Here is a 57,671-nt window from a genome sequence, read left to right on the forward strand (position 1 = left end):
CGGCCGCAGCATCACGCTGCGGCCGGCCTTTTCGTGTGCCGGGACTTACTTTGCCGGGACTACTGCTTGCCGTACTTCTTGTGCACGGCCTGCTTGCTGACGCCGAGGCACAAGGCAATCGCCTCCCACGACAGCCCGGCCTGCCGGGCAGCCCGCACCAGCCCGGCCTCGGCCCTGCCGACTTCCTTCTGCAGTTCAGCCACGGCGTAGAGCGCCTCCGCCGGGCCCATCCCGTCCATCGATCCCACCAGGGTCTTCATGCGGTCCACCTCCATGGCGTCAACCATAGTTGACGAGCACGACGGCGTCAACGAAAGTTGACGGTGCCTTTCGTTTTGTTCCGGTTCCCGGTTGAATGGGGCACAGGGATGTCGACTGAACGACAATTGGGGGACGCAATGAAAAAGAAGTGGACCATCCTGCTGGTGTTGTCGGGACTCGCGTTCGCCGCCTGCGTCCTGATCCTGCCGCGGCCGCTCGCGGCCGTTACGGGCGGAGAGGCCGACGCCGGAACATCCGTGTTGTTCGTCCTCGGGCTGGTCCTGCTGGCAGACTCCCTCGGGCTGCTCGCCGTCGGACTCCGCCTGCGCTCCCGCGACCTCAACACGCCGCGCAGCTACGGCAACCGCGAGCCGCTCGGCGCGGACGGGGACCGGAAGCCCAACCCGTACGAGCCGCCCACCGCGCTGAACCAGACGCAGATGGGCCACCACACCGGGCAGTAGGCACCCACGCCACAACGCAACGTTGCACGGCCGGCCAGGCCGAACGGTCACAATCTCCCGGCCCAGGCTTCCGTCCTGTTACGGTGGCGGCATGGCCGAACTCAGTCCCGAAAGCCGCGAATACTTCCGCACCCTCCCCCGCCGGCGCGTTGCCGCTGGCCTCGTCATCCGCGACGGGCAGGACAGGGTCCTTGCCGTGAAGCCGAACTACAAGGACGGTTGGCTTCTACCCGGCGGCACGGTTGATGCCGGGGAGGCGCCCCGCGCCGCCGCACGCCGCGAGGGCCGCGAAGAACTGGGCCTGGACATCGTCCCCGGAGCCTTGCTCATCATCGGGCACTCGGCGTTTCCCTCCCCCATCGGCGACGGCCTGAACTTCCTCTACGACGGCGGGGTCCTGTCCGCCGACACCCGGATCGTCCTGCAGGAAGAGGAACTCACCGAATGGCGGTTCGTCGCCGAGGCGGACTTCCCGGACTACTTCGGGATCCACGGCGCGTTCCATGTCGCCTCGGCCCTCACGGGTCTGCGCGAAGGCCGGGTCCTCGAACTCCAGGACCGCGAAGAGGTCGTCTAGCAGCTGTGGAACGGCGGGCTTCGAAACTTCCAAGCGGCGGGCGCTACTGGCCGTAGAACTGCCGTTCGAAAACGGCCCGGGTGCGCCGGCTCATCCGCAGATAGTCTTCCTCGAAGACCGCCGCCTGGCCCGGCGCGTAGCCGCACCAGCGGGCCACCGCCTCCAGATCCCGGCGCGACGCCGGCAGCAGGTCGGAGGCACGGCCCGTGCAGATCACGTTGGCCGAACGGATCCGGCTTGCCATGCGCCAGGTGTCGCGCAGCAGTTGGCCGTCCTTCTTACTGATCAGCTCCAGCTCGGCGATGGCGTCGAGCGCCTGCATGGTGGAGGTGGTCCGCAGGGCGGGGTGCTTACCTGCGTGCTGCAGCTGCAGGAGCTGGACGAGCCACTCGACGTCGCTCAGGCCGCCGCGGCCGAGCTTCACATGGCGGGCGGGATCGGCCCCGCGGGGCAGCCGCTCCGATTCCACACGGGCCTTGATCCGGCGGATCTCCCGCAGCTCCGTGTCCTCAAGCACCTCCGGGTACCGGATCGGATCGACAAGGTCGACGAAGTCGGCGGCGAGGCCGTCGTCGCCCGCCATCGGCTGGGCCCGCAGAAGGGCCTGGGCCTCCCAGACCAGGGACCAGCGCCGGTAGTACTCGGCGTAGGAATCCAGGGAGCGCACCATCGCCCCGTTCTTGCCCTCGGGCCGCAGATCGGCGTCGACCGTGAGGACCCGTTCGGCCTTGATCGCCGGTTTCAACGGCTGGGTCAGCAGGCTGGACACCTGGGCGACAATCGCCAGCGCCTGCTTCTGGGCTTCTTCGTCGCCCGCGCCGGGCTGTGCGCGGTGGACGTACATGACGTCGGCGTCGGAACCGTAGCCGATTTCCCGGCCGCCCTGGCGTCCCATGGCCACCACCAGCACGTGGGTCTTGAGCGGGCCGCCGTCGGAGACAATGTTCTCGGCGACATGCAGGGCACCGAGGACCGCGGCGCGGTCCGTGTCGGCCAGGGCCGAGCCCACTTCGTCCTGGTCGAGCAGCCCGGAGCTGTCCGCGATGGCGATCCGGAGGATTTCGCGGCGCCGGATGAGCCGGATGAGGCGCATGGCGCTTTCCGGGTCGGCGTGCCGGGACATCTTCGACTGGATTTCCTGCCACTGCCCCTCGAAGGACACCGGCTTGAGCTCCTTGTCGTTGCCCAGCCAGGCTACCGATTCCGGGGAAACTTCCAGCAGGTCGGCAATCAGCCGGGAGTTGGACAGCACGTGGCACAGCCGTTCGGCCGCCGCCTGCGAATCGCGCAGCATTCCCAGGTACCAGTGCGTGGTGCCGAGGGCCTCGCTGACCCGGCGGAAGGCGAGCAGGCCGGCGTCGGGATCCACACCCTCGGCGAGCCAGCCGAGCAGGATCGGCAGCAGCTGGCGCTGCAAGGCCGCCCGGCGGCTGACGCCGGCAGTGAGTGCCTCGATGTGCCGCATGGCGCCCCGCGGATCGCGGTAGCCGAGCGCCGCCAGGCGCCCCTGCGCCGCTTCCGGGCTGAGCCGGGCATCCTCGCTGCTGAGGCTTGCCGCGGTGTTGAGCAGCGGGCGGTAGAAAATCCGTTCGTGCAGCTCACGGACGGAGCGTTTGGTCTTCTGCCAGGTGCCGATCAGGGCATCCGGGTGCGGGCGTTCCGAGGAGAACGGCCCGAGCACTGCCTTGGCCAGGAAGCGCTGGGCGTCCTCGCTGGTGGGCATCAGGTGGGTGCGGCGCAGCTGGAAGAGCTGGATCCGGTGTTCCAGGAGCCGCAGGTACCGGTAGGCGCTGTCGAAGGCCGCGGCGTCGGCGCGGCCGATGTAGCCGCCGGCGGAAAGCGCGGCGATGGCCGACGTCGTGTCCTTGCTGCGCAGCGTCTCGTCCGACTTCCCGTGGACGAGCTGGAGCAGCTGGACGGTGAACTCGACGTCGCGCAGGCCGCCCGGGCCGAGCTTGATCTGGCGCTGTTCCTCGGCGGGCGCGATGTTGTCGGTGACCCGGCGGCGCATCGCCTGGACGGATTCGACGAAGCCTTCACGGCCCGACGACGCCCAGACCAGCGGCTGCACGGCCTCCTCGTAGCGGGCGCCGAGTTCCCTGTCGCCGGCGATGGTGCGGGCCTTCAGGAGCGCCTGGAACTCCCAGCTGTCCGCCCAGCGGGCGTAGTAGCTCAGGTGCGAGGGCAGGGTCCGCACCAGCGGCCCGGACTTGCCTTCGGGGCGCAGGTTCGCGTCGACTTCCCAGAGGCCGGGTTCGGGCGCGGTGGAGGAAATCGCCCGCGAAATGCCGCTCGCCAGGGCCGTGCCGATGGTGGCGGCGTGGGCGTCTTCCAGCCCTTGCGCCTCGATCACATAGATGACGTCGACGTCGGAAATGTAGTTCAGCTCGCGGGCGCCGCATTTGCCCATGCCGATCACGGCCAGCCTGACGGCCGCGACGTCTGCCGGGTCGAAGGCGGCGGCCACCTCGGCCCGGGACACGGCGAGGGCGGCCTCGATCGCGGCTCCCGCGAGGTCGGCAAGCTCGGCCCCGACGATCGGCATGGCGTCCTGCGGGCTGGCCGCGCACAGGTCCCTGATGGCCAGTTCAGTCAGGCCCCGCCGGTACGCGGTACGCAGGGCAGCGTAGGCCGCGGGGCCCGTGAGACCAGCCACCGGCCGCGGGGAGGCGGCGTCGGCGCGGACCGAGGCGAGCAGGCGTGCCCGGAGCACGGCCGGATCCTGTGCCTGCGGTTCCGGGCTGACCCGCTCGTCGAACACGTCGAGGTGCTCGGGGTGCCGGATCAGGAACTCGCCCAGGGCCTCGGAAGCGCCGAGGAGCCGGTACAGCGGTTCGCTGCGGTCCGGATCCGCGGCCGCGAGCTCCCGCAGGGCCGGGTGCTTCTCGATCAGCCGTACCAGGGTCTGCAGTGCCGTATCGGGGCTGGCGCTCAAGTGCAGGCCCGTGAACAGGGTCTCCTGGTCGATGCCGTCGAGTTCGCGGGCGCCGAGGAAGCGCTCCCCTTTGTCAAGATCGCTGAAACCGGCTGAAATGAGCCGGCGTGCCAGGCTCATGCCGCCCGCCTAGAGGATGCCGAGATTGCGCTGAAGCTCGTACGGGGTGACCTGGAGCCGGTAGTCCTGCCACTCCGCCCGCTTGTTGCGCAGGAAGTGTTCGAACACCTGCTCGCCGAGTATCTGGGCGACGAGCTCGGAGTCCTCCATGGCACGGATGGCGTCGTGCAGGCTGGACGGCAGCGGGGCGTGGCCCATTGCCTTGCGCTCCGCGGACGTCAGCGACCAGACGTCGTCCTCGGCCGCGGGCGGCAGCTCGTAGCCTTCCTCGATGCCCTTCAGGCCGGCACCCAGCAGCACCGCGTAAGACAGGTAAGGATTGGTGGCGGAGTCGATGCCGCGGTACTCAATCCTGGCGGACTGGCCCTTGCCGGGCTTGTACAACGGGACGCGGACCAACGCGGAGCGGTTGTTGTGGCCCCAGCTCAGGTAGCTCGGGGCTTCGCCGCCGCCCCAGAGCCGCTTGTAGGAGTTGACGAACTGGTTCGTCACGGCCGTGAATTCCGGGGCGTGCTTCAGGATGCCCGCGATGAACTGGCGTGCGGTCTTGGACAGCTGGAACTCCGAACCGGCCTCGAAGAAAGCGTTCGTGTCGCCCTCGAAGAGCGAGAAGTGGGTATGCATGCCGGAGCCGGGGTGGTCCGTGAACGGCTTGGGCATGAAAGTGGCGTAGGTGCCCTGCTGCAGCGCCACTTCCTTGATGACCGTTCGGAACGTCATGAGGTTGTCCGCCGTCTGCAGCGCATCGGCGTAGCGGAGGTCGATTTCGTTCTGCCCGGGACCGGCCTCGTGGTGGCTGAACTCGACGGAGATGCCCACGGACTCGAGCATGGTGACGGCGGTGCGGCGGAAGTCCTGGGCCACGCCTCCGGGCACGTGATCGAAGTACCCGCCCTCATCCACCGGGACCGGGGCGCCGTTGGGCCCGAGTTCGCTGGACTTGAGGAGGTAGAACTCGATTTCGGGGTGCGTGTAGCAGGTGAAGCCCATGTCCGCGGCCTTGGCCAAGGTGCGCTTAAGGACGTTGCGGGGATCGGCGGCGGACGGCTCGCCGTCCGGGGTGAGGATGTCGCAGAACATCCTGGAGGTCTGTTCGGTATCGCCGCGCCAGGGCAGGATCTGGAAGGTGGCCGGATCCGGCTGGAGGAGCATGTCGGATTCGAAAACGCGGGCAAGTCCTTCGATGGACGAGCCGTCGAAGCCGAGGCCTTCTTCGAAGGCGCCTTCCACCTCGGCCGGCGCAAGTGCCACCGACTTGAGCGATCCGACGACGTCGGTAAACCACAAGCGCACGAAGCGCACGTCGCGCTCTTCGATGGTCCGCAGTACGAACTCTTGCTGGCGGTCCATGGGGCCCCTTTTCAGATTCAATGTCCACACCGCGGGCAGGGTTTTCTCCGGGCCCACGGCAGCTCAGCCTTCACTCTACTAAGCATTGCCCGGGAATGCCGGTGCAAGGCCTCCCCGTAACACAGCGTTTACAAACCGGGAGTGCTGTCTCGCCCGGTGGCTAGCCGGCCGGGGACCGCATACGCTCTTGTCATGGCCCCGAGCAACAATCCTGATTCGCGCACTCCCGAACCCGGCAGCAACCCCGAGACCGGCAACAGTCCCGAAACCTCGGCACCGTACGGCTCCGGCCCGTCGCCGGCCGCCGCGCCGTCCGGCGGAGTTCCCGGTGCCGTCCCGTCCGGCCGCGTGCGCCTCCACCACCTGCAGCAAGCCAAGGCCAACGGCGCCCGCTTCGCCATGCTCACGGCCTACGAACAGTACAGCGCCGAGATCTTCGACCAGGCCGGCATCGAGGTCCTGCTGATCGGCGACTCGGCGTCCAACAACGTCTTCGGCAACGAAAGCAGCCTACCGGTCACGGTGGACGAACTTCTCCCGCTCTGCCGCGCCGTCGCCCGGTCGACCAAGCGGGCCCTCGTCGTCGCGGACCTGCCGTTCGGCAGCTACGAAGTGTCCGCCGAACAGGCGGTGGCCACCGGCGTGCGCTTCCTCAAGGAGGGCCTTGCCCAGGCGGTGAAGATCGAGGGCGGCGCCTACTACGCGCCGACCGTCCGCGCCATGGTGCAGGCCGGCATTCCGGTCATGGCCCACATCGGCTTCACGCCCCAGAGCGAGCACGCGCTGGGCGGTTACCGGGTGCAGGGCCGCGGTGACGACGCCCAGCGGTTGATCGACGACGCCGTTGCGCTCGTCGACGCCGGCGCCTTCAGCGTGCTGATGGAAATGGTCCCCGCGGAGACGGCCGCCGCCGTCGACGCCGCGATCAAGGTGCCCACGATCGGCATCGGGGCGGGCAACCAGACCACCGGCCAGGTGTTGGTCTGGCAGGACATGGCCGGCCTCCGTGGCGGCAAGATGGCCAAGTTCGTCAAACAGTACGCCGATCTGCGGGGCATCCTGGGCGACGCCGCCCGGACGTACGCCGATGAGGTCCGCTCGGGCAGCTTCCCCGGCCCGGAGCACTCCTTTTAGCCGGACGGACAAGTCCCGGCCGGACGGACGGGCCCGCCAGAGGACACAGGCAGCCTAATCGTCGTCGTCCTTTTCCCAGGCCTCGTTGCGGGCCCGGACCTTCTCGAGGGCGTGCTCGGCTTCCTCCCGGGTCTTGTACGGCCCGATCAGCTGGGTCCAGTCGGACATCGCGTCCTCCTCGATCTCGTGGGTCTGTACGTTGTACCAGTACTCCGTCACGTTGGCTCCTTCCCGATCGGCGGCCGCCGCGTAACTTTTCGCGGCGGCCGTACGCGGCCGGCCGCATTGTTAGCTGCGTCTCCTTGCTCCCTTATATGATCAATCTATGCCTTCCCCCGCTTTGACTGCACCCATCGGCACGCTCACCCAAGGAACCGTCAGCCCCGAGCTGCCGGTTCCGGCGTCGATCGCACGCCCCGAGTATGTCGGCAAGCCGGCCCCGGCCAAGTTCACCGGCTCGGAAGTGAAGTCGGCGGAGACCATCGAAAAGATCCGCATCGCTGGCCGGATCGCCGCACAGGCGATCGTGGAGGTCGGAAAGCACATCCAGCCGGGCGTCACCACGGACCAGCTGGACCGGATCGGGCACGAGTTCCTCATGGACCACAACGCGTACCCGTCCACCCTTGGCTACCGTGGCTTCCCCAAGTCGCTGTGTTCCTCGCTCAACGAGGTCATCTGCCACGGCATCCCGGACACCACCGTGGTCCGGGACGGCGACATCCTGAACATCGACATCACCGCGTTCATCAATGGCGTGCACGGTGATACCAACTACACCTTCCTGGTGGGCGACGTGGACGAAGAGTCCCGTCTCCTGGTGGAGCGGACGCAGGAGTCCCTCAACCGGGCCATCAAGGCAGTGGCACCCGGCCGCGAGATCAACGTGATCGGCAGGGCCATCGAATCCTACGCAAAGCGTTTCGGTTACGGAGTGGTCCGTGATTTCACGGGCCACGGAGTGGGCGAGGCCTTCCACACGGGCCTGATCATTCCGCACTACGACGCCGCACCGGCCTACAACACGGTCATCCAGTCCGGCATGGTGTTCACCATCGAACCCATGCTCACCCTCGGCACCGTCGAATGGGACATGTGGCCGGACAACTGGACCGTGGTGACCCGGGACCGCAAACGCACCGCGCAGTTCGAACACACCCTGCTGGTGACCGACACCGGCGCGGAAATCCTCACCCTGCCCTGACCTGGGCCGCCGGACCTCCGGCTGCCCAGTGCCTCATCTGCCTAGTGCCCTATCTTCCGCCAACCCCTGCCAAGAACGGATATGCATTGACGAAGGATTCGAAGAACCACAAGAACGCCCCGCTGATCGGGATCGACATCGGCGGTACCGGCATCAAGGGCGGGATCGTGGACCTGAAGAAGGGCAAGCTCGTCGGTGAGCGCTTCCGGATCCCCACCCCGCAGCCGGCCACCCCGGAGGCCGTTGCCGACGTCGTGGCCGAGATCGTCAAGGAACTCTCCGGCCGTCCCGACGCACCGGCGGAAGGCTCGCCGGTCGGCGTCACCTTCCCCGGCATCATCCAGCACGGCGTGGTCCGCTCGGCAGCGAACGTGGACAAGTCCTGGCTGGAGACCGACGTCGACAAGCTGTTCAGCGACCGCCTGGGCCGCCCGGTCGAGGTCATCAACGACGCCGACGCCGCCGGCCTCGCCGAGGCCCGCTACGGTGCCGGTGAAGGCGTGGACGGGACCGTGCTGGTGATCACCCTCGGCACCGGGATCGGTTCCGCCTTCATTTTCAACGGCCAGCTGGTCCCCAACGCCGAACTCGGCCACCTCGAGGTCGACGGCCACGACGCCGAAACCAAGGCCTCAGCCGTCGCCCGCGAGCGGGACGGCCTGAGCTGGGACGAGTACGGGGTCAAGCTCAACCGCTACATGCAGCACGTCGAGTTCCTCTTCTCCCCCGAACTCTTCATCATCGGCGGCGGGATTTCGAAGCGCTCGGACGAATACTTCCCGCACCTGCAGCTGCGGACCAAGATCGTCACGGCCGAACTGAAGAACGACGCCGGAATCGTCGGCGCCGCCCTCGAAGTCGCCGTCCACCACAAGCTCGTCAAGTAGCCGCCCGGTCCGCGGCTTGCGCTGGAATCGTCACAGGCGCAAGCTGCGGCCGACATGGTGCCGGTGGTGGCAGGGGCTTCCCCTCCGCCGCCACCACCGGAGTCTTTCAGAGAGCTACTGGGAGCCCTTGGCGCCGGCTTTGCTCCGGCCGGCCTTCCCCGCGGTATCCTGCCCAAGCTGGGCCTCTTCACGGAGCAGGGCGATGGCGGATTCGAAGTCTTCGAGGGATTCGAAGGCCTGGTAGACGCTTGCGAAGCGGAGGTAGGCGACCTGGTCGAGCTTCTGCAGCGGACCGAGGATGGCGAGGCCCACCTGGTGGGCGTCGATCTCTGCGGCGCCGGAGGCCCGGATGTTCTCCTCGACCTCCTGGGCGAGCATGGCGAGGTCGTCCTCGGTGACGGGACGGCCCTGGCAGGCTTTGCGGACGCCGTTGATGATCTTGCTCCGACTGAACGGTTCGCCGACACCTGAACGCTTCACGACGGACAGGCTGGTGGTCTCCACCGTGGTGAACCGGCGGCCGCATTCGGGGCACTGCCGGCGGCGCCGGATCGAGGAGCCGTCTTCGGCCATGCGGCTGTCCACCACCCGGGAGTCGGGGTTACGGCAAAACGGGCAATACACGCCGGCCTCCCTCTCCTGGTGCTGATCCTGCCTGGCGCCCGGCCAGGTACAGCCGGAAACGCGAATGGTGGCGGAAGCAATGCTTCCGCCATCATTTTACGTTCGGACACGGGCTAATGACAAGCATGTAATTACTACATGTAGTGCCGCCCACCGTATATGTAGTGCTTTATGCCCCGGCGAAGCGGATTGTCACGGCGTCGCCGTGGCCGGGAAGATCCTCGGCTCCCGCCAGGCTCACGATGTGCCGGCTGACCTCTTCCAGCGCCTGCCGGTTGTAGTTGATGAGCTGCACGGCGCGTAGGAAGGTGGTGACGTTGAGGCCCGAGGAGAACGCCGCCGTGCCGCTCGTGGGCAGCACGTGGTTGGAGCCGGCGCAGTAGTCGCCGAGGCTGACGGGGCTGTAGTCGCCGACGAAGATGGCGCCGGCGTTGCGGATCCGCGCGGCGACCGCCGGCGCGTCCGCCGTCATGATTTCCAGGTGTTCGGCCGCGTAGGCGTCGCACACCGCGATCCCCTGCTCCAGGTTGTCTACCAGCACGACGCCGGACTGCGGCCCCGAAAGGGCGGTCACTACGCGTTCGCCGTGCTTGGTCCGGGCCGCCTGGCGCTTGAGCTCGGCGTCCACGGCCGCCGCCAACTCCGGCGAGTCCGTGACGAGCACGGATGCGGCTTTCGGGTCGTGCTCGGCCTGGCTGATGAGGTCGGCGGCGACCAGTTCGGGGCGGGCCGTGCCGTCGGCCAGGATGGCGATTTCGGTGGTGCCGGCCTCGGAGTCGATGCCCACCACGCCCTTGACGAGGCGCTTGGCCGTCGCCACGAAGATGTTGCCGGGACCGGTGACGACGTCCACCGGCTCCAGCGCTTCCTCGCCGTCGGCGCCCGGAACACCGTAGGCAAAGGCGGCCACAGCCTGGGCGCCGCCGATGGCGTAGACCTCGTCGATGCCGAGCAACGCCGCGGCAGCCAGGATGGTGGGGTGCGGCAGGCCGCCGAACTCTTTCTGCGGCGGCGAGGCGAGGGCCACCGAGGGGACACCGGCCGCCTGGGCGGGAACCACGTTCATGATCACGGACGACGGGTAGACCGCCAGGCCGCCGGGCACGTACAGCCCGACCCGGCCCACCGGCACCCAGTTCTGGCTGACGACGGCACCGTCGCCGAGTTCGACGTCGACGTCCGCCGGGCGCTGGGCGACGGCGAACTGCCGGGCACGGCTGATGGACTCCTCCAGTGCCGAACGGACGGCGGGCTCGAGGTTCTCCAGGGCGTCGGCGAGTGCCGCTGCCGGGACCCGGGGGTGGGACTGCTCGACGCCGTCGAACGCCAGGGCGAATTCGCCCAGCGCCGCGAAACCACGGGAGCGGACGGCCGCGATGATGTCCAGGACCTTTTGTTCGGCGTCGGCCACCGTCTGATGCTGCGCCCGCGGCACGGCGGCACGCAGTTCCGCGAGGGAAAGGGCGCGGCCCCGCAGGTCGATGCTGCGGAAGACGAGGGAGTCGGTAACAGTGGCGGCTGGGTTCTCCGGAGAAATGGTCACCCGGCCATTTTAGTGTGCCTGGTCGCCGGTCCGTGTTCCGCGGCCCAGCAGGCTGAACAGGTTGTAAAGGAACGCCAGCAGCGCGACCGTGAAGGGCCAGACGATCAGGACGACGGCGGAACGGAGGGTGAAGCCGTCCTCGCCCGCGGGAACAGCCCCGGTGGGTCCCCACCATCCTGCGGCCAGCAGCCCCACCTGCCAGGCCGCGGCCGATCCGGCCAGTCCCCCGGCGGCAGCCAGGAAGGTGCGCAGCGCGCGGCCTTGCTCCGGCCGGCTCGAATCGAGCAACACGGCCGTGAAACAGCCCGCCAGCAGCAGCAAGGCGGCGAGCACGAGGTCCCGGGGAAGCCGCGTCAGCGGTGTCGAGGGATCCCCGAGGGCCGGGTCCCGGGTGAGCAGGTTGGCTCCGCCCGGGGCGAGCAGCCACCAGGCGATGCCGAGCAGGATCCCGGCGGCCGCGGGAACCACAAGCCATGCCCAGGTGCGGCTGCGGCGTACGGCTTCCCCGCCGACGTCGGCAGGGATCCCGTTCCAGGCCGCTCCGGTGCTCTCATACGCAGGCAGGGTCATGGATGCCACATTAACATTCATTGCGTCTGCCGCCGCAACGCGGCCCCGCAGGCATACCCGGAATACCTCCTTGAGGGTCCGTGGGAATACGCTGATTCCACGAGCACATCGACTTTGAGCAGGAGCTGGCCATGGCTGCGGACACCCCGTCCTTCGTGGGAACCTTCAGGGAAATGTTCCGCCGGCACGCCGCGGGCGTCGCGATCATCACCGCGAACCTGAACGGCAGGCCCTTCGGTTTCACCGCGACCTCGGTGGCATCGCTGTCCGCCGAGCCGCCCCGCTTCACCTTCAACATGTCGCGCAGCTCCAGTTCCTGGCCGGCCGTGGCGAACTCGACCTACATCGGCCTGCACATGCTCGGCCACGAAAACGAAGCCCTCGCGGACCGCTTCGCCCGCGGCGGCGGGGAGCGGTTCGAGGGCGACCATTGGGAGCCGGGCCCCTTCGAGGTACCGCTGCTGAAGAACGTCACCGGGTGGCTCATCGGGAAGATCCAAATGCGGCTTTCCTTCGAGAACAACGCGGTGGTCGTCGTCGAGGTGGTGGACGGGCAGGTGGGCGAGGACGGCAGCCCGCTGCTGTACCACTCGGGCACCTACGGACAGCCGGTCCCGCTCGACTACGAAATCTGAGCCCGGCCGCCCGCCAAACGGTCCGTCCCGCCTAGCTGTCCATCCCGCCTAGCTGTCCAGGCAGGCCGGCCCGAGCAGCACCTTCAGGTCGCCGAACAGGGCCGGGTTCGGGTTCACGCGCAGGTGGATCGGCAGGGCCATCACCTCGATCTTCGTGTCCCCGTGCAGGTTCAGGCGGACCTCCGAGTTGCCGCGGTGGTTGCCGAGGACGTCCCTCAGTTCGGTGACGACCGCCTCGGTGGCCTTGTGCGTGGGCATGGTGATGACCAGCGGCCCGTTCACCCCCTCGCTCAGGTCCGGGACCGACAGTTCCATGCAGTTCAGGGTGACCGCACCGTCGTCGCGGCGCTGGAGGCGGCCCTTGACCACCACGATCAGGTCCTCGGCGAGGACGGACGCGATGGGCCCGTATACCTGGCCGAAGAACATGACCTCCATCGACGCGCCGAGGTCTTCGATCTCGGCCCGCGCGTAGGCGTTGCCGCTTGCCTTGGCGATGCGGCGGCTCAGCGAGGTGATCATCCCCGCGATCGTGACGATGGCGCCGTCGTGCGGGCCGTCTTCGGCGAGGATCGAGGAAATGGATTGCTCGGCGTGCTGGCTCAGCACCCCTTCGAGGCCCTGCAGCGGATGGTCCGAAACGTAGAGCCCCAGCATGTCGCGTTCGAAGGCAAGCTTGTCCTTCTTCTCCCACTCCGGCAGGTCCGGGATGTCCGTGGTGAAGGAGGGTTCCGATTTGTCATCCTCGAAGCCGGCGAAGAGATCGAACTGGCCGATCGCCTCGTTGCGCTTGAGGGTGATGACGGAGTCGATCGCCTCTTCATGGATCATCGCCAGGGCGCGGCGCGAGTGCCCCAGTGAGTCGAATGCCCCGGCCTTGATAAGGGATTCGATGGTCCGCTTGTTGCACACCACGGCGGGGACCTTCATCAGGAAGTCCGAGAACGACTCGAAGCGGCCCTGCTCCTGGCGGGCGGTCACCATGGAGTCGACGACGTTCGAGCCGACGTTGCGGATGGCGCCCATGCCGAAGCGGATGTCGTTGCCCACAGGAGTGAAGGTCAGCGCGGATTCGTTGACGTCCGGCGGGAGCACCGTGATGCCCATGCGCCGGCATTCATTCAGGTAGATGGCCGACTTGTCCTTGTCGTCGCCCACCGAGGTGAGCAGGGCGGCCATGTACTCGGGCGCGTAGTGCGCCTTCAGGTACGCCGTCCAGTAGGAGATCACGCCGTAGGCGGCGGAGTGGGCCTTGTTGAAGGCGTAGTCGGAGAAGGGCAGCAGGATGTCCCAGAGGGTCTTGACGGCTTCCTTCGAGTAGCCGTTGTCCTGCATGCCCTGGGAGAATCCGGCGAACTGCTTGTCCAGTTCCTCCTTCTTCTTCTTGCCCATGGCGCGGCGCAGGATGTCTGCCTGGCCGAGCGAGTAGCCGGCCAGTTTCTGGGCCACGGCCATGACCTGTTCCTGGTACACGATCAGGCCGAAGGTGCCGCCGAGGATGTCTTCGAGTGGCTCGGCCAGCTCGGGGTGGATCGGGATGACGTCCTGGATCTTGTTCTTGCGCAGGGCGTAGTCGGTGTGCGCGTTGGCGCCCATCGGACCCGGGCGGTACAGGGCCAGCACGGCGGAGATGTCTTCGAAGTTGTCAGGCTTCATCAGCTTGAGCAGCGAACGCATGGGCCCGCCGTCGAGCTGGAACACACCCAGGGTGTCGCCCCGTGCGAGCAGCTCATACGACGCCGGATCGTCCAGGGCGAGGGTTTCAAGGTCCAGCTCGATGTCCCGGTTGAGCTTGATGTTCTCCAAGGCGTCGGAAATGATCGTCAGGTTCCGAAGGCCCAGGAAGTCCATCTTGATCAGGCCGAGGCCTTCACTCGTGGGGTAGTCGAACTGGGTGATGACCTGGCCGTCCTGGAAGCGGCGCATGATCGGGATGACGTCGATAATCGGGTCCGAAGACATGATCACGCCGGCGGCGTGGACGCCCCATTGCCGCTTCAGGCCCTCGATGCCGAGCGCGGTCTCGAAAACCTTGGAGGCTTCGGGATCGGTGGAGATCAGCTGCCGGAAGTCGCCGGCCTCGCCGTAGCGCTTCGCCTGCGGGTTCTGGATGTCCGCGAGCGGAATGTCCTTGGCCATGACGGCGGGCGGCAGGGCCTTGGTGAGCGTCTCGCCCATGCTGAAGGGGTAGCCGAGCACGCGCGAGGAATCCTTGAGCGCCTGCTTGGTCTTGATGGTTCCGTAGGTGACGATCATGGCAACGCGTTCGTCGCCATATTTCCTGGTCACGTAGTCGATGACTTCCGGGCGGCGGCGATCATCGAAGTCGACGTCGAAGTCGGGCATGGACACGCGGTCCGGGTTGAGGAAGCGTTCGAAGATCAGCCCGTGCTCGAGCGGATCCAGGTCCGTGATGCGCATGGCGTAGGCGACCATGGAGCCTGCACCGGAACCACGCCCCGGGCCCACGCGGATGCCGTTGTTCTTGGCCCAGTTGATGAAGTCGGCAACCACCAGGAAGTAGCCGGGGAAGCCCATGGACGTGATGACGTCGAGTTCGTAGTCCGCCTGCTTGCGGACCTTGTCCGGGATGCCCTGCGGGTAGCGGTACTCCAGGCCCTTGGCCACTTCCTTGACCAGCCAGGAGGTCTCGTCCTCCCCCGGCGGGCAGGGGAAGCGCGGCATGTAGTTGGCGCCCGTGTTGAAGGAGACTTCACAGCGCTCGGCGATGAGGAGCGTGTTGTCGCAGGCCTCCGGGTGGTCGCGGAACAGTTCCCGCATCTCCTGCGGGGACTTCAGGTAGTAGCCGCTGCCGGAGAACGCGAAGCGCGATCCGCCTTGGTCGTAGGTGGGCTCCAGCAGGGTCGAACCGGACTGGATGGCGAGCAGCGCCTCGTGGGCCTTGGCGTCGTGCTCGTGCGTGTAGTGGAGGTCGTTGGTGGCCACCAGCGGGATGTTCAGGTCCTTGGCCAGGCGCAGCAGGTCGCCGGTGACCCGCCGCTCGATGTCCAGGCCGTGGTCCATCAGCTCGCAGAAGTAGTTCTCCGCGCCGAAGATGTCCCTGAACTCCGCGGCGGCTTCGAGCGCCTCGCGGTACTGGCCGAGGCGGAGCCGGGTCTGGATTTCGCCCGAGGGGCAGCCCGTGGTGGCGATGAGGCCTTCGGAGTAGGTGTTCAGCAGTTCCCGGTCCAGGCGGGGCCACTTGCCGAAAACCGAGTCGAGGGACGCGATCGAGGAGGCCCGGAAGAGGTTCCGCATGCCGGTGTTGTTGTAGCTGAGCAACGTCATGTGGGTGTAGGCACCACCACCGGAGACGTCGTCCTTGCGCTGGCTTTCGTCGCCCCAGCGCACACGCTCCTTGTCGGTGCGGGCAGTGCCTGGCGTGACATAGGCCTCGACGCCGATGATCGGCTTGATGCCCTTGTCCGTGGCCTTCTTCCAGAAGTCGAAGGCGCCGAAGAGGTAGCCGTGGTCCGTGGTTGCCAGCGCCGGCATGCCCAGCCGCTCTGTCTCGTTGAACAGCTCGCCGAGCCGGGCCGCGCCGTCCAGCATCGAGTACTCGGTGTGGGTGTGCAGGTGGACGAACGAGGCATTGCTGGAAGTCACCACGACAGTCTACCTTCGAGGCGCCGGGCCGTCCCCGCCGTCGTCGGGTGCCCGGCGGAGCAGCACAGCGGCGGCCGCACCTTCGGCGAGGTAGAACACGAAGGGCGGGATGTCCTTGGTGGCCGCGAGCACTGCGGCGGACGCGGCGGATGATCCGCCCAGCACGAGGGCAGTGCGCGTCGGGCGCGGGGCAGGCAGCGCGGCGAAGGCGCCGGCCAGCGCCGCAAGTGCGGCGACGTGCGACCAGGCGTAAGCGGTGAATGGCAGCCAGGAGCCCCTGCGGTAGGCGAAACGTTCGACGTCGCTCCCCCGGTCCGCCAGGCACCAGACGAACATCGGGGCACCTGCGAGCAGTGCGGCGGCCGCCGTTCCGGCGAGGGCCCGTGCCCGCCCGCGGGGAAATTCCCTTGCCAGGGCCGCGAAGGCCACCGGCACGGCCGCCGTCCCCATCGCGGCCACGTGCTGCCCGGCCACCCACCTTCCGCCTGAGCGTTGGAGGATCTCGAGGCGCCGTGCCGGGTCCGCGGTGGTGTAGACGCGCTGGGCCGGCGTGATGCCGGCAAACCAGATGACCGTACCGGCGATCACCGCCGCCGCCGGCCGGGAAAGGGTTCCACGATGGTTTGTATGCATATCGTGCCTCCTGCCCTGCAGGCTGGATGGGCCAATGAATGCACTCACGCTAACCCCGCGCGGGGGCGGGGTCAACGGACCATGGGCCGGGTCCGGAAGTCGGGCCGCGGCGCCTCAGGCGTCACCGCTGGCCAGCAGGTCCAGGGCGAATTGCAGGTCCGAGGGGTACTGGCTGGTGACTTCCACCCAGTCACCGCTGCGGGGGTGGTTGAAGCCCAGCCTGCGGGCGTGCAGCCACTGCCGGGTGAGGCCAAGCGTGGCCGCCAGGCGCGGGTCGGCCCCGTAGGTGAGGTCCCCCGCGCAGGGGTGCCGCAGGGCCGCGAAGTGGACCCTGATCTGGTGGGTACGGCCGGTCTCCAGGTGCACCTCCACGAGGCTGGCCTTGCCGAAGGCTTCCAGGACCTCGTAGTGGGTCACCGAGGGACGCCCGTCCTCGATCACGGCGAAGCGCCAGTCGTGGCCCGGGTGGCGGCCGATCGGGGCGTCGATGGTGCCCTCGAGGGGTTCCGGCAGGCCCTGGACCACGGCGTGGTAGACCTTGTCCACGGTCCGTTCCTTGAAGGCGCGCTTGAGCACCGTGTAGGCGTGCTCGGTCTTGGCGACCACCATCACCCCGGAGGTTCCGACGTCGAGCCGGTGCACAATGCCGGCACGCTCGGCCGCGCCCGAGGTGGAGATCCGGTACCCAGCGCCGGCCAGGCCGCCGACGACGGTGGGGCCCACCCAGCCGGGCGAGGGATGAGCCGCAACTCCCACGGGTTTGTCGATGACGACAAAGTCCTCATCGTCCAGCAGGATGTTCAGGCCTTCCACTACTTCCTCCACGACTTCCAAGGGGTCCCGGCGCTCGGGAACGGTCACTGACAGAACGGAACCGGCGGTGAGCTTGGCGGATTTCGCCAGGACCGCCTTGCCCGCACGGACGTTGCCTTCGGCCAGCAGCAGTGCGGCGGCGGAGCGGGTGATGTCCATGAGCTTTGCCAGACCGGCGTCGGCGCGGGTGCCGGCCAGTTCTTCGGGTACTTCGAAGGTCTCAGGCATCGCCGGACGCTTCCCTGTCAGTGTCGGCACGGCCAGTGTCGGCACGGCCGGTGTCGGCTTCGTCTTGTCCGGCCGCGGGCTGCTTTGCCGCAGCCTGCTGCTTCGAACCGTCCAGCCCGATGCCACGCAGGGTCAGCAGGCAGATCACCACGACCGCGCTGACGACGGCGGAATCGGCGATGTTGAAGATCGCGAAGTTGGGCAGCTGGATGAAATCGACCACGTGCCCCATGCCGAACGAGGGCTCCCGGAAGAGCCGGTCGGTCAGGTTGCCGAGGGCGCCGCCGAGCAGCAGCCCGAGGGCCAGGGACCACCAGATTGAGCCGAGCTTGCGCAGCTGGAAGAAGATGGCCACGGACACTCCGGCCATGACGAGCGTGAAGACCCAGGTGACGTTCTCGCCGATCGAGAAGGCCGCCCCGGAATTGCGGATGTAGTACCAATGCAGCAAGGGAGGCAGGACCGGAATGCGTTCGCCCTCCACCATGGTGCTGGTGACCCAGAGCTTGGTCAGCTGGTCAAAGGCGTAGGCGAAGGCCGCGAAGCCTGCGAAGAGCCAGAGCAGGCCCGGTCGCGGGGTCCGGCGAAGGGTGCGGTCCGGTTCCGTGGTACCGCTGGTGTGTTCGTCGCTCATAGTGCTTTCATCCGGGGGCCGTGGGGTGCGCTGCTCTTAACAGCGAAAAACCGGTGGCCGAGGAGTCCTCAGCCACCGGCTTTCAGAATACTTGCTAGACCTCTGCGGCAGCTTCGCCGACCTCAGGGGCGGCCACGGAACCACGGGCGTCAAGGTCACGCAGCTGGCCTTCGATGTAGGCCTTCAGGCGGGAGCGGTAGTCGCGCTCGAAGCCGCGGAGCTGCTCGACCTTGCGCTCAAGGACGGAACGCTGCTGCTCGAGGGCACCCAGGATCTTGCGGGACTTGTCCTGCGCGTCGTTGACGAGGGTGGAAGCTTCGATCTGCGCCTCGGCGATGATCTTTTCCTTCTGCTGCTCGCCATCGGCAACGTGCTTGTCGTGCATCTGCTGGGCCATTGCCAGCAGCCCGGCCGCGGACTCGGCGGAGGGGGAAGGCGAGGATGCTGCAGGGGTGGCAGCGGGAGCGGCAGGTGCGGCAGCCTGGGCCTTCTTCTTGGCTTCGGCTTCGGCGGCCTTGGCCTCGGCTTCAGCCTTTGCTTCGGCTTCTGCCTTGGCCTTGGCCTCTGCTTCCTTGTCGGCCTTGACCGGGGCGGGGACCTTCTCAACGACCGGTGCCGGGGTGGCGTTGGCGGCGACGGCGGTTCCGGCCTCGGCAAGCTTCTTGCGGAGCTCGTCATTCTCCTGGTTCAGGCGGCGCAGTTCGACGACGATCTCATCGAGGAAGTCATCGACCTCGTCCTGGTCGTAGCCTTCACGGAACTTAGTCGGCTGAAAGCGCTTGTTGACAACGTCTTCTGGCGTCAAAGCCATCTGGTCACCTCGTTGGTCTAGTCAGGAGGCCTTCCGGCCGTTCAAAAACTACGGTACCTAAATATCATCTGATTCCCCCAATTCAACACCCTTTGTCTTTAATCACGGGAACCGTGGCCTGGCGCGCCGGGTTTGCCGGGGTCCTGCCTACAAAGAAGCTACACCAGTGACCAGGTGAATCCCATCGCAATGATCACCACGATGAAGACAATCAGGAATGCCAGGTCGAGGGAAACCGAGCCCAGCTGCAGGGGCGGAACCAGTCGGCGGATCCGCTTGATGGGCGGGTCCGTCACGGAATAGACCACATGCGCCGTCACGAGCGCAGCGCCGCGCGGACGCCATTGCCGGGCAAACATCTGCACCAGGTCAAAGACAATCCTGACGATGAGGAAAATCTGGAACAGCAGCAATGCAATGTAAATAAGGCCAAAAACAATGCCCACGGCTTAGCTCAGTTCTCCTCGATCGCAAACGGCTGATGTTCTCTATTCCAACACAGATGCCAGGCGGTTGCCCGCCTGGCATCTGAAACGGCTGTGGCGGACCGTCAGCTTTGGTTGAAGAACGAGGCCTGTCCCTCGCTGGCCTTCTTGTCATCGCCGAGGACCTCGACGTACGACGGCGACAGCAGGAACACCTTGTTGGTGACCCGTTCGATGCTGCCGTGCAGGCCGAAGACGAGCCCGGCGGAGAAGTCCACGAGGCGCTTGGCGTCCGCCTCGCCCATGTCGGTGACGTTCATGATCACGGGGATCCCGTCCCGGAAGCTCTCGCCGATGATCTTGGCGTCATTGTAGGAGCGGGGGTGGACCGTGGTGATCTGGCGGAGTCCGGAGCTGTCTTCGCGGCTCGATGCCGCACGCTTGATGGGTGTCACGGGGGCGCGGTATTCCTCTTCGGCGGCGGCTTGGGGTACTTCACGGACGGCTTCCCGGACAGGTGCGGGGGCGCGATACTCTTCCTGCTCGGCAGCGGCGGCGTGCTCCTCATCCCTCCGGGGCAGGTGGTGCTCAGACTCGTAGTGCTCATCGCCGTCGGCGAGCCCAAGATAAACCATTGTCTTGCGCAGTGCGCCAGCCATGCTGGACTCCAATCGTGTCTGCAGTTGGCGGGCCGCCCGTGGCTTGACATGGATGCCTTGACATGGATGCGCAGGCCCGTCGCTTCCAATACTTTGACGCTACCCCACGGGTGGACGGGAACCGAGAATATCGGACCCGATCCTCAGGTGTGTCGCCCCGAAGCGCACGGCCGCTTCCAGGTCCTGGCTCATGCCTGCCGAGATCGCCGCGGCTCCGGGATGGGCTTCGCGCAGCGCCGCGGAAATGCCCGCGAGCTTCTCGAACGCGTCCTCCGGGCGGGCGCCGAGCGGCGCCACTGCCATCACCCCGGCAAGCCGCAGCCCGGGGGCGGAGGCGATGCTGTCCGCGAGCTGCCCGACGTCGGCCGGCGCGGCCCCGCCGCGGTGCTCGCCGGCGTCGTCGTCGAGGCTGACCTGGATGAAGCATTCCAGCGCGTCCCGGCGGTCCTCCTCCTGGGCGCGGAGCATGGCTTTGGCGAGGGCTTCGACGAGCTGGGGGCGGTCGACGGACTGGACCGAGTGCGCGTACTTCACGACGGACTTGGCTTTCTTGCTCTGCAGCTGTCCGATGAAATGCCAGCGCAGCCCGAGGTCCGTGAGCCCGGCGGCCTTGGCCGAGGCTTCCTGGTCGCGGTTCTCCCCCACGTCCCGGACGCCGAGGGCGGCCAGGCGTGCGACGTCGGCGGCGGGGTGGAACTTGGTGACCACAATGAGCCCGGGTTCCTCGGCGCGGCCCGCGGCCAGGGTCGCCGCGGTGATCCTGGCAAGCACGGCGCCGAGGCGTTCCTGCAGCTGAAGTGCCCGTTCGTCCATGCCGCCCTCCAGTTCTGTCCCTGTCAGACCGGGCTCAGCCATGGGTCCACACCAGTCCTGCGAAGCGGCCGGTCTGCTGCTGGCGGCGGTAGGAAAACAGGCCCGGGCTGTCCTTGGTGCATTCGCCGGTGTATTCGACCGGCACGCCGAGCCCCCCGAGCTGTGCGCGCACGCCTGCCTGGAGGTCCAGGGCCGGCGTGCCCCAGGACGTGACGGACCAGGTATCCGGCACGGCCGCGGCGACCTCGGCCCGGAGCTCCTCGGGGACTTCGTAGCATTTCCCGCAGATCGACGGGCCGATCCAGGCCGTAATTCCTTCGGCTCCCCGTTGCCGCATTTCGCCGACGGTCGCAGCGACCACTCCGGACGCCACGCCGGGCCTGCCGGCGTGGGCAACACCGAGCACTGGGCCGTGCGCGCTTTCGCCCGCGAGGACCACCGGAACGCAGTCGGCAACCATCACGGCAAGGGGCTGCCCGGTAGAGACCATCGCATCCGCGGTGGGAGGTTCGGCCAGGTCGCCGACGAAGGTCACGGTGTTGCCGTGCACCTGGGACATGTACTGGAACGTACGGTCGCCGAGCCCGGCTGCTGATTCCAGCCGGGCCCGGCGTACCAGGACGTCGTCAGGGTCGTCGCCGACGTGCAAGGCAAGATTGCCGGCGTCGGCATCGGTGAAGGCGACCCACAGTCCGGGCCGCACTTCCTTACGCCACCAAAACACTGCTGACTGACTCCCCGGCTTACTTCAGGAAGTCGGGGACGTCGAGGTCGTCGCTGCGGCCACCGGACAGGTCCGGTTCAACCACGGCAGGGAGGTCGACGTCGAAGCCGGAGTCGGCGGGCAGGGCGGAGGGACGCTGCTGGCTCCAGTTGCTCAGGCCCGAGCTGGCGACGCCGGCAGGCACGTGCTGCGGCACCGGCTGGTAGGCCGGGGCTGCCTGGGTTGCGGGACGCTGCTCCGGGGCGGCCGGAACCTGCTGCTGCGCTGCTGGCTGGGCGGCGGGCTGCTGGTTCATGGACGGCGAGGTGGCCTTGACGTCGTCGAAGCCTGCCGCGATGACGGTGACCCGCGCTTCGTCGCCCAGGGCGTCGTCGATGACGGCGCCGAAGATGATGTTGGCTTCGGGGTGGGCCACTTCCTGGACCAGGCGGGCGGCTTCGTTGATCTCGAAGAGGCCGAGGTCCGAGCCGCCCTGGATGGACAGCAGGACACCGTGGGCGCCATCGATCGACGCTTCGAGCAGCGGAGAGGCGATGGCGAGCTCGGCGGCCTTGACCGCACGGTCTTCGCCCCGGGCCGAACCGATGCCCATGAGCGCGGAGCCCGCGCCCTGCATGACGGACTTCACGTCGGCGAAGTCGAGGTTGATGAGGCCGGGCGTGGTGATGAGGTCGGTGATGCCCTGGACACCGGAGAGCAGCACCTGGTCGGCGGAGCGGAAAGCGTCAAGGACGGAGACGTTCCGGTCGCTGATGGAAAGCAGGCGGTCGTTGGGGATGACGATGAGGGTGTCGACTTCGTCGCGCAGGGCGTCGATGCCGTTCTCGGCGGAGTTTGCGCGGCGGCGGCCCTCGAAGGTGAAGGGGCGGGTCACGACGCCGATGGTCAGCGCACCGAGCGAGCGGGCAATGCGGGCTACCACGGGGGCGCCGCCCGTTCCGGTGCCGCCGCCTTCGCCGGCGGTCACGAAGACCATGTCCGCGCCGCGCAGGACCTCTTCGATCTCGTCGGCGTGGTCTTCGGCGGCCTGGCGTCCGACGTCGGGGTTGGCACCCGCGCCGAGGCCGCGGGTGAGTTCACGTCCGACGTCGAGCTTGACGTCGGCGTCGCTCATGAGAAGCGCCTGCGCGTCGGTGTTGATGGCGATGAACTCGACCCCGCGGAGGCCGACTTCGATCATTCGGTTGACTGCGTTCACGCCACCGCCGCCGATGCCGACGACCTTGATGACGGCCAAGTAATTCTGCGGTGCTGCCACGTTTCGTGCCCCTTGCTTGTGTCCTATAGCGAAACTGATCGAGTCCAACTTGAATCCTTGGACCTTAACCCTCTAGTTGAAGGTTATTGTTATGTCAAGTAACTCCTATGCGACGGTATGGGCTGGGAATCCGACATTCAATGACCCGCTCCGCGTGTCGTGTGAATGTCCCGAAATTCGCACCCGCCGCTTGTTTGTTACCCGCTCCTGCCGCCCGCGAATGCTACTTCGTCAGCGGGTGCCGGGGCGCCGAAACGTCGTAGACGTTGACCGGAACCCTGGGATCGGCCGGCGCCTTGAGCAGCACCTCCAGCACCTTGGCCTTGAGCTCCTTCTCCTCCGCGTTTCCCCAGACCACCGTCTTGCCGTCGATGAGCCTGAGCTCCACGGCGTCCGGGGACTTGGCGGATGCGCTGGCCATCTTCGCCAGGACATCCGCGGGAAGGGTTGCCAGCACGGCGGTGATGGCGGTGAACAGCTCCGCCCGGGCCGCGTTTCCCTCGATGAGGGGCAGCGGCACGGACGACGGGTCCTTCGTGGAGCCGAGCCGCACGCCGTCCACGTCCACCAGCAGGTAGTCGCTGTCCTTCTTCAGGAGGGCCACCGGCACCCGCTCCACCACGTGGACCACAAGGGTCGACGGCGGACGGGCCTCCGTACTGACGGACCGGACTTGGACCAGCGGCTCGAGCAGCCGGGTGATGTGGGCGTCGTCGATCTGTGGAAGGGGCGTCCCCTCCACCGGGACCAGAGCCTTGCGGACGGCGTCCGCCTTCAGCAGCTTGGTGCCGTCCACGCTGATGGTACGCACCGCGAGCATGGGCGAGTAAACCGCGGCCGCGAGGAACGCAGCCACCAGGGCGATGACCACGGCCGCCGTGGTGAGGGCAATCCGTTTCCGCCTGCGCCCTTTGGGCTCGGGAAACGCCAGGACCTTCGCGGTAGCTTCCTTGGCGGCTTTTTCCTTCGCGGCGGTCTGCTTGGCGCCGCCTTTCCTGGCGGCCGGCTCCGTGGTGGCGGGCCCGGATTCCTGGGCTTCAAGCGTCCGCTCGGCGCTGATCACACCGGGGCCGGCGTCGGCCTTCGGCGTGGAGGCGGTAGCCGGCTTGAAGGTGGGTTTCCGGGTGCTAGCCACGCAACTGCTCCACGATCAACGGCCCGTACGCCGTGACGTCGCCGGCGCCGACGGTGAGGATGATGTCGCCCTCCCCCGCTCCGGCTACGATCTGCCCGACGGCGTCCTCCGCACCGACGAGCCGGCCGGCCCGCAGGTGCTCGGTGATCAGTGCGCTGGTGACGCCGGGGATGGGGTCCTCACGGGCGGGGTAGATGTCCAGGACGAGGGCGGTGTCCGCCATGTTCAGTGCATCGGCGAACTCCCGGGAGAACTCGCGGGTCCGGGAGAACAGGTGGGGCTGGAAGAGGACGTGGACGTTCTTCCCCGCTGCCACGGTGCGTGCAGCGGAGAGCGCCGCACGGACCTCGGTGGGGTGGTGGGCGTAGTCGTCGTAGACCCGCACTCCCCTGCCTTCGCCCTTGAATTCAAACCTGCGGGACGCGCCGCTGAAATGCGCCAGGGCCGCGGCGGCGGCTGCGGGTTCCACGCCGAGTTCGACGGCGGCGGCGAAGGCAGCTGCCGCGTTAAGCGCGTTGTGGCGGCCCGGGACCTGAAGTTCCAGGCGCTGCTTCTCGCCGGCCAGGCTGACCCAGCTGCCGTCGGCGCCTTCGTCCTCCAAGCGGACGTCGGCGTCGTCAGCGGTCCCGTACGTCATGACCCGGGTGGTCCCGGCGGCCCGGACCCGGGCAGTGAGGGCGCGGGCGCCGTCGTCGTCCGCGCAGGCGAGCAGCAGGCCGTGCTCCGGCAGCAGCGCCGCGAAGGCGTCGAAGGAGGCGAAGACGGCCTCGGGCGTGCCGTAGTGGTCCAGGTGGTCGGCCTCGACGTTGGTGACGATGGAGATCAGCGGGCGGTAGTTCAGGAAGGAGGCGTCGGATTCGTCGGCCTCGGCCACGAAGATGTCCGAGCTGCCGCTGGCGGCGTTGACGCCGAGCGCCGGCACGTTGGCGCCGATCGCGAAAGAGGGATCCAGGCCCGCCTGCTGCAGCAGCACGGTCACCATTGAGGTGGTGGTGGACTTGCCATGGGTGCCGGCCACGGCAACCACGCGGTCCGTGCCCATGGTTGCGGCAAGCCCCTCCGAGCGGTGCAGCACCGGCAGGCCGGCGGCCCGGGCGGCCAGGAGTTCGGGGTTGTCCTGCCGGATCGCGGAGCCTGCCACGACGGTCTGGGCGTCGCCCAGGTTCTCCGCGGCGTAGCCGACGGCGATCCGGGCCCCCGCCGCCGCGAGCTCGCGCATGACGGGCAGGTCCTTGGCGTCGGAGCCGCTGACGGCGACCCCGCGGGCGACCATGATCCGGGCGACGGCGGACATGCCGACGCCGCCGATCCCGATGAAATGCACCCGGCCGAGGGAGGTGGGGTCTGCGATGGGCTGGGTCATTCGGATACCGCTTCCAGGACAAGATCAGCCATCCGCTGATCGGCGTTTCTGATGCCAAGGCTTTCGGCCTTGGCGGCCATGTTTTCGAGGCGCTGCCGGTCGCCGAGCAGCGGGATCAGTTCGCGTTCGAGCCACTCTGCGGTGAGTGCCTTGTCGTCGACGAGGAGGGCGGCGCCGCCGTTCACCAGCGCGCGGGCATTCAGGGCCTGTTCGCCGTTGCCCACAGGCAGCGGGACGAAGACGGCGGGAACGCCGACGGCGGCCACCTCGCACACAGTCGCCGCGCCGGCGCGGGCCAGCAGGACGTCCGCGGCGGCGTAGACGTTTTCCATGCCGTCCACGTACTCGACCTGCCTGTAGCCGGCGGCACTCAGCAGCGCGCCGCCGTCGTCCTTGACTTCCTTGCCCCGCCCGGTGATATGCAAAGTCTGGACCCCTGCCGTCGCGAGCGCGTCCAGCGCTCCGGAGATGGTCCGGTTGATGCTTTGGGCGCCGGAGGAACCGCCCGTGACGATGAGGGCCGGCCGGTCCTCTGCCAGGCCGAGGGCGCGGCGGGCGGCCGCCCGTGCGGAGGTCCTGTCGAGGCCGGAGATCGCCTTGCGCATCGGCATGCCTACGTGGCGGGCGTTCCGCAGCCGGGTTTCCGGGAACGCCACGGCGATGTGGCGGCTGAACAGGGCACCCACCCGGTTGGCCAGGCCGGGGCGGCTGTTGGCTTCGTGGATGACAATCGGGATGTTGCGTTTCCGGGCGGCCAGGTACATCGGGGTGCAGACGTAGCCGCCGACGCCGACCAGCACGTCCGCTGCGGCCTCGTCCAGGATGAGGCCGGCCTGTTTCACGGCGCCGGCAAAGCGGGCCGGGAACTTCAGCATGGCCAGGGAAGGCCGGCGCGGGAACGGGACCCGGCCGATGGTGGCCAGTTCGTAGCCGGCGGCCGGGACCAGGCGGCTTTCCATGCCTTCGGCGGTGCCGACCGCGAGGAAGGATGCGTCGGGGCGGGCGGCCTTGAGGGCATCGGCGATGGCGAGCATCGGGCTGATGTGGCCGGCGGTTCCGCCTCCGGCGAGCACCACCGACAATGGCGTGGACTGGGTTTCCCTCGTTCGGGTTTCCTCGGGCTGGGAATTCATGAAGTGCTATTTACGCTTTCGTGCAGTTTTCGCGGATCTGCGCCACAGGCGGGGGCCTTTGCCGGGTGCGATCTGGGCGCGGGCCAAGGACAACACTACGCCCACGCCGCACAGGGACATCAACAGGGCCGAGCCGCCGTAGGAAATGAACGGCAGGGGCACGCCGATCACCGGCAGGAGCTGGGTGACCACGGCCATGTTCATGCTCGCCTGGCCCAGCAGCCAGACCATGATCGAGCCGGCCAGGGTGCGCTGGAAGGGGTCGGTCTGCCGGATGACCACGCGGAAGATCGCGATGCCCAGGATGGCGAAGAGCAGCAGGACCACGATGGTGCCCAACAGGCCGAGCTCCTCGCCGATGATCGCGAAAATGAAGTCGTTGTGCGCTTCCGGGAGCCAGTTGTACTTCTGCCGGCTCTGGCCCAGGCCCAGGCCGGTCCAGCCGCCCTGGGCGAGGCCGTACATGCCGTTGGTGGACTGGAAGTCGAAGTCGAACTGGGCCTTGCAGGTTTCGGAGGCGTTGCCGAGCCAGGAGGTGATGCGGCAGATCCGGTTGGCGCTGCTGACGGTCAGCACGGTGGCCGCGACTGCACCGGCCGCGCCGGCGATGGCAAGCATCTTCCCGGGAACGCCCGCGAAGAACAGGCCGGCGGCGATGATGGCCATGACCACGATGGCGGTGCCGAGGTCGTTGCCCATCAGGACCAGGCCAAGGATGAGGCCGGCGCCCGGGACCACCGGGATGATCACGTGCATCCAACGGTGGAGCAGTTTTTCCTTGCGGGCCAACACCGTGGCGATCCAGACGCACAGGATGAGTTTCGAGAACTCGGACGGCTGGATGGCGATGCCGCCGACGTCGATCCAGTTCTGGTTGCCGTTGGCGCTGCGGCCAATCACCTGGACCAAGGCCAAAAGCACGATGACCACGGCCATGGCCAGCCAGGAAAGCCGCTTCATCCACGTCACGTTGGTCCGCGAAATCACGTACATCGCAATCACGCCGATCCCCGCGAAGCCTGCCTGCTTGATGGCGTCCGCGTACGGTGACCTGCCCACCGAAATGGCTTCCACGCTGGAGGCGGAGAGCACCATCATGATGCCGATCGCGGTGAGGGCGAGCGTGCAGCCGAGGATCAGGTAGTAGGTGGAGCTGTTGGCTGCCGCGCCCTTGCCTTCGATGCCGTCCCAGATCCTGCGGAGCCGGTCCCGAAGCCCTGTGTTCTGCCCGGCGGCCTTCTTGGCTGCCGCCTGGCGGGTGGGCGTGGTGACCATTGCTACTCCTCGGTGGTCGGTGCCTGGCCTTCCACGAGCTCGCGAACTGCCTGGATGAAAGCGTCGCCCCGGTGGGCGTAGGAAGAGAACTGGTCCATGGAGGCGGCCGCCGGAGCCAGCAGCACGGTATCGCCCGGGACGGCGATCCGGGCGGCTGCGGCAACGGCCTGCGCCATCACGGTGTCCCCGAAGATCGGCGAAAGTTCCCTACCGGAGGTCTGCGCTTCTTCAGTTTCGCCCTTGGGCTGCCCGATCACGGGGACATCCGCTGCGTGTCGCTGAAGGGAGGCCTCCAGGGCTTCGGTGTCCGTGCCGATGAGGACGACGGCCTTGAGCCGGTGCGCCTGGTCCTTGACAAGGTCGTCGTAGTTGACGCCCTTGGACAGGCCGCCGGCAATCCAGACGACGTTCTCGAAAGCGGCCAGCGCGGCGGCGGCAGCGTGCGGGTTGGTGGCCTTGGAGTCGTTGATCCACAGGACATCGCCGTGCTTGCTGACGGGCTGGATGCGGTGCTTGCCAGGCAGGTAGTGCTTGAGCCCTTCCCGCACCGCGGCGGGCTCCACGCCGTAGGCCCGGACCAGTGCTGCGGCTGCCAGCGCGTTGGCCACGAGATGGCGGGGAGCCACCGGGCCGAGGTCGGACAGGGCAGCGAGCTCGGCGGCGGAGTCCTTGCGCTCGGCGATGAAGGCCCGGTCCACGAGCAGCCCTTCGACGACGCCGAGCATGCTGATGGCCGGCGTCACCGTGGTGAAGCCGACGGCGCGGCAGCCCTCCACGACGTCGGCGTTCTCCACCATGCGTTCGGTTTCGATCTGCTCCGCGTTGTAGATGCAGGCGATCCGGGTGTTTTCGAAGACCTTGGCCTTGTCCGCCAGGTACGCCTCGTAGGAGCCGTGCCAGTCCACGTGGTCCTCTGCGACGTTGAGGCACACGCTTGCGGCCGGGGACAGCGTTTCGCTCCAATGCAGCTGGAAACTGGAGAGCTCGACGGCGAAGACGTCGTAGTCCACCGGGTCGCGGAGGGCGTCGAGGATGGGCGTGCCGACGTTGCCGACGGCGATCGCCTTCAGCCCCGCTGCCTGCAGCATGGATTCGGTCATGCCCACCGTGGTGGTCTTGCCGTTCGTGCCGGTGATGGTGAGCCAGTCGGGCGTCTTGCGGCCCGCGCGTTCCCGTAGCCGCCAGGCGAGTTCGACGTCGCCCCACACCGGAATGTGCGCGCGCTTCGCTGCGGCGAGCAGGGCCTGGTCCGGCCGCCACCCCGGGGAGGTCACCACGAGTTCGGGCTTCTCGCCGTCGATCTCGGGGATGGTGAGCACGGCGTCCGGTCCGAGGAGGACGTCCACCGCGCCGACAATCTTCAGGGTGTCCGCCTGTGCCTCGGCCTTCGGGGTGGTGGCGGCATCGACCACCACCACGCGGGCTCCGAGTTCGATCAGGGTGTCCGCGGCGGAGAAACCGGAAACGCCGATGCCGGTGACCACCACCCGCAGGCCGCGCCAGTCCGCGTCCCAGCTGGTGAGGTCCTTGAGCCGCTCGTTTCCGTGCCGGTCGTTCGTGTTCACAGCAGCACCACCCATTCAGCGTAGAAAATACCGAGCCCCGCGGCCACGAAGAGACCGCAGAGGATCCAGAAGCGCACCACCACGGTGATCTCGGCCCAGCCCTTGAGTTCGAAGTGGTGTTGCAGCGGGGCCATCTTGAAGAAGCGTTTGCCCTTGGTGACCTTGAAGTAGCCCACCTGGATGATCACCGAGAGGGTGATCAGTACGAACAGGCCGCCGATGATGCCCAGCAGCAGTTCGGTGCGGGACAGGATCGCAAAGCCGGCCACGGCGCCGCCGATGGCCAGGGACCCGGTGTCGCCCATGAAGATCTTCGCCGGCGAGGTGTTCCACCAGAGGAAGCCCACCAGCGCAGCGCTCATGATGGCCGCGAGCAGGGCGAGATCGAGGGGGTCACGGACCAGGTAGCAGCCGCTGCCGGTTTCCCGGGGCGAACCGCAAGCCTGGTTGTTCTGCCAGATCCCCATGAGGGTGTAGGCGCCGAACACCATGATCGAGGCGCCGGCGGCGAGCCCGTCGAGGCCATCGGTGAGGTTGACGCCGTTGGTGGCAGCCGTGACGATCAGGTTCGACCAGACCACAAAGAGGATGGCGCCGAGCACCGTGCCGCCGAATGCGAGGTTCAACCACGGAATGTCGCGGACCAGGGAGATTTGGAAGGACGCCGGGGTGATCTTGTCTGCGTTGGGGAACTGCAGGGCCAGGACCGCGAACGCGATGCCCACCACGGCCTGCAGGATGAGCTTGGCCTTGGCGTTCAGGCCGAGGCTGCGCTGCTTGGAAATCTTGATGAAGTCATCGAGGAAGCCCACGAAGCCCATGCCCACCATCAGGAACAGCAGGAGCAGGCCCGAAGCGGAGGGTCCCGGGGAGCGCGGGTTCATCATCCACATGATGAGGTGGGTCAGCCCATAGCTGATGAGCACCGCCGCGACCACCACGGTGCCGCCCATCGTGGGGGTGCCGCGCTTGGTGTGGTGCGAGGTGGGTCCGTCGTCGCGGATGAACTGCCCGTACCCCTTGGAGACCAGGAAACGGATGAACAGGGGTGTGCCGATCAAGGCCACAAGGAGGGCGACGCCTGCGCCGATCAACAGTGCAATCACAGCAGTTCGTTCCCTTCATTGGCGGCAGCTACAGCCGCAGTGTCCACGATCGTCCCCGCCTGTGGGGCCAATGCTATCCGATCGCCCAAGTGCCGCAGGCCAACGCCGTTCGAGGATTTGAACAGCACCAAGTCCCCCGGTTCGAGCTGCTTCTGGAGGAGGTCGAAGGCCTCGTCAGCGGTCTCGGTGAAGACGCATTCGTCGCCCCAGGAGCCTTCCTGGATCGCCGAAATGTACAGCGCCCGGGCCTCCCGTCCCACCACGAGGAGCCGGGAAATGTTCAGCCGGACCACCTGGGTTCCGATCGCCGTGTGTTCGCGGATCGAGTCCTCGCCGAGTTCGAGCATGGCGCCCAGCACGGCCCAGGTGCGGCGGCCCTGGCCGATGTCGGCCAGGGTGCGCAGGGCGGCCCGCATGGATTCGGGGTTGGCGTTGTAGGCGTCGTTGATGACGGTGACCCCGTCGGCACGTTCGGTGCGTTCCATGCGCCAGCGGCTCGCGGCGCTCTGCTCGGAGAGGGAGGCGGCGATGTCGTCGCCGGGAATGCCCGCCGCGTGGGCGGCGGCCGCGGCGGCCAGCAGGTTCCCGAGGTGGTGGACACCGATCAGTTTGCTGCGCACCGGTCGCGGCCCGGCGCCGTCGGGCAGCACGAGGTCGAAGGCGGGGTGGCCGAGGGCGTCGATGTCCGCGTTGCGGGCCTCGACGGCGGCACCAGCCGCACCGGCGGAACTCGTGCCCAGGATCGGGGCCACCGTGCGCGGGGCCATGGCGGCGACCCGCGGGTCGTCGAGGTTGATGACGGCCGCGCCGTCCGTGCCAAGGGCTTCGAGGAGTTCGCCCTTGGTCCTGGCGATGTTCTCCACTCCCCCGAACTCGCCGGCGTGGGCGGTGCCCACGACCAGAACGACGCCGATGTCCGGCTTGACCATGTCCGCGAGGTATTGGATGTGCCCGATTCCGGTGGCCCCCATTTCGATTACGAGGTACCGGGTGCCGGCGTCGGCCGTGAAGACGGTCAGCGGGACGCCGACCTCGCCGTTGTAGGAGCCCTTGGGCGCCACGGTCTTGCCGGCCTTGGACAGGATGCCGGCCAGGAGGTCCTTGGTTGTGGTCTTGCCGGCCGAGCCCGTGATGCCGACGACGGTGAACTGTTCGCCGGCTGCGGCGCGTTCGGCGCGGATCCGGCGGACCATTTCGGCGGCGAGGGCGCCCATGGCGAGGACTGCGTCCTCGACGATGACCGCCGGGTATGGCCGGCCCTCCGCATCGGTGACTTCGCGTTCGCACAGGGCCAGCACGGCACCGCGTTCGAAGGCCGCTCCGACGAAGCTGTGGCCGTCCGCGTGTTCTCCCGGCTTGGCCACGTAAAGCGAGCCCGGGCCTGCCTCGCGGGAGTCCGTCACGACGGTGGAGGGGACGATCCCGGGATCGGCTGCGAGTGTTCCATTGGTGATGTGGGCGATTTCCGCCGCTGTCAGTGCAATCATCTCGGTCTAGGACTCTATCCGCTCGTCTGCTGGAACCCGGAATCCCCTGGCTGTCAAGGCGGCCTTCAGTTCTTCCCTGTCGTCGAGGGCAAGGTTGACGCCCTTGACCTCCTGCCAGACCTCGTGCCCGCGCCCGGCCACCAGGATGGTGTCCTTCTCCGTGGCGAGTTCGACGGCCTTGCGGATGGCGGCGTCGCGCGGGAAGGATTCGATGATTTCGCAGGCCAGCTGCTCGCTCTCGCGAGCGGCGACGGCGCCGGCGAGCACCTCGGCGCGGATCGCGGCGGCGTCCTCGTCGTGCGGGTCGTCGTCGCTGATGATCACGACGTCGGCCAGGCGGGCAGCGATCGCACCCATGGTCGGGCGCTTGCCTTGGTCGCGCTGGCCGGTGGCGCCGAAGACGACGATCACCCGGGAGTCCTCCTCGCGGGAGCGCACTGCTTCGAGGGCGCGGGCGAGGGCGTCCGGGTTGTGGGCGAAGTCGACCACCGATGCCGGTGCTTCGGAGACGAGCTGCATGCGGCCGGGCACGGCAACCGCGAAGGGGTCCTGGCCTTCAAGGGCTGCCTGGAGCGTCTCACGGCTGATTCCGGAGGCCAGCACCATAATGGCGGCCAAGGCCGCGTTGGCGATGTTGAAGTCACCGGGAAGGGCCGTGCGGGCGCGCAGTTCGCCGCCGTCGCGGTGCCGGAGCACGAAGCCGTTGCCGAGGCCGCGGGGCGTGCTGGAGGCCAGGGTCCAGTCGGCGTCGTGCGCCTGCGCTCCCTTCCGGAGGGACAGCGTGGTGACCGGCACGGCGGCTTCCGCGGCGAGGGTCCGGCCCCATTCGTCGTCCACGATCACCACCGCGCGGCGGCAGCGGCCCGGCGTGAACAGTTCCGCCTTGGTGCGGAAGTACTCCTCCATGCTGCCGTGCAGGTCCAGGTGGTCCTGGGTGAGATTGGTGAAACCGGCAACGTCGAACATCACGCCGTCCACGCGGCGGTAGGAGACGGCGTGGGAGGAGACCTCCATGGACGCGGCGTCGAGCCCCCGCTCGCGCATCAGCGCCAGCAGCGCGTGGACGTCCGGGGATTCGGGAGTAGTCAGCAGGCTCGGAATCGCCTCGGCGCCGGCCAGGATTTCGATGGTCCCGATCAAGCCCGGCGTCTTGCCCAGGGCCCGCAGCAGCGAGTTGATGAAGTAGGTGGTGGTGGTCTTGCCGTTGGTGCCGGTCACGCCGAAGAGCGTGGGCGAGGCCTCCCCGGCCGGCTGGCTGCGGTAGACGAGCGCGGAGACCGGCCCGACGGCGGTGCGCGGCTCGCGGACGGACAGCACCGGAAGGCCGGGGCCGCCGTCGGCCAGAAGCCGCTGCGCGCCGTCGTCGTCGCTCAGGATGGCGACCGCCCCGGCGGCTGCCGCCTGTCCGGCGAACTCCGCGCCGTGCCGGCTGGCGCCGGGCAGGGCGAGGTACAGGTCGCCCGGCTCCACGGTCCGGGAGTTGAGGGAGACGCCTGTCACGGTGACGCCGGCGCTTCCTTCGGGAGCCTGGATTCCCAGCGATGCGGCGATTTCCTGCAGCGGCACAGGAGACACCCGGGCCGGGCGGAAACCGCGGTTTCCGGCGGCCGCGCTTACCGCCGTCGCGTGGTTCCCGGGAGGGCTCTGAACGGCGTCATTCTGCTCTGGCAAGGTGGGTCTCCGATGGTGCTCGTGGAACTGGCTGGCCGCTGCCGGGCCCCGACGGATCGGAGCGAACGGTTCCGGACGCGGCGTGGATGGATCGGTGTTTGTGGACTCAGGGTGTGGCCGGGCAACTGCCACACAAGCTTACTCGGCGGCCGCGCGGCTACTTGGCGAACTGGGGGAACCGGGCCGGGGAGCCGGTGGACGGCGGAACGTTGTAGGTGCGCAGCGACTGGCCCAGGACCGAGCGCAGCACCGGCCCGTTGGTGATGCCGTAGATGTTGCCCTTGGGACGTTGCACCACCACTTCGACGATGAAGCGCGGGTTGTCCATCGGGGCCATGGCAACCATGGAGGCCGTGTAGCCGTCGAAGCCGGGAAGCCCGTCCTCGCGCGGGGCCTGGGAGGTGCCCGTCTTGGCGCCCACCCGGTAGCCGTCGACGGCGGCCTCCTTGATCTGGCCCTCGGTCACGTTGCTCTCCAGGATGTCCCGGACCTTCTTCGCCGTTTCCTTGCTGACGATCCGGCGGGATTCCTTGGCGGGGACCTTCTCTTCTTCCCCATCCGCTGTGATGTAGCTGTCGATCAGGCGGGGCTGGAGCATGACGCCATCGTTGGCGACGCTCTGGTAGGCGCGGACCGTCTGCAGCGTGGACTGCGAAACACCCTGGCCGAACAGCACCGTGTACTGCTGGCGGTTGTCCCACTGCTCGGGCTTGGCAAGGATGCCCTTGGCCTCGGAGGGCAACCCGATGTCCGGGGCCTCCCCGATGCCGAACTTCTTCAGCCAGTCGTAACGCTGCTGCTTGCTCAGGCGGCTGCCGACCATCACGGTGCCCGTGTTCATCGACCAGCCGAGGATGCCGGCGAGGGTCCTCTTCTCGGTGCCGTGGTCGAACGCATCGGTGAAGGTCTCGCCGTCGATCGTGTACGCCGGGGGGATGGTGAAGGTGTCCAGCGGACTGCTCTTGCCTTCCTCGATCGCCGCGGCAGCGGTGATCATCTTCTCCACCGAGCCGGGCTCGTAGGCCGCGGTCACGGAGCGGACGCCTCGATCCTCGGCGGCGACACCGCCCGGGTTGTTCGGGTCCGGGGCGTTCGTGTCGGCCATGACAATGATGTTGCCGGTCTTGGCGTCCATCACCACGATCGATCCCCATTGCGCGTTAAGGTTGTTGACCTGGGTCTGGATGGCCTGCTGCGCGAAATACTGCAGGTCCGTGTTGAGCGTCAGCTTCACGTCCTTGCCGTCTACGGCGGGAGTCAGTTCGTCCGTGGCGACCGGAATACGCAGGCCGTCGGCACCGATCTCGAACACCCGCTTGCCGGGGGTGCCGCGCAGTGCCTCGTCCTGGGTCTGCTCGATGCCGGCCTGGCCCGTGGAGCCGTCCTGCAGGAAGCCGACAATGCCGCCGGCCACGCTGCCGTTCGGGTAGACGCGCTTGCTGATGGCCTTGGACACGACCCCCGGAATGGACAGCTTGGAGATGGCGTCCTCGAGGTCCGGCTTCACTTCCCGGGCGAGGACGACATACGGCTTGTCCCCGGTCAGCGCCGTGGTCAGGGCCGCGGTGTCGGTTCCGAGGGCGGAAGCGAGGTCCTTGATACCCTGCTCCCGGCTGATGGTGTCCGCTTGCTCGGTGGCGCTGTTGTAGCGCCCGAATTCGGGAGTGTTCGTATTGACCCTTTGGTCCGCCACGATGTCATAGCGGATCACAGAGCTGGCCAGCACTGTGCCGTTGGAATCGATGATCTTGCCGCGCTCGGCGGGGAGCTCCACAGGAGTCAGGCGCTTGTTGATGCCGGCCTCGGCCATGCCGCCCACATCCAGGCCCTGGACGAGGAAGAGCTTGCCACCGACCACCAACAGCAAGGTCAGCATCAAGGCAAGACCTACGCGGAGCCGCAGCTTGGCCGTTGACGCCTTCTTCGTTTTCGATTTCCCGGAGTTCTGCGCCACGTCGTTTCCTTGCTGCTGGCCTTGCTGTCAGTTCGGCTGGAGGCTTATTGCCCGGGCACCTTCTGCTGGGGAGCCGGCACCGAACCTCCGTTGAGGTTCACCGCCGGCGCCTTCGGCTCCGCGGGCTTGGTTGCCTGCTTCTCCTTGTCCTTGTCCTTTGCCTTGTCCGCGTCCTTCCCGTCCTCATCCTTGGACGGGGCGTGGCTTGCCAGCGGTTCCTTGATGCTGGCCGGCGGCACCGCGTCGAGCTGGCCGGTGATCGCCGGAGGCGCAATGACGGCACCCGGGTTTGCACCCTTGGGGGCCGGCGTCGCGGTGCCGGTGATCGCCAGCGTCTCAAGGTTGATCTGGCCCTTGGCGGTGGAAGCAACCATTCCCAATTGTGCGGCCTTGGCGGCCAGATTCTGGGGAGCTTCGAACGCCTGTCGCTGCTGTGTCAGTTCCTCGTTCTGCTTCGTCAACGTGGCGTCCTGTGCCTTCAACCGGACCAGGTTGTACTGGGCGGTGGAGACGGAGATGTTGAGCACGAGGACGGTCAGCAGCGCCGCCGCGAGCACGCCGAAGCAGAAGACGAAGAACGGCACCCGGCGCTTCCCGGGGGTGCTCCGCACCACGGAGAGCGGCGTGCGGACCTTGCGGCCGGCGTCGGGCGAACGCAGCGGCAGGGCGCGCGCCGTGTTGCCCACGGTGGACTGCGATGCCTTGGCAGCAGCGGTGCTCATGCGTTTCTCCTTGCTTTGATTCGTTCAACGGCCCGCAGCCGGGCGGAGGCCGCCCGGGGGTTCTCGGCGATTTCTTCGGCGGTGGGCACCTCGGTGCCCTTGGTCAGTGTTTTCAGTTCGGGTTTGTGTTCTTCGAGTTCCACGGGGAATCCCAGCGGGGCCGAGGACTTGGAACGCTTCTGGAAGACGGACTTGACGATCTTGTCCTCGAGCGAGTGGTAGGACATCACCACCACGCGCCCGCCGAGGGCAATGGAGTCGACGGCGGCGGGAACGGCCCGCTCCAAGACGTCGAGTTCCTCGTTGACCTCGATCCGCAGCGCCTGGAAGGTGCGCTTCGCCGGGTGTCCGCCGGACTTGGCGGCCGCGGCCGGCACCACGCTGCGGATCTGTTCGACGAGTTCCCCCGTGGTGGTGAAGGGCTTCTCCGCGCGGGCTGCGACGATGCGGTTGGCGATCCGGCCGGCGAACTTCTCCTCGCCCCACTTCCGGATGATCCGGACGAGGTCCTCTTCGGAGTAGGTGTTCACAACGTCGGCAGCGGTCTGGCCGCGGCTGGTGTCCATCCGCATGTCCAAAGGAGCGTCGTAGGAGTACGCGAAGCCGCGCTCCCTTTCGTCCAGTTGGAGGGAGGAGACGCCCAAGTCCATGAGGATGCCGTGCACTTCCGAAAGTCCCAGGTCCTCGAGGACGTCTTCGATTTCGTCGTAGACGGCGTGGACCAGGTCGGTCCGCTTTTCGAAAGGCTTGAGCCGCTCCCCCGCGAGGGCGAGGGCCTCCTCGTCGCGGTCGATACCCACCAGGTGCAGGTCGGGAAAGCGCTCGAGCATGGCTTCGGAGTGGCCGCCCATGCCGAGGGTGGCGTCGATGACCACCGGGGTTTCGCCGCGGCCGCGGGCGGCGTCGAAGCCGGGTGCCAGCAAATTGATGCACCGGTCTTTCAGGACCGGCACGTGGCGCTCAGAGGTCGGCTTCGGCGTGTCCTGCCCGTCCATGCGGCCTCCTCGGGTTTCGTTCACTGGCTCTTAAATGCTTCTTGGGCCGGATCCCCATCCGCGCCTATTGCTGCGTCCGCCTGGCTCCGGGGAAGGTGAGCCAGGTTGGCGGGCAATGGGCGGCTGGAGATCCCGTCCAAGAAGCGGGTCCTGCCCGGTATCCGGATGGATCACCTAGATGAATCCGGGAAGGTTGTCGTCGTCGGTTTCCGAGAAGGCGGCTTCCTTCTCGGTGAGGTACTCGTCCCAGGCCCGGGCATCCCAGATCTCGGCCCGGGTGCCGGCTCCGATGACCGCCAGTTCCCGGCCGAGTCCTGCATAGGCCCGGAGCGCCGGCGGAATCGTCACGCGCCCCTGCTTGTCAGGTACCTCGTCAGAGGCTCCGGACAGGAAAACCCGGATGTAGTCACGTGCCTGCTTGGAGGAGATGGGGGCCTCCCGCATGGACTCGTGGATACGTTCGAATTCCCGCTGGCTGAAGACGTAGATGCAACGCTCCTGCCCCCTGGTGAGGACCAGACCGTCTGCGAGTTCCTCGCGGAACTTGGCGGGGAGGATGATCCGTCCCTTCTCGTCAAGACGCGGCGAATGCGTGCCCAGAAACACTGGCCCACCGCCTGTCCGTGAAAAGGTGCCGTACCTGCCCCACTCCGCCACTACCCTCTTACGTCCTCCACTTTACTCCACAAGTCCCCACAGTCAACGAACACGCGGGCGTTTCGGCTCCACCCGGCGTGGATCCTGCCGCAGAAAGCCGGGGATTCACGGGCGTGGTGGGAAGTGGAGGGAAAACTGCGCCCGGCGGCGGACGGCCGCCACGGGCGGCGAAGGAAGGGGCGCTTAAATGGAAAAAGACCCGCCAAGCGGGTCTTTTTTCTTTAGATGCATGGTCTGTGGTGCGAAGTGGAGGACTGCGGGGAGCCCTCCACCCAAGCTCAACTAGTCGTCGCCGCGGCGCCGTTCATCCCAGCGTTCTTCGAGGTTGTTCATGAACGAACTCTTCGGCTTGCCGGGCTTGCCCGACTTGAGCTTGCGTCCGGAGACCCTGCGGAGGGTGGCGAAGTACACGCCGGCGCCCATGACGACGAACCCGAGCACGCCCAGGAAGATGTTCTGGAGGGAGACACCAACCAACAAGAGCAGAACACCGGCGATGGTGCCAAGGACTCCCACGATGATGTGCCGCGTGGACCAGGCACGGATGGGATCCGACCCCATTGAATTGGCAAACTTCGGATCGTCCTCATGCAGCTGCTTCTCAAGTTGCTCGAGAAGCCTCTGTTCGTGCTCCGAGAGGGGCATCGCGACCTCCTTGTAGTCGGCCAGGCTCGTAACCGGCCACGGTCCAGATAAGCGGCACCCACCGCCTCTGTATCCCTAAACGGACCGGCCTGAAAAAGGGTTCCCAGTCCTTGTCCATGGAACCAGACGCGATGAGGCACATTGTCCAGACGATCTAATTCTGTGTATTTCTAGGATAGTTTGTTGCGCACAGTTCTGAAAGACGCTCCAAGTGTGCAGAACGGGCTTTCCGTCACTCCCGCGGCCCGTCCGGCCCTTTTTCAGCGCCCGGTTCAAGGAGCCGGGCCGGAAGAACGGTTTTCCCGCCGAATTTCCGGCTCACCTGGTCGAGTGCCTGCTCCGCCGAACGCCAGTTGTCGTCACGCCTGTCCAGGCTCAGCTGCAACGCGGCACCGCCGGCAGGTTCAAGCTGCTCCAACCGTACGCCGATGAGGCGGACACTCATGGGCCGGGTGCCGAGCGAGGCGAGCAGTTGGGAGGCCACCTGGTACACGATCTGGGCGCTGTCCACCGGCGCGTGGACCGTCTTGCTCCGGGTGACCGTGGAGAAGTCCGCATAGCGGAGCTTGAGGGCGACCGTCCGGGCCAGCATTCCGCTGGCCCGCAGCCTCGTGGCCGTGCGGTGCGAGAGCCTCAGGAGTTCCCGGTGGAGAAGGTCGTCGTCGAAAGTGTCGACGGCGAACGTCTCCTCCGCCCCGATGCTCTTCTCCAGCCGGACCGGTGTGACAGGGCGCGGATCGAGGCCCATGGACAGCCGGTGGACATGCTCCCCCGACGCCCCCAGGATCTTCCGCAGGGCCGCCGGCGGAGTGGCGGCGACGTCCGCAACGGTACGGATGCCGAGCCTGGCCAGCACTTCCGCGGTCTTGGCGCCCACGCCCCACAGCGCCTTCACGGGCAGGCTGTGCAGATACTCCACCGTGCGGTCCGCCTCGATCAGCAGCAGCCCGTCCGGTTTGCAGCGCGTCGAGGCGATCTTGGCCACGAACTTGTTCGCAGCGATCCCCACGGAAGCGGTGATGCCGAGTTCGTCGGACACCCTGCGCCTGATCAGCTTGGCGATCCCGACGGGCGGGCCGAGCCGCCGGATGGCCCCGCCGACGTCGAGGAACGCCTCGTCGACGCTGAGCGGCTCCACCAGGTCGGTGATCGATTCGAAGATCCGCATGAGTTCCGCGGACACCTCGTAGTAGAGGTGGTGGCGGGGCTCGAGGATGACGGCGGTGGGGCACAGTCGCATGGCAACGGCCATGGGCATGGCGGACTTCACGCCGACGCCGCGCGCCTCGTACGACGCGGACAGGACCACCGAGCGGTCCGAGGGGAAGCCGACGATGACCGGCTTGCCCCGCAGCTCCGGACGGGAGCGCAACTCGACAGAGACAAAGAACGCATCCATGTCCACGTGCAGGATGCTGGTACGCCGGAGCTCCTTCAGCGTTGCCGGGTCGATGGGCCCGGTGGCGCCGCCTGCGTCTCCGTCTGTGCTCACAGGAAAATCCTATGCCCGGCGGCCGCGCGGGTCCGAGGCGCGGAACTCTCCCGCGAAATTCGGCAAGTGCCCCGAGGCTAAACTGTAGGAGCATCCGGCACCGTCCCCAGGAGGAATACCCTGTGAAGTTCTACCGAAAGCACCAACGCATAGCGATGGCTGCTTGCGCTGCCGGCGTTGCCCTGGCCGCTGCCGCGTGCGGGGGCCCTTCGACTTCAGCTTCCCTTTCGTCGGCCCCGGTGGGCCAGCCGCAGGTGGTACCGGCGTCGGCCCCTGCGCTGGAGTCCTCGCCGTCTCCGGCTGCTGGAGCAGCGGCGGCGGTCGCATCGCTCGCGCCGGGATTCCCGCAGAAGCTGGTCCCGCTCATGCCCAAAGCGAGCCTCAAGTCCAGCAGCCTGGACAAGAGCTCCTCCCCCGCCTCGGCTGGCCTGGTTGGCACCATCGCGGCGCCGGCGTCGGCTGTTCTTGCCTTTTATACCCCGGTGCTGACAGCCCAGGGATTCAAGCCGGTTCCCGGGGACAAGGTGGGGAGCACGAAGGTCAAGGACTTCGTGCGGAGCAACGGTGAGACGGTGATGATCTCGGTTGTCGAAGAGGCCGGGGTTTCCACCTTCACGATCGGTGCCAACGTTGCTGCAGGATCCCTGAAGTGACCGCATCGCAGCTCGCGGCGGAACAGGGCCGCTTCATCACGGATGTCGCAGCGGGACTCAACAGCTTCCTGGCCGGGCAGGAAACCGTCATGGCGGGCATTTCCCCCGACGTCGCTCCGCTCATGGATTCAATCTCGAAACTGGTGACCGGTGGCAAACGCCTTCGCGCCCTCATGGCCTACTGGGGCTGGCGGGGAGCCGGCGGCGACGCGGCGCACCCGGACATCGTCAACGCCGGCTGCGCCCTGGAACTGTTCCAGGCCGCGGCACTGATCCACGACGACATCATCGACCGCTCGGACACGCGCCGTGGCGGCCCCAGCGTGCACCGGCGCTTCAGCCAGCTCCACCAGGCCGAAGGCTGGGCCCTCGACGAGGAACGTTTTGGCCACGCCGCGGCGATCCTCACCGGCGACCTGTGCCTGTCCTTCAGCGAAGAGGCCTTCGCCGGCATCGGTCCGCGGGCGGCGTCGGGAACTGCGGCGCGGCGCATCTTCAACCTGATGCGCGCCGAGGTCATGGCCGGGCAGTACCTGGACATCCTGGAAGAAGTGGCCGGACCCGTGCGGGACCGCGCGGGTGCCGTGGAGCGGGCCACGTCCATCATCCGGTTCAAGTCGGCGAAGTACTCCACCGAGCACCCCTTGGGCCTTGGCGGCGCGCTGGCCGGCGCGGACGATGCCCTCCTGGCAGGCTATTCGGCGTTCGCCCTTCCGCTGGGTGAGGCCTTCCAGTTGCGGGACGACGTCCTGGGCGTCTTCGGCGATCCCGGGACCACCGGCAAGCCTGCCGGGGACGACCTGCGCGAGGGCAAGCGCACGGTTCTGGTCGGCTTCGCGATCAACCAAAGCGAACCGGCCGTCTCCGCCTACCTCGATGCCACGCTCGGCCGGCAGGACCTTGACGAAAACGAGGTCGGGAAGATCCGGCAGATCATGGTGGATTGCGGCGCCCTCGCCGCCACCGAGGCCATGATCGACGAACTCAGCGGCAGGGCCTTCGAAGCCCTTGAGCGGCTCCCCGTGGCGGACCTTCCGATGTCCGCGCTCCGCGGTCTCGCCGAGGCGGCCGTGAGCCGAGCCGCCTAAGCCGGTAAACAGCTCAGGCGCACAGCAGTTAAGGCAGAGGACGACGGCGGCAGGTTACCTGCCGCCGTCGTCCTCTGTTTAGGTCGTTCTTCGTTGGCCCGCCCCCTATTAAGGGGCGGCTACCAGGCCAGTGACTGCGCCCGGCGCCGGATCTCGGTCTTGCGGCCTTCGCGCAGGGCGTCGACGGGTCGGCCGCGCAGGGACTCGTCCGGGGTGAAGAGCCAGACGATGAGCTCCTCATCCGTGTAGCCGGCATCGCCCAGCACTGCAACAGTGCCCTTCAGGCTGTCCAGCACATGGCCGTCCTGGATGAAAAGGGCCGGGATGCTTCGGATTTTCCGCTCGCCTACGCGCAACGCCACCAGTGCGCGCTCATCGAGGAGTCCGTGGACCTTGGTAATGGGAACGTCCAGGATTTCGGCGACATCGGGCAGCGGCAGCCATTCGGAAACGAGGCTTTCTACAGTACTCACGGAACAAGGTTGCCACGCGCGAGCCGCTTCGCCTAGCCGGGGCCGCACCGCTTCCCAATGCCGGTTTGTGCGGGAATGTGCCAATGAGCAGCAGTTTTCTTGTGCCAATGCCAAATTTGTGAGAGATTCACTTTGATCACAATTGCAACATTTTGCACATTAGTAACATTGGTATCACTGGCAGCAGCGTTCCGCGAAGGCCGCAGCTGAGATGAGGATTTCCTATGACGACCACACGCGCGTCCAAGAAGACAACAAGCATGCCCGTGCTTGCGGCCACTACTGCAGCGTTGCCCGCCGTCGTGCTCTCATCGCTCGCCCTGGCGCAACCAGCGGCTGCCGCCGCACCTGCTTCCCAGCCGCAACGCATCCCTGCCACGCTCGCCGCCGCCATCAAGGCACAGGCGGCGCAGGCGTCCGGCACCGTCATCCCGGCGTCGTCGGTTGCCGCCGCCCTTCCCTCGGTCTTGCGGTCGCACGTAGGCATGGCGGTCCCCGCCAGCTACACGGTGAAGCCGGGCGACACCATCAGCGGCATCGCCGCGCGCCACGGGCTGACCACCAACTCCGTGCTGAAGCTCAACCGGCTTTCCCCGACGTCGATCATCTACCCCGGCCAGCGGGTCAAGCTCAGCGCTTCCTCGGCGGCACCGGCATCGCGGCCCGCTGCACCGGCCGCAGCCCCCACCGGCACGTACACCGTCAAGCCGGGCGACACCCTGAGCGGCATCGCCGAGCGCCACGGCGTCGGCCTGTCCAAGGTGTTTGCCTGGAACGGACTGAACGGCGGTTCCATCATCTACCCGGGCCAGAAGATCAAGATCAGCACCGCCTCGGCGCCGGCCAGCCCCCGTCCGGCGGCACCGGCGGCGGCCACGTCGCCGGGTTCGTACACGATCAAGGCCGGCGACACCCTCGGCGGCATCGCGTACCGGCACAAGGTGTCCTTGTCCGATCTGCTTTCGGCCAACCGGCTCAAGGCCAGCACCATCATCTACCCCGGCCAGAAGCTGGCGATCCCGGGCGGTTCCGCGCTCCAGCCGGCGTCAAGCACCAAGCCGTTGGTGCCCAGTTCCTTCCTCGGCTACACCTACCCGGCCGCCGTCGTCAGCTCCGCGAACAAGAACAAGGCGATCCTGGAGGCGTCGCCGGTTCCCACCCGCGAGCAGATGAAGAGCATCGTTGCAGACACCGCTCGGCGGATGGGCGTCAACCCTTCGCTGGCCTTGGCCTTCGCGTACCAGGAGTCCGGCTTCAGCCAGCGTGCTGTCTCCCCCGCCAACGCCATCGGCACCATGCAGGTCATTCCGTCCTCGGGTGAATGGGCGTCCGACCTGGTGGGCCGCAAGCTCAACCTGCTCGACCCCTACGACAACGCAACCGCAGGCGTGGCGATCATCCGCGCTCTGGTCAGCACCAGCAAGACCCTCGACCTGGCGATCGCCGGCTACTACCAGGGCCAGTACTCCGTCAGTAAACACGGAATGTACGCGGACACCAAGCGGTATGTGGCTTCGGTGAAGGCCCTGATGAAGCAGTTCTAAAAGCCTCGACAAGCCACGCAACGGGCCCGGATCGCACGGACGATTCGGGCCCGTTGTCTTTGCTCATTTAGGATCGTAGGGTGCAGGAACAAGTCTCGGACCACCTTCTCGGCTCCCTCGTGGACAGCCGCTACCTTGTGCGTGCCCGGCTCGCCGGCGGCGGAATGTCCACCGTTTACCTGGCCACCGACCAGCGGCTGGAGCGCGATGTCGCCCTGAAAGTCCTCCACCCGCACCTGGCGAACGACGCCAGTTTCCTGGAGCGCCTGCGCCGCGAGGCACGTGCTGCTGCCAGCCTTTCCCACCCCCATGTGGTGGGGGTGCTCGACCAGGGCGAGGACGGCCACACGGCATACCTCGTCATGGAGTACATCAAGGGCCACACCCTCCGCGACGTCCTCCGGGAAAAGGGCGCCCTGTCCCCGCGCCTGGCACTGGCCCTGATCGACCCGGTCATCGAAGGCCTCGCGGCCGCCCACGCCGCCGGGCTCATCCACCGCGACGTGAAGCCGGAGAACGTGCTGATCGCCGACGACGGCCGGATCAAGGTGGGAGACTTCGGCCTGGCCCGCGCCGTCACCGCCACCACCAGCACCGGATCCCTGATCGGGACCGTCGCCTACCTCGCGCCGGAACTCGTGCTGGGCCAGGCCGCCGATGCCCGCAGCGATATCTACTCGGCCGGCGTCATGCTCTATGAAATGCTGACCGGCGCCCAACCGTACACCGGCGAAGTGCCCATCCAGGTGGCCTACCAGCACGTCAATACCGAACTGCCGGCGCCCTCGGCCGCCGCGCCGGGCCTGGCCTCCGACCTCGACGAACTCGTGCAGTGGTGCACCGCGAAGGACCCCGAGGAGCGTCCCGTCGACGGCGGCGCCCTACTTTCCGAGCTGCGGCACATCCGGACCACGCTGGACAATGACCAATTGGACTTCGCTCCCCCGGCGGCCATTCCGGTCGCGCCGCTGCCCGACGGCTCGCACACCGAAGTCCTGGAGCGAACCGGCGGCCAGGAGGACGGCGCGGGCCGCACGGAAATCATTTCGTCCGGCCACCAGCCCACATCGGTCCTGTCCCGGACCGGGCAGGACGCTTCGGCACAGGGTTTCCCGGCGCAGGGTTTCTCGGCGCAGTCCTTCCCGACATCGGTGCTGCCGCCGGTTGGGCCCGGCGGCGAACAGGACGACGCCCCCGCGGAGCTCTCGCCACGTGAAGAGAAGCGGGCGGCACGCCAGGCCGAGAAGGACCGCGCCCGGGCAGCCGCCACCCCGTCGCGCACCCTGCGCGAGGGCAATCCCCGCCGCCGCGCCGTCATCTGGGCTTTGGTGATATTGCTCCTGGCCGTCCTGGCCGGGACCGCCGGCTGGTTCTTCGGCATGGGCCCGGGATCGCCGGGCACCATCCCGCCGCTCAAGAACAAACCGGCCCAGGAAGCCCAGCAGCTCCTGCGCACGGCAGGCTTCCAGTCCAACGCCCAGGAGGTCTTCGACGACGAAGTGAAGTCCGGGTACACCGTTGGCACCGACCCCGCGGCGGGAACGGAAATCCGCAAGTTCCAGCCGGTCGTCCTGTTCGTGTCGAAGGGCCCGCAGATGTTTCCGCTGGTGGGCCTGGCCGGGCTGAACCTGGACCAGGCCAAGGACACACTGGCCGGTGCGGAGATGGCACTGGGCCGGGTCTCTGAGAAGTACGACGAGCAGGCACCGGCCGGGACAGTCCTGTCGCAGGCCCCGGCCAAGGACACACCCGTGCGCCACGGGACGGCCGTTGCCCTGGTGATTTCCAAGGGCCCCCAGCCGATCCCGGTTCCGGATGTCCGCGGCATGGACCAGGACTCGGCAACGAAGGCGCTCACAGAGGCCGGCCTGAAGGCGAAGGTCGCCTCGGAGTCGGTCTTCGACAGGAAGGCGCCCGCCGGCACGGTGCTCCGCCAGTCGCCGTCGGACGGCACACTGAACCGCGGCGGCACGGTGACACTCACCCTGTCCAAGGGGCCCCGCATGATCCAGGTTCCGAACTTCGTCGGCAAGCCGGCTAAGCAGGCCGAAAAGGAATTGAAGAAGCTCGGCTTCGAGGTGGAGGTCGACGTATTCGGCGGCATCCTGGGCCTGGTCCAGAGCCAGGACCCCGTGGACACCATGGCCCCGGAAGGTTCCACCGTTACCATCCGCGTGGTCTGATCGGCTGCGAAGCGCCACAACGCCGAAGGGGCGGCCCGGAATGAACCGGACCGCCCCTTCGGCGTTGTCAGCTGCTAGTGCTTTGCCAGCGCCCCGGCCACCAGGAAGGCCATTTCGAGGGACTGCATGTGGTTCAGGCGCGGGTCGCAGACGGACTCGTAGCGGTCGGCGAAGGCTGCTTCGTCGATCGGGTCGGATCCGCCCAGGCACTCGGCCACGTCGTCGCCGGTCATCTCCATGTGCAGGCCGCCCGGTACGGTGCCCAGCGCCTGGTGGACCTCGAAGAAGCCACGGACCTCATCGATGACGTCGTCGAAGCGGCGGGTCTTGTACCCGTTCTGCGAGGTGACGGTGTTGCCGTGCATCGGGTCGGTGACCCACAGCACCTGCGCGCCGGACGCGGTGACGCGTTCGACGACGGCGGGCAGCTTCTCGCGGATGTTCTTCGCACCCATGCGGGTGATGAAGGTGAGGCGGCCGGGTTCGCGGTTCGGGTCCAGCTTGTCGATCAGGCGCAGCGCGTCGTCGCCGGTGGTGCCCGGGCCGAGCTTCACGCCGATCGGGTTACGCACGCGGGAAAGGAAGTCCACGTGGGCGTGGTCGAGCTCGCGGGTACGCTCGCCGATCCACAGGAAGTGGCCGGAGGTGTCGTACGGCAGGCCGGTGCGGGAGTCGATGCGGGTCAGCGCGCGCTCGTAGTCGAGCAGCAGGGCTTCGTGGCTGGCGAAGAATTCGACGCGCTTGAGGGCCTCGAAGTCCGCGCCGCAGGAGTCCATGAAGCGGATGGCACGGTCGATGTCCCGGGCCAGGGATTCGTAGCGGGCGTGGGCCGGGTTCGAGGTGAAGCCCTTGTTCCACTGGTGGACCAGGCGCAGGTCGGCGAAGCCGCCCTGCGTGAAGGCGCGGATCAGGTTCAGGGTGGACGCGGACGTGTGGTACGCCTTCAGCATGCGGCCGGCGTCGTGGGCCCGGGATTCCGGGGTGAAATCGTAGCCGTTGACGATGTCGCCGCGGTACGCCGGGAGGGTGACGCCGTCGCGGGTTTCGTCGTTGGAGGAGCGCGGCTTGGCGAATTGGCCGGCCATGCGGCCCATCTTGATGACGGGCATCGCGGCACCGTAGGTCAGCACCACGGCCATCTGCAGGATGGTCCGGACGCGGGCACTGATCTTGTCCGCGGTGGCACCCTCGAAGGTCTCGGCGCAGTCGCCGCCCTGGAGCAGGAAGGCACGGCCCTGGGCGGCCGCGGCGAGGCGCTCGCGCAGGACGTCCACCTCGCCGGCGAACACCAGCGGAGGCAGCACCGAGAGTTCCTTGACGGAGGCGTCGAAGACGTCCCTGTCCGACCAGGTGGGCTGCTGCGAGATGGGCAGCTGACGCCAGTCGTCCAGGCCCGGATAGTCAGCGGCGCCGCTTTGCGCCGTACTGGTCATGGGGCCTGTCATGGAGGGTGCGGGAATTAGCTCAGTCACCCTACAAGACTAGTGGGCGGCCGCCCTGTTTGGGGACACGGCTGCCGTAACCCAATCGAGCGGTGCCGTCACACTTTTCCGACGGTTCCGCCGCCGTCGTCATGGCCGGCAAGGCGGGCTTTCACGTCCGCCGCGTATTCGTCCACGTACTCCTGCCCGGAGAGCCGCATGATCTCGTACATGATCCGGTCCGTGACCGTGCGCTGCACGGTGCGGTCCTCCTCGCTGCCGTAGTGCTCGCTGAAGTCCAACGGCTGCCCGATGATCATGCCGATGCGCCGGATGTTCGGTATCCGTTTGCCGATGGGCTGCACCTTCTCGGTGCCGATCATGGCCACGGGGATCACGGGAACGCGGGTCTGCAGCGCCAGTTTGGCCACGCCGGCCTTGCCCCGGTACAGGCGGGCGTCGGGGCTGCGGGTGCCTTCCGGGTAGATGCCGAGCAGTCCCCCGCCCAACAGCACCCCCTTGCCTGCCTGCAGCGACACCTCGGAGGCCGCGCCGCCCGAGCGGTCCATGGGCAGCTGCTTGGTGAGCCGGAAGAACAATGCGGTGAGACTGCCCTTGAGCCCGGTGCCGGTGAAGTACTCGGCCTTGGCCAGGAAGATCACAGGACGGCGCACCATCAGCGGCAGGAAGATCGAGTCGGAGAAGGACAAATGGTTGGACGCGAGGATGGCTGCGCCTTCGGCGGGAATGTTGTCCAGGCCTTTGACCCATGGACGGAACAGCAGTTTGAGGATGGGACCGATAAAGATCCGCTTCATAACCCAATAGAACACCGTGGTTCCTCCCCGGGCGGCATATGAATATGGCCGGACGCGTCGCCCCGGCGCTCAATTGCCACCCTACTCCTGTGTGAATTATGCGGAACAGTGACACGATGGACACATGACGGAAAGCAGCGTCCCGGACAGTCCCCGGCCGTTCCGGTACGCCGGCCACGGGGACAACGCGCGCACCGGAATCGCCCTCTGCCATGGATTCACCGGCAGCCCCCTCAGCGTCCTGCCGTGGGCCGAACACCTCGCCGCCCTGGGATTCGCCGTCACGGTCCCGCTCCTTCCGGGGCACGGAACGGATTGGCGGGACCTGGCGCGGACGTCCTGGAAGGACTGGTACGGGACGTTCGAGGAAAGCTACCTGGAGCTGGCCGGACGGACCTCCCGCTGCTTCGTGGCGGGCCTGTCGATGGGCGGAGCCGTGGCGCTGCGGACCGCGGCCCGGCACCCGGTGGCGGGGGTCGCCGTCGTGAATCCCGGCCTCAGCTTCTACGACCGGCGGGTCCGGTACATCGGCGCCCTCAAGCACGTCATGCGGACCACCGTACCGATTGAGGAAGACAACCCGACGGCGGCCCCCACCGAGGACGGCGACTACTCCCGCACGCCGCTGGCGGCGGTGCACGAACTCAAGAAACTGTTCCGCTCCACCGCCCGTTCCCTTCCGGCGATCACTGCACCGGCACTGGTGTTCAAATCGGCGCAGGACGCCGTGGTGCCCCCGAGTTCCCTCGCGATGATCAGCAAACGCATCGGGAGCAAGGACCTGCACGTCGTACCTTTGCCGCACAGCGGGCACGTGGCGACGCTGGACCTCGACGCACCGCTGATCCTCGAAGAATCCGCCGCCTTTTTCCTGCGGCACGCCGCCCACAGAGTAGCCTCGGAGTCATCATGAACACTCTCCCCGATTTCTCGCCGTTCACGAGCACCTTCACCGGCTCCGGCCCCAGCGTCGGGGTGGTGATGAGCCATGGATTCACGGGCAGCCCGCAAGCCATGCGGCCTTGGGCACGGTACCTCGCCGAGGAAGGCTTCGCCGTCCGGCTGCCGTTGCTTCCGGGCCACGGCACCACCTGGCAGGACATGGCCACGCGGCGCTGGCAGGAGTGGCACAACGCCGTGGACTCCGCCTACCTGGAGCTGCAGGCCGAATGCGACTATGTGTTCGCCGCGGGGCTGTCCATGGGCGGAACCTTGGCGCTGCGGATCGGGGCCACCCGGCCGGTCGCCGGAACGATCGTGATCAACCCGGGCCTGGTGATCGACGACCCGCGCGCGGCCGTGGTGGGCATCCTCAAGCATGTCCTCAAGACCACCCCGCCCATCGCCAACGACATCCGCAAACCCGGCATGGACGAAGGGGCCTACCCCCGCACCCCCGTGGCCGCGGGCCACGAGCTGAAGAAGCTGTACAAGGACACCCTGGGGCTGCTTCCCCGGATTTCCGCGCCGGTGCGGGTGTTCCGGTCCTCCGTTGACCATGTGATGTCCGACGCCAGCATCCGGCAGCTGCGGCGCCTCGTGACGGCCCCCGTGGAACTGACCATCCTGGAGAACAGCTACCACGTGGCCACCCTGGACAACGACGCGCCGGGAATCTTCCAGGCCTCCGCGGAGTTCATCCGGAAGACCGTTGCCGGACTGACTGCGGAGGACACCGGCGCCGCGCTGGAGGACCCTGCTCCTGTCGAACCTGCTTTTGAACAACTCGGACCTGAAGGACGCCACCCATGAACAGGCCTGGACCCGATTCCGCGGACCAGAGCGCAAACAAGGACGACGACGCCGTCTGGCTCGACCTCGTGGCCCGGCTCGAAGCCATGCCGGACGAAATCCCGGATCCCACCGAGGACCTTCCCGGCGGCCTTCCTGACACCCGCCCCGATGCTGACGGGACCGGTCTGCGTCCCAGCAGGTTCAGCGACTACGACCCGCTGGGGCTCTCCCGTGCCCTCCCGGACGCAGCGGACTCCGGCGACGCCCTGCCCGGCAGCGGGCCGCGCGACTACGAGGCGGCAGAGGACGACGGGACCTTCGTCCCGGAGGACCCGCCCAGCCTGGCCGGGACCGAACCCCTGACAATGCTGGCCTGGGTGGGCGCCGTGGGCGGCCCGCTGGCGTTGCTGTTCACGGCAATGTTCTGGCGTTCGGCGCCCCTGCCCGCCGTCCTCGGGATGGTCGCCGCGTTCCTCGCCGCGGTGGTCTACCTCATCATGCGGCTCCCCCGCGAGAAGGACGACTACGACGACGGCGCCCGGGTCTGAGCTCGGTTTCCTCGCCTGCGTAGCTAGCCCTGCAGCCTTCCGCTGACCCGGGAGAGATCGGCCGCGCCGATCATCCCCGCCCGCGGGCCGAGTTCGGCAAGCCTGATCGCCGCCGGGGGGCGGAATCCGCGGCCGGTGAGGTTCCGCGTGAACGCCTGCCGCGCCGGCCCCACCAGCAGCTCGCCGGCGTCGCACAGGCCGCCGCCGATCACGAACGTCCCCGGATCGAGCGCGGCAGCAAGGTTGGCCAGGCCCAGGCCCAGCCATTGCCCGACCTCCTCCAGCAGCTCCTTCGACGCCGGATCGCCCGACTTCGCCAGCTGGGAAACCGTCAGGCCGGTGATGTCGTCCACCACCCCGCCGCTTGCCTTGAGCAGTTCGTAGGCCAGCGGAGACTTCCGGCGCGCGAGTTCCCGGGCTTCCCGGCCCAGCGCGTTGCCCGACGCGTATTGTTCCCAGCAGCCCCGGTTGCCGCATTCGCAGCGGTGCCCGCCGGGCACGGCCACCTGGTGGCCGAACTCCCCCGCAACCCCGAAGCGCCCGCGTTCCAGCCGGCCGTCCATCACCATGGCGCCGCCGATGCCGGTGCCGAGCGTGATGCACACCAAGCGGCTCTCGCCGCGCCCGGCGCCGAAGCGCCATTCCGCCCAGGCAGCGGCGTCGGCGTCGTTGGTCAGCAGGACGGGCCTGCGCAGGAGCTTTTGCAGGTTGTCCCGCAACGGCTCATTGCGCCAGGCGAGGTGCGGGCTGAACAGCACCGTTCCGCCGTCGAGATCCATCCACCCGGCCGCCCCGATGCCGAGCGAGGCAATCCGGTGATGTTCGCCGAGTTCCTGCACCAGTTCGACGATGACGCGCTCCACTGCGCGGGGATCGCTGCCCGGCGTCGCGCGGCGCCGCTCCTCGAGGACCCGGCCCTCGGCGTCGACGACGCCGGCGGCCACCTTGGTGCCGCCGATGTCGATCCCGATCGCCAGGCCCCGGCGCCCCAGCCGGGAGTGCCCGGCGGACGCGGCCACCATCTTCTCCGCACCGGGGCCCCAAGGAGCACTCTCCCGCCGTACGGGACCACGACGGCGGACGGCGGCGGAGGCGGGCCAGGGCGCCTTCCGCGCCCTGGTGCCGGCTGGTGGTGACGTTCTCAGCATCCCGCCATCCTATTCCCGGGCCGGGACATCCGCCGGGACCGGCGGGCGGCGAAGCAACACTTCGAAACGGCCGCGCGTTGGCGGATTTCCGGGCTTCACCGTAAAGTTACTCGCCAGTAGGTGAACTCGGACACACCCGGACTCCGGGCGTATTAGAGTTAGAGCAGCCCTGTTTTGGTCTGTTGATATCAAAGGAGCTATCGTGCGTGAAGTCAGTGTTCCGCCCCTCGTAAATGTTTCCCCTGAAACCAACATCACGGACCTCGTGATTCGGCAGGCAAACAAGCCCTCCAACCCCGCCCTCTTCGGCAAGCTGGACGGCTCCGGCCAGTGGCAGGGCATCCACGCCCGCGAGTTCCTCGCCGATGTGTCGGCACTGGCGAAGGGCCTGATCGCCAACGGCGTGCAGGCCGGTGACCGGGTGGGCATCATGTCCCGCACCCGCTACGAATGGACCTTGGTGGACTTCGCCATCTGGTTCGCCGGCGGCATCTCGGTTCCGATCTACGAAACCTCCTCCCCCTCGCAGGTCGCCTGGAACCTCGGCGACTCGGGCGCCGTGGCGGCCTTCGCCGAGGCTGCGCACCACGAGGACATCATCCGGCAGGCCGTGGCCGGCCAGGACCTGGGCACCGTGGCCAACGTCTGGCAGCTCGAAGGCGGCGGGCTCGACCTGCTGCGCAGCGCCGGTACCGGAATCAGCGACGAGGAACTCGAATCCCGCCGCAGCAACGCGGTCCTCGCGGACACCGCCACCATCATCTACACCTCCGGCACCACCGGCCGGCCCAAGGGCTGCGAACTGACGCACGGCAACTTCGTGGAGCTGTCCGAAAACGCCCTGGCCTCCCTGGGCGACGTAGTCAACGAGCACGCCCGGACCATCATGTTCCTGCCGCTCGCCCACGTGTTCGCCCGCTTCATTTCGGTCCTGGCCGTCGCGGCCGGCGCGCAGGTGGCCCACACCCCGGACATCAAGAACCTGCTCTCGGACCTCCAGAGCTTCAAGCCGTCCTTCATCCTGGCCGTGCCGCGGGTTTTCGAGAAGGTCTACAACTCAGCGCTGAGCAAGGCCGAGGACGGCGGCAAGGGCGGCATCTTCCACAAGGCGGCGGACACCGCGATCGCCTACTCCAAGGCACGCCAAAGCGGCTCGGTCGGCCTGGGCCTGCGGCTCCAGCATGCACTGTTCGACCGCCTCGTCTACGGCAAGCTCCGGGCGGCCATGGGCGGAGAAGTCTCCCACGCGGTGTCCGGCGGCGGTCCGCTGGGCGAACGCCTGGGCCACTTCTTCCAGGGCATCGGCCTGCAGATCCTCGAGGGTTACGGCCTGACGGAAACCACGGCACCGGTCTCCGTGAACACCCCCTCGCTGATCAAGATCGGCACCGTAGGGCGGCCGCTTCCCGGCAACGCTGTGAAGATCGCGGACGACGGCGAGATCCTCACCAAGGGAGTCTGCGTCATGAATGGCTACTACAAGCGCGACGACCTTCTCGCCGAGACCTTCGTGGACGGCTGGTTCCGCACCGGAGACATCGGCGAACTGGACGAGCAGGGCTTCCTGAAGATCACCGGCCGCAAGAAGGAAATCATCGTCACTGCCGGCGGCAAGAACGTGGTCCCCGCCCTGCTTGAGGACCAGATCCGTGCCGACGCATTGGTGTCGCAGGTCGTGGTGCTCGGCGACAACCGGCCGTTCATCGGCGCCCTGGTGACCCTTGACGAGGAGGCCCTCCCGGGCTGGCTGGAACGGCACGGACTGCCGGCGGGCACCAGCGTCCACGAAGCCGCCGGCAACCCGGTGGTGCGGGCCGCGGTGCAGGAACTGATCAGCAAGGCCAACCAGTCTGTGTCCCAGGCCGAGGCCATCAAGTCCTTCCGGATCGTCGACTCGGACTTCACGGAGGCGTCCGGCCACCTGACCCCGTCCATGAAGGTCAAGCGCGCCCAGGTGATGAAGGACTTCGAGACCGTCATCGAGGAGATGTACGCGGCTCCGAAGAACTCCTAAGGCCCACAAAAACGAACGAGGCCCGGGCTGCTTGAACTGCTCCCCGGGCCTCCTTCGTTTTGTCCGCTACTGGACTTACTCGACCGTCTTACTACACTGCCTTACTCGACGACGATCAGCAGGTCCCCGCCCTGGACCTGTTCGACGGCGTTGATGGCCAGGCGCGAAACCTTGCCGGCCACTGGCGTCGTGATGGATGCTTCCATCTTCATCGCTTCGATCGTGGCAACGGTGTCGCCGACGTTGACGCTGTCGCCCACCTTGACCGTCACGGTCACGGCACCGGCGAACGGCGCGGCCACCTGGCCCGGCTGGGAAGGATCGGCCTTCTCCGCGGTCTTGACGTTGCTGACCACCGACTTGTCGCGCACCACCACCGGGCGGGACTGCCCGTTGAGCTTGCACATCACGGTGCGCATGCCCTTCTCGTCGGCCTCGGAGACCGCTTCGAGGGAGGCGATCAGGCGGACGCCCTTCTCCAGCTCGATCACGTGTTCGGCGCCGCGCTGCAGTCCGTACAGGTAGTCGCGGGTGTCCAGCACGGAGAGGTTGCCGTAGCTTTCGACGCTCTTGAGGTAGTCCTTGGTGGGACCGGCGAAGAGCAACCGGTTCAGGGTGCGGCGGCGGGTGGCGGAATCGGACTTGAGCGCGGCGCTGTCCTCGGAGCTCAGTTCCACGTCCCGCACCTTGATGGTGCGGCCCTGCAGGGCCTTGGTGCGGAACGGCTCCGGCCAGCCTCCGGGAGGATCGCCCAGTTCGCCGGACAGGAAGCCGATGACGGAGTCCGGGATGTCGTAGTTCTGCGGGTTCTCGTTGAAGTCCGAAGGATCGGCGTTGAGGCCCACCAGGTGCAGGGCAAGGTCGCCCACCACCTTGGAGGACGGCGTGACCTTCACCAGGCGGCCGAGGATGCGGTCCGCGGCCGTGTACATGTCCTCGATGGCTTCGAACTGCTCGCCGAGGCCCAGGGCGATAGCCTGCTGGCGCAGGTTGGACAGCTGTCCACCCGGGATCTCGTGCTGGTAGACGCGGCCGGTGGGGCCCGGAAGGCCGGACTCGAAGGGTGCGTAGACGCGGCGCACTGCCTCCCAGTAGGGTTCCATCGCGCTGACCGAGGCCAGGTCCAGGCCGGTGTCCCGCGGCGTGTGGGCCAGGGAGGCCACGAGCGCGGAGGCGGAGGGCTGGCTGGTGGTTCCGGCGAGCGATGCGGAGGCGGCGTCGACGGCGTCGACCCCTGCGTCCACGGCGGCCAGCAGGGTGGCCAGCTGGCCGCCCGCGGTGTCGTGGGTGTGCAGGTGCACCGGCAGGTCGAAGCGCTCTCGCAGGGCCGAGACCAGCTTGGCTGCCGCGGCGGGGCGCAGCAGGCCGGCCATGTCCTTGATGGCGAGGATGTGCGCGCCGGCGTCAACGATGCGCTGTGCCAGCTCGAGGTAGTAGTCGAGCGTGTAGAGCTTCTCTTCCGGATCCAGCATGTCGGAGGTGTAGCAGAGGGCGACCTCGGCGACGGCGGTGCCGGTGGCCCGGACGGCGCGGATGGCCGGCGCCATCTGGTTCACGTCGTTCAGGGCGTCGAAGATGCGGAAGATGTCGATGCCGGTGGCTGCGGCCTCGTTGACGAAGGCCTCGGTGACTTCCTCCGGGTACGGGGTGTAGCCCACCGTGTTGCGGCCACGCAGCAGCATCTGGAGGCAGACGTTGGGCAGGGCCTTGCGCAGGGCGGCAAGGCGGTCCCAGGGGTCTTCGCCGAGGAAGCGGAGCGAGACGTCGTAGGTGGCGCCGCCCCAGGCTTCGACCGAGAGCAGCTGCGGGGTCAGCGCAGCCACAGCAGGGGCTGCTGCGACGAGGTCGCGGGTGCGGACCCGGGTGGCCAGCAGCGACTGGTGCGCGTCACGGAACGTGGTGTCCGTGACGGCGACAGCGGCCTGCTCGCGCAGCGCCTTGGCGAAGCCTTCGGGACCGAGTTCCAGCAGCTTCTGCCGGGACCCGGCCGGGTACTCCTTGCCGTCCACGGCGGGCAGCTTGGCGGCCGGGTCCGAATGGACCTTCAGGTCGCCGTTGGGCTTGTTGACGGTGACGTCGGCCAGCCAGGTCAGCAGCTTGGTGCCGCGGTCGGCGGAGACCCGGGACTTAAGCAGTTCGGGGCGTTCGTCGATGAAGGAGGTGGCGACGTTGCCGGCCACGAAGTCCTCATCGTCCAGCACGGCCTGCAGGAACGGGATATTGGTCGATACACCGCGGATGCGGAACTCGGCCAAGGCGCGGCGGGCGCGCTTGACGGCGGCCGGGTAGTCGCGGCCGCGGCAGGTGAGCTTGACCAGCATGGAGTCGAAGTGCGGGCTGATCTCTGCACCGGAGTAGACGGTGCCGCCGTCGAGCCGTACGCCGGCGCCGCCGGCGGAACGGTAACCGGTGATCTTTCCGACGTCGGGGCGGAAGCCGTTGGCCGGGTCCTCGGTGGTGATGCGGCACTGCAGGGCGGCACCCTTGATGAAGACAGTGTCCTGGCTCAGGCCGAGGTCGGCGAGGGTTTCCCCGGCGGCGATGCGCATCTGTGCCTGCACAAGGTCAACGTCGGTGATTTCCTCGGTGACCGTGTGCTCCACCTGGATGCGCGGGTTCATCTCGATGAAGACGTGCTGGCCGGCACGCTCGCCGGCAGTGTCCACGAGGAACTCCACGGTGCCCGCGTTGACGTAGTTGAGGGCCTTGGCGAAGGCGACGGCGTCGCGGTACAGGGCCTGGCGGATGGACTCATCCAGCTGCGGGGCCGGTGCGATCTCGATGACCTTCTGGTGGCGGCGCTGCAGCGAACAGTCACGCTCGAACAGGTGCATGACGTTGCCCTCGGCGTCGGCGAGGATCTGCACCTCGATGTGGCGCGGGCGCAGCACGGCCTGCTCCAGGAACATCGTGGGGTCACCGAACGCGGCGTCTGCTTCGCGCATGGCGGACTGCAGGGCCTCAGGAAGGGCCTCGCGGGTCTCGACGCGGCGCATGCCGCGCCCGCCGCCGCCCGCAACGGCCTTGGCGAAGATCGGGAAGCCGATTTCGTCCGCGGCGGCGATCAGCTCGTCGATGTCGCGCGAGGGGGCGCTGGACTTGAGGACCGGAACACCGGCCTTGCGGGCGGCCTCGAGGGCGGCAACCTTGTTGCCGGCAAGCTCGAGGACCTCAGCGGGCGGGCCCACGAAGGTGATGCCTTCGGCCTTGGCGGCGCGGGCGAGGTCCGGGTTCTCGGACAGGAAGCCGTAGCCCGGGTAGATGGCGTCCGCCCCGGCCTCCTTGGCGACCCTGACAACCTCCGCAACGTCCAGGTAAGCACGGACCGGGTGGCCCTCTTCACCAATAAGGTAGGCCTCGTCAGCTTTCTGCCTGTGGATCGAGTTTCTATCCTCATGGGGGAAAACCGCTACAGTCTTGGCGCCCAGCTCATAGCCGGCGCGAAAGGCACGGATCGCGATTTCGCCGCGATTGGCCACCAGAATTTTGGAAAACATACTTCTCCTGCATCATTGCGGGTGTAACCGGTCGGTGGTCACAGTGTGTAAGAACGGCCGGGACAAACACAAATCTTTGTGTCGACCGTCACAATGACTGTCGTCACGTGAAGTCCACCTTCGCCCGCAACCCGCTCCAGCGTGCTATTGGACGGGCCGCGGCAGGCCTCCGGAACGGTGAAGCCGTGAATCCCCGGCCGGTCCACATAGAATGTTGTGGGGCGTCAGCCAGGCCCCCGTTCCGGCGGGGCCGGGACACTCACCACAGCTACACGGCAACCGGCGTTAGGTTTTGGGTTTTCAAGTGCAAGTAGTCAGCATCAGCAGCCTCAAGGGCGGCGTGGGCAAGACCTCCGTGACGACGGGACTGGCATCGGCGGCTCTGGCTGCCGGCATTCCCACCCTGGTTGTGGACCTTGATCCCCACGCGGACGCAACCACC

General features: G+C 67.6%; 50 protein-coding genes and 1 pseudogene (1 of these 51 running past the window's edge). 15 read left to right on the top strand and 36 right to left on the bottom strand.

The annotated features are described in order from the left end of the window. Positions 1-59 precede the first annotated feature (59 nt). Positions 60-275, bottom strand: a complete 216-nt coding sequence (locus tag D3654_RS05060; protein ID WP_120520545.1) for an AsnC family protein — start codon at positions 273-275, stop codon at positions 60-62. Between the two features lie 123 nt (positions 276-398). Between D3654_RS05060 and D3654_RS05065 the strand changes: the two genes are divergently transcribed. Both D3654_RS05065 and D3654_RS05070 read left to right on the top strand, forming a co-directional pair. Continuing rightward, positions 399-725, top strand: a complete 327-nt coding sequence (locus D3654_RS05065; protein ID WP_120520442.1) for a hypothetical protein — start codon at positions 399-401, stop codon at positions 723-725. Between the two features lie 91 nt (positions 726-816). Then, positions 817-1,302, top strand: coding sequence for an NUDIX domain-containing protein (locus D3654_RS05070; RefSeq protein WP_120520443.1), 486 nt, complete (start codon positions 817-819; stop codon positions 1,300-1,302). A gap of 43 nt (positions 1,303-1,345) precedes the next feature. Here the strand turns inward: D3654_RS05070 and D3654_RS05075 are convergent, their stop codons facing one another. Continuing rightward, positions 1,346-4,357, bottom strand: a complete 3,012-nt coding sequence (locus D3654_RS05075) for a bifunctional [glutamine synthetase] adenylyltransferase/[glutamine synthetase]-adenylyl-L-tyrosine phosphorylase (protein ID WP_120520444.1) — start codon at positions 4,355-4,357, stop codon at positions 1,346-1,348. 9 nt (positions 4,358-4,366) lie between these two features. Next, complete coding sequence (glnA, locus tag D3654_RS05080) at positions 4,367-5,707, bottom strand: type I glutamate--ammonia ligase (RefSeq protein ID WP_074590578.1); 1,341 nt, start codon at positions 5,705-5,707, stop codon at positions 4,367-4,369. A gap of 192 nt (positions 5,708-5,899) precedes the next feature. On the opposite strand from glnA, the gene panB reads away from it, so the two are divergent. After that, complete coding sequence (gene panB, locus D3654_RS05085; protein ID WP_120520445.1) at positions 5,900-6,841, top strand: 3-methyl-2-oxobutanoate hydroxymethyltransferase; 942 nt, start codon at positions 5,900-5,902, stop codon at positions 6,839-6,841. Positions 6,842-6,895: 54 nt separating this feature from the next. Here panB and D3654_RS05090 read toward each other — a convergent pair. Then, positions 6,896-7,084: pseudogene (locus D3654_RS05090) on the bottom strand (hypothetical protein); the annotation flags it as partial. Positions 7,085-7,166: 82 nt separating this feature from the next. Here D3654_RS05090 and map point away from each other — a divergent pair. Then, entirely contained in the window at positions 7,167-8,045 is an 879-nt protein-coding gene (map, locus tag D3654_RS05095) for a type I methionyl aminopeptidase (RefSeq protein WP_120520447.1), read from the top strand. A gap of 86 nt (positions 8,046-8,131) precedes the next feature. Beyond that, positions 8,132-8,932 (top strand): polyphosphate--glucose phosphotransferase, encoded by an 801-nt coding sequence (gene ppgK / locus D3654_RS05100; RefSeq protein WP_120520448.1) that lies wholly within the window; start codon positions 8,132-8,134, stop codon positions 8,930-8,932. Between the two features lie 114 nt (positions 8,933-9,046). On the opposite strand, the gene nrdR is transcribed toward ppgK, so the two are convergent. From nrdR to D3654_RS05115, 3 genes are all read right to left on the bottom strand, one after another. Beyond that, complete coding sequence (gene nrdR, locus D3654_RS05105; protein WP_120520449.1) at positions 9,047-9,556, bottom strand: transcriptional regulator NrdR; 510 nt, start codon at positions 9,554-9,556, stop codon at positions 9,047-9,049. 169 nt (positions 9,557-9,725) lie between these two features. Then, positions 9,726-11,099, bottom strand: a complete 1,374-nt coding sequence (hisD, locus tag D3654_RS05110; protein ID WP_120520450.1) for a histidinol dehydrogenase — start codon at positions 11,097-11,099, stop codon at positions 9,726-9,728. A gap of 9 nt (positions 11,100-11,108) precedes the next feature. Beyond that, positions 11,109-11,669, bottom strand: a complete 561-nt coding sequence (locus D3654_RS05115) for a hypothetical protein (protein ID WP_245413094.1) — start codon at positions 11,667-11,669, stop codon at positions 11,109-11,111. Between the two features lie 131 nt (positions 11,670-11,800). Between D3654_RS05115 and D3654_RS05120 the strand changes: the two genes are divergently transcribed. After that, on the top strand, positions 11,801-12,304 hold the full coding sequence (locus tag D3654_RS05120; protein WP_120520451.1) for a flavin reductase family protein: 504 nt from the start codon (positions 11,801-11,803) through the stop codon (positions 12,302-12,304). Positions 12,305-12,352: 48 nt separating this feature from the next. On the opposite strand, the gene dnaE is transcribed toward D3654_RS05120, so the two are convergent. The 24 genes from dnaE to dinB form a co-directional block, all read right to left on the bottom strand. Continuing rightward, on the bottom strand, positions 12,353-15,910 hold the full coding sequence (dnaE, locus tag D3654_RS05125; protein WP_120520547.1) for a DNA polymerase III subunit alpha: 3,558 nt from the start codon (positions 15,908-15,910) through the stop codon (positions 12,353-12,355). A gap of 9 nt (positions 15,911-15,919) precedes the next feature. Beyond that, positions 15,920-16,543 carry a hypothetical protein gene (locus tag D3654_RS05130; RefSeq protein ID WP_120520452.1) on the bottom strand — a complete coding sequence of 208 codons (624 nt, stop codon included), beginning with the start codon at positions 16,541-16,543 and terminating at the stop codon, positions 15,920-15,922. A 114-nt stretch (positions 16,544-16,657) separates the two neighbouring features. Further along, a complete protein-coding gene (locus D3654_RS05135) occupies positions 16,658-17,584 on the bottom strand; it encodes an RluA family pseudouridine synthase (protein ID WP_120520453.1) in 927 nt (308 codons plus the stop codon). After that, complete coding sequence (lspA, locus tag D3654_RS05140) at positions 17,577-18,218, bottom strand: signal peptidase II (protein WP_120520454.1); 642 nt, start codon at positions 18,216-18,218, stop codon at positions 17,577-17,579. The genes D3654_RS05135 and lspA overlap by 8 nt, the downstream gene beginning before the upstream one ends. Positions 18,219-18,312: 94 nt before the next feature. Next, positions 18,313-19,029 carry a DivIVA domain-containing protein gene (locus tag D3654_RS05145; RefSeq protein ID WP_120520455.1) on the bottom strand — a complete coding sequence of 239 codons (717 nt, stop codon included), beginning with the start codon at positions 19,027-19,029 and terminating at the stop codon, positions 18,313-18,315. A gap of 158 nt (positions 19,030-19,187) precedes the next feature. Beyond that, positions 19,188-19,475, bottom strand: a complete 288-nt coding sequence (locus tag D3654_RS05150) for a YggT family protein (RefSeq protein ID WP_120520456.1) — start codon at positions 19,473-19,475, stop codon at positions 19,188-19,190. Positions 19,476-19,579: 104 nt separating this feature from the next. Continuing rightward, positions 19,580-20,113 carry a cell division protein SepF gene (locus D3654_RS05155; RefSeq protein WP_120520457.1) on the bottom strand — a complete coding sequence of 178 codons (534 nt, stop codon included), beginning with the start codon at positions 20,111-20,113 and terminating at the stop codon, positions 19,580-19,582. Positions 20,114-20,212: 99 nt separating this feature from the next. Continuing rightward, on the bottom strand, positions 20,213-20,968 hold the full coding sequence (locus D3654_RS05160; RefSeq protein ID WP_120520458.1) for a YggS family pyridoxal phosphate-dependent enzyme: 756 nt from the start codon (positions 20,966-20,968) through the stop codon (positions 20,213-20,215). Beyond that, the gene (locus D3654_RS05165; protein WP_120520459.1) at positions 20,961-21,650 is read right to left on the bottom strand and encodes a purine nucleoside phosphorylase YfiH/LACC1 family protein; all 690 of its coding nucleotides are present in this window, start codon (positions 21,648-21,650) and stop codon (positions 20,961-20,963) included. Before D3654_RS05165 ends, D3654_RS05160 begins: the two co-directional genes overlap by 8 nt. A gap of 19 nt (positions 21,651-21,669) precedes the next feature. After that, positions 21,670-22,908: a cell division protein FtsZ gene (gene ftsZ, locus D3654_RS05170; RefSeq protein WP_120520460.1), complete on the bottom strand. Its 1,239-nt coding sequence runs from the start codon at positions 22,906-22,908 to the stop codon at positions 21,670-21,672. Between the two features lie 223 nt (positions 22,909-23,131). Further along, on the bottom strand, positions 23,132-24,043 hold the full coding sequence (locus D3654_RS05175; RefSeq protein ID WP_120520461.1) for a cell division protein FtsQ/DivIB: 912 nt from the start codon (positions 24,041-24,043) through the stop codon (positions 23,132-23,134). Beyond that, positions 24,036-25,406: a UDP-N-acetylmuramate--L-alanine ligase gene (gene murC, locus D3654_RS05180; protein WP_120520462.1), complete on the bottom strand. Its 1,371-nt coding sequence runs from the start codon at positions 25,404-25,406 to the stop codon at positions 24,036-24,038. Before murC ends, D3654_RS05175 begins: the two co-directional genes overlap by 8 nt. Beyond that, complete coding sequence (gene murG, locus D3654_RS05185) at positions 25,403-26,539, bottom strand: undecaprenyldiphospho-muramoylpentapeptide beta-N-acetylglucosaminyltransferase (protein WP_120520463.1); 1,137 nt, start codon at positions 26,537-26,539, stop codon at positions 25,403-25,405. Before murG ends, murC begins: the two co-directional genes overlap by 4 nt. Positions 26,540-26,545: 6 nt before the next feature. Next, positions 26,546-27,814, bottom strand: a complete 1,269-nt coding sequence (gene ftsW, locus D3654_RS05190; RefSeq protein ID WP_120520464.1) for a putative lipid II flippase FtsW — start codon at positions 27,812-27,814, stop codon at positions 26,546-26,548. Between the two features lie 2 nt (positions 27,815-27,816). Next, the gene (gene murD / locus D3654_RS05195; RefSeq protein ID WP_120520465.1) at positions 27,817-29,394 is read right to left on the bottom strand and encodes a UDP-N-acetylmuramoyl-L-alanine--D-glutamate ligase; all 1,578 of its coding nucleotides are present in this window, start codon (positions 29,392-29,394) and stop codon (positions 27,817-27,819) included. Then, positions 29,376-30,485 (bottom strand): phospho-N-acetylmuramoyl-pentapeptide-transferase, encoded by a 1,110-nt coding sequence (gene mraY / locus D3654_RS05200; protein WP_120520466.1) that lies wholly within the window; start codon positions 30,483-30,485, stop codon positions 29,376-29,378. The genes murD and mraY overlap by 19 nt, the downstream gene beginning before the upstream one ends. Next, entirely contained in the window at positions 30,482-31,972 is a 1,491-nt protein-coding gene (locus tag D3654_RS05205; RefSeq protein ID WP_120520467.1) for a UDP-N-acetylmuramoyl-tripeptide--D-alanyl-D-alanine ligase, read from the bottom strand. The genes mraY and D3654_RS05205 overlap by 4 nt, the downstream gene beginning before the upstream one ends. Positions 31,973-31,978: 6 nt before the next feature. Next, on the bottom strand, positions 31,979-33,643 hold the full coding sequence (locus tag D3654_RS05210) for a UDP-N-acetylmuramoyl-L-alanyl-D-glutamate--2,6-diaminopimelate ligase (protein WP_120520468.1): 1,665 nt from the start codon (positions 33,641-33,643) through the stop codon (positions 31,979-31,981). Between the two features lie 157 nt (positions 33,644-33,800). Beyond that, complete coding sequence (locus tag D3654_RS05215; protein WP_205571735.1) at positions 33,801-35,597, bottom strand: peptidoglycan D,D-transpeptidase FtsI family protein; 1,797 nt, start codon at positions 35,595-35,597, stop codon at positions 33,801-33,803. 44 nt (positions 35,598-35,641) lie between these two features. Next, on the bottom strand, positions 35,642-36,319 hold the full coding sequence (gene ftsL, locus D3654_RS05220; RefSeq protein ID WP_120520469.1) for a cell division protein FtsL: 678 nt from the start codon (positions 36,317-36,319) through the stop codon (positions 35,642-35,644). Next, entirely contained in the window at positions 36,316-37,314 is a 999-nt protein-coding gene (gene rsmH / locus D3654_RS05225) for a 16S rRNA (cytosine(1402)-N(4))-methyltransferase RsmH (protein WP_120520470.1), read from the bottom strand. Before rsmH ends, ftsL begins: the two co-directional genes overlap by 4 nt. A 174-nt stretch (positions 37,315-37,488) precedes the next feature. Beyond that, positions 37,489-37,920 (bottom strand): division/cell wall cluster transcriptional repressor MraZ, encoded by a 432-nt coding sequence (gene mraZ / locus D3654_RS05230; protein WP_120520471.1) that lies wholly within the window; start codon positions 37,918-37,920, stop codon positions 37,489-37,491. A gap of 333 nt (positions 37,921-38,253) precedes the next feature. Then, the gene (locus D3654_RS05235; RefSeq protein WP_120520472.1) at positions 38,254-38,616 is read right to left on the bottom strand and encodes a DUF3040 domain-containing protein; all 363 of its coding nucleotides are present in this window, start codon (positions 38,614-38,616) and stop codon (positions 38,254-38,256) included. A 232-nt stretch (positions 38,617-38,848) separates the two neighbouring features. After that, entirely contained in the window at positions 38,849-40,069 is a 1,221-nt protein-coding gene (gene dinB / locus D3654_RS05240; protein ID WP_342635086.1) for a DNA polymerase IV, read from the bottom strand. A 161-nt stretch (positions 40,070-40,230) separates the two neighbouring features. On the opposite strand from dinB, the gene D3654_RS05245 reads away from it, so the two are divergent. Continuing rightward, positions 40,231-40,761, top strand: coding sequence for a hypothetical protein (locus D3654_RS05245; protein WP_245413096.1), 531 nt, complete (start codon positions 40,231-40,233; stop codon positions 40,759-40,761). After that, positions 40,758-41,849: a polyprenyl synthetase family protein gene (locus D3654_RS05250; protein ID WP_120520473.1), complete on the top strand. Its 1,092-nt coding sequence runs from the start codon at positions 40,758-40,760 to the stop codon at positions 41,847-41,849. Before D3654_RS05245 ends, D3654_RS05250 begins: the two co-directional genes overlap by 4 nt. Positions 41,850-41,968: 119 nt before the next feature. Here the strand turns inward: D3654_RS05250 and D3654_RS05255 are convergent, their stop codons facing one another. Continuing rightward, the gene (locus D3654_RS05255; RefSeq protein WP_074590526.1) at positions 41,969-42,322 is read right to left on the bottom strand and encodes an Rv2175c family DNA-binding protein; all 354 of its coding nucleotides are present in this window, start codon (positions 42,320-42,322) and stop codon (positions 41,969-41,971) included. A 224-nt stretch (positions 42,323-42,546) separates the two neighbouring features. Here D3654_RS05255 and D3654_RS05260 point away from each other — a divergent pair, with 224 nt between their 5' ends. Next, the gene (locus D3654_RS05260) at positions 42,547-43,866 is read left to right on the top strand and encodes a lytic transglycosylase domain-containing protein (protein WP_120520474.1); all 1,320 of its coding nucleotides are present in this window, start codon (positions 42,547-42,549) and stop codon (positions 43,864-43,866) included. A gap of 80 nt (positions 43,867-43,946) precedes the next feature. Further along, complete coding sequence (pknB, locus tag D3654_RS05265) at positions 43,947-46,049, top strand: Stk1 family PASTA domain-containing Ser/Thr kinase (protein ID WP_120520475.1); 2,103 nt, start codon at positions 43,947-43,949, stop codon at positions 46,047-46,049. 74 nt (positions 46,050-46,123) lie between these two features. On the opposite strand, the gene D3654_RS05270 is transcribed toward pknB, so the two are convergent. Together D3654_RS05270 and D3654_RS05275 are read right to left on the bottom strand one after the other, a co-directional pair. Then, complete coding sequence (locus tag D3654_RS05270; protein ID WP_120520476.1) at positions 46,124-47,494, bottom strand: class II 3-deoxy-7-phosphoheptulonate synthase; 1,371 nt, start codon at positions 47,492-47,494, stop codon at positions 46,124-46,126. Between the two features lie 95 nt (positions 47,495-47,589). Continuing rightward, positions 47,590-48,303, bottom strand: a complete 714-nt coding sequence (locus tag D3654_RS05275; RefSeq protein WP_120520477.1) for a lysophospholipid acyltransferase family protein — start codon at positions 48,301-48,303, stop codon at positions 47,590-47,592. Between the two features lie 109 nt (positions 48,304-48,412). Here D3654_RS05275 and D3654_RS05280 point away from each other — a divergent pair, with 109 nt between their 5' ends. Genes D3654_RS05280 through D3654_RS05290 form a run of 3 tightly spaced genes read left to right on the top strand, consistent with a single transcriptional unit; the run spans position 48,413 to position 50,570 of the window. Beyond that, complete coding sequence (locus D3654_RS05280; protein WP_120520478.1) at positions 48,413-49,201, top strand: alpha/beta hydrolase; 789 nt, start codon at positions 48,413-48,415, stop codon at positions 49,199-49,201. Further along, entirely contained in the window at positions 49,198-50,040 is an 843-nt protein-coding gene (locus tag D3654_RS05285; protein ID WP_120520479.1) for an alpha/beta hydrolase, read from the top strand. Before D3654_RS05280 ends, D3654_RS05285 begins: the two co-directional genes overlap by 4 nt. Beyond that, positions 50,037-50,570 carry a hypothetical protein gene (locus tag D3654_RS05290; RefSeq protein WP_120520480.1) on the top strand — a complete coding sequence of 178 codons (534 nt, stop codon included), beginning with the start codon at positions 50,037-50,039 and terminating at the stop codon, positions 50,568-50,570. Before D3654_RS05285 ends, D3654_RS05290 begins: the two co-directional genes overlap by 4 nt. A 23-nt stretch (positions 50,571-50,593) precedes the next feature. Here D3654_RS05290 and D3654_RS05295 read toward each other — a convergent pair whose 3' ends face one another. Beyond that, a complete protein-coding gene (locus D3654_RS05295) occupies positions 50,594-51,592 on the bottom strand; it encodes an ROK family glucokinase (protein ID WP_120520481.1) in 999 nt (332 codons plus the stop codon). 328 nt (positions 51,593-51,920) lie between these two features. Here D3654_RS05295 and D3654_RS05300 point away from each other — a divergent pair, with 328 nt between their 5' ends. Then, positions 51,921-53,732 carry an AMP-dependent synthetase/ligase gene (locus D3654_RS05300; protein WP_120520482.1) on the top strand — a complete coding sequence of 604 codons (1,812 nt, stop codon included), beginning with the start codon at positions 51,921-51,923 and terminating at the stop codon, positions 53,730-53,732. 101 nt (positions 53,733-53,833) lie between these two features. On the opposite strand, the gene D3654_RS05305 is transcribed toward D3654_RS05300, so the two are convergent. Further along, a complete protein-coding gene (locus tag D3654_RS05305) occupies positions 53,834-57,229 on the bottom strand; it encodes a pyruvate carboxylase (protein WP_120520483.1) in 3,396 nt (1,131 codons plus the stop codon). Positions 57,230-57,533: 304 nt separating this feature from the next. Here D3654_RS05305 and D3654_RS05310 point away from each other — a divergent pair, with 304 nt between their 5' ends. Next, positions 57,534-57,671, top strand: the beginning of a protein-coding gene (locus D3654_RS05310; protein WP_120520484.1) for a ParA family protein. Its footprint extends 714 nt past the window's final position; the window shows 138 of its 852 coding nt (coding positions 1-138); the start codon lies at positions 57,534-57,536; its stop codon lies off the right edge, out of view.

Origin of the sequence: Arthrobacter celericrescens (assembly GCF_003614925.1) — a bacterium.
In the GTDB taxonomy this organism is placed as follows: Bacteria; Actinomycetota; Actinomycetes; order Actinomycetales; family Micrococcaceae; genus Arthrobacter; species Arthrobacter celericrescens.

Bases quoted from the DNA above. Each gene is read 5' to 3' on its own strand.
- ftsW (WP_120520464.1), bottom strand. From the start codon at position 27,814: ATGGTCACCACGCCCACCCGCCAGGCGGCAGCCAAGAAGGCCGCCGGG.
- D3654_RS05060 (WP_120520545.1), bottom strand. From the start codon at position 275: ATGGAGGTGGACCGCATGAAGACCCTGGTGGGATCGATGGACGGGATG.
- D3654_RS05145 (WP_120520455.1), bottom strand. From the start codon at position 19,029: ATGGCTTTGACGCCAGAAGACGTTGTCAACAAGCGCTTTCAGCCGACT.
- D3654_RS05270 (WP_120520476.1), bottom strand. From the start codon at position 47,494: ATGACAGGCCCCATGACCAGTACGGCGCAAAGCGGCGCCGCTGACTAT.
- ftsL (WP_120520469.1), bottom strand. From the start codon at position 36,319: ATGAGCACCGCTGCTGCCAAGGCATCGCAGTCCACCGTGGGCAACACG.
- D3654_RS05280 (WP_120520478.1), top strand. From the start codon at position 48,413: ATGACGGAAAGCAGCGTCCCGGACAGTCCCCGGCCGTTCCGGTACGCC.
- glnA (WP_074590578.1), bottom strand. From the start codon at position 5,707: ATGGACCGCCAGCAAGAGTTCGTACTGCGGACCATCGAAGAGCGCGAC.
- D3654_RS05130 (WP_120520452.1), bottom strand. From the start codon at position 16,543: ATGCATACAAACCATCGTGGAACCCTTTCCCGGCCGGCGGCGGCGGTG.
- D3654_RS05295 (WP_120520481.1), bottom strand. From the start codon at position 51,592: ATGGTGGCCGCGTCCGCCGGGCACTCCCGGCTGGGGCGCCGGGGCCTG.
- D3654_RS05285 (WP_120520479.1), top strand. From the start codon at position 49,198: ATGAACACTCTCCCCGATTTCTCGCCGTTCACGAGCACCTTCACCGGC.
- D3654_RS05065 (WP_120520442.1), top strand. From the start codon at position 399: ATGAAAAAGAAGTGGACCATCCTGCTGGTGTTGTCGGGACTCGCGTTC.
- D3654_RS05120 (WP_120520451.1), top strand. From the start codon at position 11,801: ATGGCTGCGGACACCCCGTCCTTCGTGGGAACCTTCAGGGAAATGTTC.
- murD (WP_120520465.1), bottom strand. From the start codon at position 29,394: ATGGGTGGTGCTGCTGTGAACACGAACGACCGGCACGGAAACGAGCGG.
- D3654_RS05070 (WP_120520443.1), top strand. From the start codon at position 817: ATGGCCGAACTCAGTCCCGAAAGCCGCGAATACTTCCGCACCCTCCCC.
- D3654_RS05290 (WP_120520480.1), top strand. From the start codon at position 50,037: ATGAACAGGCCTGGACCCGATTCCGCGGACCAGAGCGCAAACAAGGAC.
- D3654_RS05155 (WP_120520457.1), bottom strand. From the start codon at position 20,113: ATGGCTGGCGCACTGCGCAAGACAATGGTTTATCTTGGGCTCGCCGAC.
- map (WP_120520447.1), top strand. From the start codon at position 7,167: ATGCCTTCCCCCGCTTTGACTGCACCCATCGGCACGCTCACCCAAGGA.
- D3654_RS05305 (WP_120520483.1), bottom strand. From the start codon at position 57,229: ATGTTTTCCAAAATTCTGGTGGCCAATCGCGGCGAAATCGCGATCCGT.
- lspA (WP_120520454.1), bottom strand. From the start codon at position 18,218: ATGAGCGACGAACACACCAGCGGTACCACGGAACCGGACCGCACCCTT.
- D3654_RS05115 (WP_245413094.1), bottom strand. From the start codon at position 11,669: ATGACCCTGCCTGCGTATGAGAGCACCGGAGCGGCCTGGAACGGGATC.
- murC (WP_120520462.1), bottom strand. From the start codon at position 25,406: ATGACCCAGCCCATCGCAGACCCCACCTCCCTCGGCCGGGTGCATTTC.
- D3654_RS05160 (WP_120520458.1), bottom strand. From the start codon at position 20,968: ATGGCTGAGCCCGGTCTGACAGGGACAGAACTGGAGGGCGGCATGGAC.
- D3654_RS05135 (WP_120520453.1), bottom strand. From the start codon at position 17,584: ATGCCTGAGACCTTCGAAGTACCCGAAGAACTGGCCGGCACCCGCGCC.
- D3654_RS05075 (WP_120520444.1), bottom strand. From the start codon at position 4,357: ATGAGCCTGGCACGCCGGCTCATTTCAGCCGGTTTCAGCGATCTTGAC.
- D3654_RS05205 (WP_120520467.1), bottom strand. From the start codon at position 31,972: ATGATTGCACTGACAGCGGCGGAAATCGCCCACATCACCAATGGAACA.
- D3654_RS05235 (WP_120520472.1), bottom strand. From the start codon at position 38,616: ATGCCCCTCTCGGAGCACGAACAGAGGCTTCTCGAGCAACTTGAGAAG.
- panB (WP_120520445.1), top strand. From the start codon at position 5,900: ATGGCCCCGAGCAACAATCCTGATTCGCGCACTCCCGAACCCGGCAGC.
- rsmH (WP_120520470.1), bottom strand. From the start codon at position 37,314: ATGGACGGGCAGGACACGCCGAAGCCGACCTCTGAGCGCCACGTGCCG.
- D3654_RS05260 (WP_120520474.1), top strand. From the start codon at position 42,547: ATGACGACCACACGCGCGTCCAAGAAGACAACAAGCATGCCCGTGCTT.
- murG (WP_120520463.1), bottom strand. From the start codon at position 26,539: ATGAATTCCCAGCCCGAGGAAACCCGAACGAGGGAAACCCAGTCCACG.